We start from the raw sequence: 57671 nt of genomic DNA, 5'->3' as shown, positions 1-57671 counted from the left end.
GTTTTAGAGAAAAGTTGTGAAAGCAAATTAAAACTTGTTAGCGTTGCTCGCGCCAGTTTTGGTGAATTGCTAGAAGATTACAAAGATTTTTTGCGTATTAACAAACTTACCCTTTGGGATAAAAACGACCCCCGTGTTTTAAAAATTCGTTCTTTTAAAGAAGAAGTTGCAAATTCGACTAATTTGTCCAATTTGACCAATTGGTGCAATTTGTCTTTGGAAAAACCAGAAGACTCTGCAAACATAATGGTTTGTTTGATCTACAAAGAAACCTATTTACTAGATAATTTTTATAGGTCGTTAGAAGAGGAATTTGTAAAAAATGGGGGATTTAGAGAAAACCTGTTTAAAAAGCGTTTAGATTACAAAAACAAATCGGTCTAATTAAAGAATTGGTCTAATTTGACTAATTTGACTAATTAGTCTAATTTGATAAGAAGAAGTTTAGGAAAATATAAGAAAATGCACCAAACAAAGTTATTTACCAAAACCAAAAGAGAGACGCCTAAAGACGAAACTAGCATTAACGCCAAATTGCTCATCCGCGGGGGTTTTATCCATAAAGAAATGGCGGGGGTGTATAGCTTTTTGCCTTTAGGTCTGATTGTTCTCAATAAAATCATCCAGATCATTCGAGAAGAAATGAATGCCATTGGGGGCCAAGAGATTTTAATGAGTAGTTTGCAGGATCCAGCAGTGTGGAAGGCTAGCGGGCGTTGGGATGACAAAGTAGTGGACTCATGGTTTAAAACAAAACTTGTCAACGGTTCAGAGGTGGGGCTTTCATTTACCCACGAAGAGCCCTTGGCAAGACTTATGACAAGTCATATTAATTCTTATAAAGACTTGCCATGTTTTGTGTATCAATTTCAGACAAAATACCGCAACGAAAAAAGGGCTCAAGGTGGATTGCTTCGCACTCGCGAATTTATGATGAAAGATCTGTATTCCTTTACTGCGGATGATTCTCAACTAGATGAATTTTACGAATTAGCAAAGCAAGCCTATACTAAAATTTTTGACCGACTGGGAATTGGGGAGAAAACATATTTTACTTTGGCAAGTGGGGGATCTTTTAGTAAATATTCCCACGAATATCAAACTGTTTGTGAGGCGGGAGAAGATAGGATATACATTGACAAAGAAAAGGGTACTGCAATTAATAAAGAGATCTATGGAGAGGAAGGTTTTTCGGGTGACACCCCAAAACAGACAAATGCCTTTAGGGGTGTCACCCGGAAAGAAAAAGACAAAACAGCAGAATTTGTTAATTCCATTGAGGTTGGGAACATTTTTAAACAGGGAACTAGATTTACCGAACCCATGAGGTTGTTCTTTACAGACGAAGACGGCTCAAAGAAGCCAGTAATTGCTGGGGCTTATGGTATTGGAGTAGGTAGGTTAATGGGAACCATTGTGGAGTTATGTCACGACGAAAACGGAATTATCTGGCCCGAAAATATTGCCCCATTTAAATACCATATTCTTTGTGATAACAATCACCCCGAAGCTGTCAAGCAGTCTAATGTTTTGTATGCTAAGTTGATTAGCGAAGGAAACGATGCGTTGCTAGATGACCGCGAAGAATCTTTAGCGGTAAAGATAAAGGACGCCGACCTCATTGGTTGTCCCACGAGGATAATTGTGTCAGAAAAGTCGCTTAGGCAGGGGGGGGCGGAAGTAAAGAAAAGAGAAGAATCTTTTGGGGAGACACCCCTAAAGGCAAGGGATGGTTTTGGGGTGTCTCCCCGAAAAAAGCCAATATGCGTAAAAATACATTCATAAATATATCCCTTGTGGGGGATAAGGAAATTCACCAGCTCAATAAAAAACACCTCAAGCGTGACTATGCGACAGATGTTTTGTCTTTTAACATGAACGAAGAACTGCCCGATGGAAGATATTATTTGGGGGATGTAATTGTCAACTTAGACAAAGCCTCTACCCAAGCGTTGGAAAATCATCAGTCGTTGGAACAAGAAGTAGCGCGGTTGGTGGAGCATGGGGTGAAGCATTTGTTGGGGGTGCATCATGAAGGAGATAGTTAGCTCAGAAGCTATGCTTATAATTGGTTTGGGGAATAAAGAGAGAAAATATGAAAAGACTCGCCATAATGCGGGTCATCTGTTTGCGGATTTTTTAAACTGTTTTTCGGGTGAAAAAGGCATTAAAACCAACTGTTTTATGAACCAGTCGGGAGGAGAAGTTTTAAGAATTTTGGGGAGACATTCTCATTCGGGACGAACCCTCCGCTTTACTTCGGGATCGTCCCGTCAGGGACTGGATGATCTAAGGGGTCGAACCCCTATGAAAAATGCATTCGATCCCCCGCCCGCCTCGCTACGCGAAGCGTTGCGGGCAGGTGTATTGGGGTTCGACCCCAATGATGACTTTGTCATTGTCCATGACGATATGGATATTCCCTTGGGTAAGTTCAAAATTTCCTTTGGAGTTAGCGCTAGCGGTCACAAAGGAGTTTTATCAATCATCGAAGAATTAGGCACAAGGGACTTTTGGAGAATAAGAATTGGGGTGGCGCCACATCACTACAATCATCACGAACAAAAAGCCGAGGATTTTGTGCTAAACGATTTTAACCCCGAGGAGTTAGAGGAATTGCAAAGAGTGTTCGAAAGAATTGTAAAGAACCCAATCTTTAAAGGAATTTAGAGGAATTTATGGGGATTTAGGGGAGACACCCCAAAACAATTCCTTGCCTTTAGGGGTGTCTCCCCGAAAGATTCGAGCAGGTTGGTTTTAAGTGTTTCTAGAAGCATTTACCTATTGTATCTCTTGTCCCTTTTAATTTTAGCTAATTTTTCTTTGTCTTTGAGTCGTCTTGTCACAGAAGGCTTGATGTAAAACTGCCTTTCTTTGACTTCGTCAATAATTCCCTCTTCTTGGATAATGCGATTAAAACGCCTTAGCGCTTGCTCAATCGTCTCACCCGATTCAATATTTATTTTTACCATGGTTTTTTAAAATACGACCTCCTTTGATGTTAAATTTAGTTGGTTAAAGATTATAACAAATTACGATTTTAAACAAGAGGTTGCTAAAAATCCAAGGCGTGTTAATAATTATAGGGTGTTCTATACCAAATACCGCCCCAAAAATTTTAGCGAGTTTTTAGGTTCTGCATCGCTGTCAACAGCAATTCTTTCGGCGATCGCGACAAAAAACTTTGCCCACGCCTACTTTTTTTATGGACCTCGGGGGTCGGGAAAGACGACAATGGCAAGGCTTTTGGCGAAGGCATTGAATTGCGAAAACATTGGGGAACATAGGGGTCGAACCCCTAAGAAGGCACCCGATCTTTCATTGGGGTTCGACCCCGATAAACACGATCCCTGCGGAGAATGTCCAACCTGTAAAGCTATCGAAAACGGCAGTTTTATTGATGTGATAGAAATTGACGCCGCCAGCAACCGCGGAATAGATGACATTAGAACTCTGCGGGATCGCATAATTTTGTCGCCCGCTCAAGCAAAATACAAGGTCTACATTATTGACGAGGTGCACATGTTAACTGCCGAGGCCTTTAACGCTCTTTTAAAAACCCTAGAAGAGCCGCCAAAGCACGCTGTCTTTGTTTTGTGTACTACCGAAAGTAGAAAAGTCCCCGATACTATCAGAAGCCGATGCCAAAAGTTTGAATTTAAGCGGGCTTCCATCATAGATATCACGAAAAAGCTGGAACGCATTATCACTGCCGAAAAAAAAGAGGGAACGCCAATTCCCGATTTAACAGATGGCGACCTTAAAAAAATTGCTCAAGCCTCGCAAGGGGGCTTTAGAGACTCCGAAACCATGCTGGAGCAGGTGGTTTTTGGCAAGGTGACGGTGGACGATTTGGTTGTTACATCAGATTCGGATCAATTTATTGATTTTCTTCTAAATTTATCAACTGGAAATGCTAAAGCGGGGGTTTTATACCTAGAGAAAATTTTTGAAGGTGGAATTACCGCCGAAAACTGGGTGGATAATTTTTTGGAGTTTTTGAAAGCATTGCTGATGGAAAAGTTGGGGGTGGGGGAGACGGAATTTGCCAAAGAGGGGCTGGAGAAGGTCTCAATAGAATTTATTTCAACTGTTATCAAGAAATTTCTGGAGGCAAAAGGGCAGATTCGTTACGCCTCGGTGGGACATTTGCCGTTGTTAGTAGCCACTGTTGATTTTAAGAAAGAAGAAACAGAGGAGGCGGGCGGGTACTTTGGGGAGACACCCCAAAAACAGGATCCCAATGCCTTTAGGGGTGTCTCCCCGAAAAAAGAGACAATAGGGGTAGTACCCGATCGAATTGGAAAAGCCCCGTTTACCAAAGAGGCGCTTTACGAAGCGGTAAGACCTAGAAACCACTCGGTTGAGGCGCTACTGCGCTCTTGCAAGATTGTGGGGATTGATAAAGACCGTTTAATTGTCGAGGCTTTTTACTCTTTTCACAAAGAAAGGCTGTCGGTTCCATCCAGCCGTAGAATTGTCGAGGATGCCGCATCGGAAATTTTGGGTAGACCGGTTTTGCTTGCCGTGGTGTTGGGCAAAAAATTGCCGGTAGAAAAGGATTTAAGCGACAAAAATATAGAACCCGAGCAGTCGGAGTCAACAAAAGCAAAAGAAGCCTGGGAGGTGTTTGATGGAGAGGTTCCTGTATGAAGTTACCAAAACCCTTACAAAATCTAAAAGACTCTTTTGAGAAATTGCCTGGAATTGGTCCTAAAACTGCCGAGCGACTCACTTTTCACTTATTGCGCGTCCCGCAAGCTGATTTGGATTTGTTTTCCAGTTCTGTTAGTAATTTAAAACAAACCAAAATCTGCTCCATTTGCAAAAATGTTGGGGAAAACGATATTTGCGCCGTTTGCTCCGATCTTACTCGCGATAAAAACACCATTTTGGTGGTACAATCCCCGTTAGATGTACTGGCTTTTGAAAAATCGGGTTATCGTGGCGTTTATCATGTCTTGCATGGATCCATCAATCCAATAGCGGGCATAGGACCCGAGGAGCTGTTTATTGACGACCTGGTTGAGAGAGTTTTTTGGGGAGAAGAAATTATTATTGCCACTAATCCCGATTTGGAAGGAGAAGCCACCGCTCTTTACATCAAAGAAAAGCTTAGTAACATAGAGGGCGTCAAAATCACCCGAATTGGGAGGGGGTTGCCGACGGGGGCGGATATTGAATATGCCGATGAGACAACTTTAAAGAGAGCCCTCGAAGGTCGAACCGTCAGCTAGTGGTTTAGAGGAATTTATGAATAAATTGCAACTTTACAACTCGCTTACGGGAAAAAAAGAGGAATTCGTTTCAATTGTACCCAACCATGTAGGGTTGTATACCTGTGGTCCGACGGTTTATAACTATGCCCATATTGGAAATCTCCGTACCTATATTTTTAACGACCTACTGGTTCGAGCATTAACCTATTTTGGCTACCAAGTAAAACGAGTAATGAATGTAACCGATGTGGGACATCTTACTGGCGATGGTGACATGGGGATGGACAAAGTAGAGAAAGCCTCTGCCGAAAAAAATATGACCGCATGGGAATTATCTGAATTCTACCTCAAGGCGTTTAAGAGCGATATGGCACGGCTCAACTTGCTTCCCCCAACTGTGTGGGAAAAAGCCACCGATACCGTTCCTGAACAAATTAGTCTCATCTCTCAATTAGAAGAAAAAGGTCTAACCTACAAAACAAGTGATGGAATTTACTTCGATACTAAAAAATTTCCCGAGTATGGTCAGATGTCGTCTTTGCGAGACTCTGGAATCATCGAAGGGGCTCGTGTAGATGTCAATCCCGAAAGAAAGAATCCTCGCGACTTTGCTTTGTGGAAGTTTAATATCTCTGGAAAAAAGCGCGCTATGGAATGGGATTCGCCGTGGGGAATTGGTTTTCCGGGGTGGCACATTGAGTGTTCGGCGATTTCGCTTAAGCATTTGGGTGCCCCATTTGATATTCACACTGGCGCAATTGATCATAAGGAAATTCACCATCCTAACGAAATTGCCCAAACCGAAGTGGCAACTGGTCGCAAAATGGCAAATTATTGGCTCCACGCGGGTTTTTTAAATGCCGAAAAAGAAGAAAAAATGGCAAAATCCGCGGGGAATTTTTTGACTTTGCAAACTCTAATTGATAAAGGTTATGACCCCTTGGCTTACAAATTATATACTTACAGCTCCCATTGGAGGCAAACTATCGCTTTTTCCTGGGAGGCACTTGATGCGAGTAGTAAAGCGTTAGAAAAATTGTATGGTTTTGTTTCTGGGAATTGGCCGAATTTGACTAATTTGTCTAATTGGTCTAATTTGGCAAATTTTTTCGAGAAAAAATTTGCTAATGCTTTAGCTGACGATCTAAACATGCCTAAAGTTATGGCGGTAGTTTGGGAGCTCGTCAACGAGTCCAAAAAGAACGGTTACCAGTCGCAGGCTGTACAAAAGCTTTTAGAATGGGACAAAGTTTTGGGATTAAATCTGGATCAGGATGACTTTGTCAAAGAGATTCCGCAAGAAGCAAAAAAACTAATTGCCCAGCGGGATCGCGCAAGAGCCAGCAAAAACTATGCTCTAGCGGATAGTTTAAGAAAACAGTTAGAGGCGTTAGGTGTCAAAGTACAGGACAAGTAGATTACCAGGCACAAGCGCATGGTACTGTATAAACAAGTTTGTTTCTAGCAGGAATTTACCCCACACTTCAACTCACTATATTCCTATTTCTCAATACTGTGCTAAAATTCTCTCGTGATAAAAAAGAAGAATAAGCGGTTAAAAATATATGCTTTTATAGACAGCCAGAACTTAAGGTTTTTTTAGAGCTTTATAGGAATAATGTTGAGTGGAAATGAAAGTGGGGGGCGTTTCAATATACCACTTGAGTATATCAGCGTTTCCCCCTCATGATTGGTGTTATTTTTGCAAATTAGTTTTAGTTTGTCAACTGCTTTGTTATGTCTACAAATCTGTCAATTGGAATGGATTCGACAAGCTCGTTATTTAATTTACCTAACATATGAGTTTGTCCGTGGGGATTGTGGGGTTGCCCAATGTGGGAAAAAGCACTTTATTTAACGCTATTTTAAAGCGTCAAATAGCCTGTGTTGCTAATTACCCTTTTGCTACTATTGAGCCGAACACGGGAGTCGTCGAAGTTTTAGATAGTCGGGTTGACAAATTGGCAGAACTTTCGCACTCTGCCAAAAAAGTGTACTCAACTATCACATTTATAGACATCGCTGGTCTGGTCAAAGGTGCATCCACTGGCGCGGGATTGGGAAACAAGTTTTTAGCCCATATCAGGGAAGTCGACCTAATCCTTCTACTTCTAAGAGATTTTGAGGACGCGGAAATTATTCGAGAGGGCTCTATCAATCCAGAAAGCGATAGGGAGGTGCTACTCACGGAATTAAAGCTAAAGGATTTGGAGATTTTATCAAAGGTCGTGGACTCAAAGGAGATTAGGAAGAAAGGGGGTAGTACCCCTGCGGGGTACTACCCCAATGTTTTGAAAAAAGCTGTGGGGGTTCTCGATGCAGGGAAATTATTGGCGAACGGGAAGTGGACCAAAGAAGAATTGGAGGAATTACAAGGGTTTAATTTGCTAACCTTAAAACCTATTTTACCTGTGCTAAATGTTTCTGAGGATTCAATCGGGTTCGTCCCAAATGGGACGAACCCGGATGAAATGAGATCGTCCCGTATGAAAGTATCCGCCAAGATTGAATTTGAACTCTCGTCATTGTCAACTGTAGATCGAAATGCTTATCTTACCGACTTAGGACTCACCGAAGCGCCCCTTGACGGAGTCATTCGTCAAGCTTATAAAATGTTGGGGCTTTCCACATTTCTAACCACAGGGGAAAAAGAAAGCCGAGCCTGGAAATTTAAACAAGGCTGGAACGCCCAAAAATGCGCTGGTGTTATCCATAGCGACTTTGAAAGATTATTTATTGCAGTAGATGTCATTTCCTATCAAAAATACATCGAAGCCGGCAGTTGGGGTAAAGCTAAAGAGAAAGGAATGGCAAGGTTGGAGGGGAAGGAATACTTAGTCAAAGATGGAGATGTGGTGGAGTTTAGGGTGGGGAGGGGATAAAAATTTTAAATTTCTAATTACTAATTTCTAATATCTAAACAAATCCCAATTCTCAAATTCCAAATTACAAATAAAACAAAAAAACGAACCCTCCCAAAATGTCCCAAGTGGCGGACTTTCTGGAAGGGTCTTTGGGCTATCTGACGAGTGGGAGGAAGTATTGCTTCTCCCAGAAGCGGGCGTTGTAGCGGGTTTGGTGTTGTGATGTCAGCCGTACCCAGTACTGCCCGGGGTCGAGGGTTAGAGTATAGCGGCGGATGACGATCCCGCCACCTATGATGGGTTCGGATCCAGCGTCAATGCTGGAATTCCAGTTGACTGTCGCGGACGCCTCTGCATCGCAGAAGTTCTGGATGGACCCCTCGATGGGTCCCTCGAGGCTGTCGTAGCTCAACTCTAGCCCATATGTCCGTTTCCGCCCGGGCGGGACGGTCCTCGTGAACCAATCCCCCAAGTCGGCGGGGCTGATGGACAAGTAGTGCATCGTCCCGCGATCCGGTTCAACCGCAGTCGCCTGTTTGCAGGTGTCGTTGGGCTCGTACTTATCGGGCCCGTAGTCAATCTGCGTGTCCTCTTGTGAGGTGACAAGGGTGTGATGACCGGAGAGAGCAAACTGGACGACAAGGTGTCCGGCCCGAGTGGGCTTGGCATAGGCCCGAAGTGCGAAAGTTTCGCCCGGAGCAAGGGCGGGCAATTCGCATCTCGTAAGTCCCATGTCATCGTAGCAGGTGACATTGGCATTCATTATTGCAATGCCATCGGCACCTGTGTTGTTGTACAGGATGCCGATCTCAAGAGTGGCGAGGTTTTGGACCTCGTCCGAGCGATTCGTTACCTCGGCGACCCAATCTACGATCCCCGCCGTTTTTGAGATTCCGATGGGGATTTCGATGCGCTTTGGCGTTTCGACATAGAGCCCAAGCGGGCTGTTGGGTGAGGCTACGGTGCTGATGGGGTAGGGGAACATCAGAAAAACTACGACGAGCAGAACGAACAACGATTTGTGAAACATGGGAACACTCCTTTTTGTGTGGTAGGGGGATTATGCTTTGGGACAGTCCCAAAACTAGGAGAATTATACCACAACAAACAAAAGCTTGCTAGTCCACCTTTCATTTGCTAATATCCCACCCAGTATGCAATTGTACGAACTGACATATATCTTAAAATCAACAGCGACTGTTAAAGAAGAGCAAGCTAAACTGGTTGCTCTCATTTCTTCCCTTGGCGGTAAGGTTGTTAAAGAAGAACCAGCCGAAAAGAAAAAATTTGCCTACAAGATAAACAAAGATGTGGAGGGTATTTACGCTACGGTACTGTTTAACCTTCCCAAAAAAGAATACGCCAACTTTGTCAAAAAGCTTAAGTTGCAAGAAAATATTATTAGAAGTTTAATCACTGTTGCTAAAAAGTCAAAGCCCAAGGTTAAAAGATAAAGACAGCTTTTATCTTTTGGCGCAAACTTTATATAAATGTCACGATCTATAAATCAGGCGATGGTTTTGGGAAATTTAACCCGCGATCCCGAAATGAGATATACGCCGTCAGGAAGCGCGGTCACAAGTTTTGCGGTTGCTACAAATAGAAGCTGGAAAACCGAAAGAGGCGAAGTGCGCGAAGAGAGCGAATTTCACAATATTGTATCCTGGAACAAATTAGCCGAACTTTGCTCACAATTATTACAAAAAGGGACCCGAGTTTTTGTGCAGGGGAGATTGCAAACTAGGAATTGGGATGACACCAGTGGGGCAAAACACTACAAAACCGAGATAGTTGCCGACGATATGGTGGTTTTAGAGCGGGGAAGAACAGGGGGTATGGTAACGGAAACAGTTGCCAAAGAGCCGGTGGAAGCGCCAGTTGTAGAACCCGAAGAAGCGTCAAAAGAGGAAAAGACCGAATCAAAAGAAGTTAAAGAAGATGTGGCGGGAGAGGAAATTCCTTTTTAGGAAATGCAAAAGAAAAAAAAGAAAAAACTCATTCTTAAGAAAAAGTTTGTAGATGTAGGACCGCTTCCCAAAGTTGGCGATGTCTCTTTTAAAGACACCGCGCAACTTAAGAAATTCCTAAGCGATCGCCACAAAATTTTGCCTCGCAAATTAACTCGAGTTTCGGCATCTTTGCAACGGGCAGTCTCTCGTGAGATTAGGAAGGCTCGGATTATGGGACTTCTGCCATTTACAGAACGCCACGAAGTGCGCTAATATCATTCTATGATTCTTGCCTGCCACATGGGACTTTTTTGGTCCGCCAATTTTTTTGTTGACGAGAAAACTCTTTCGTTTACTACAAGCTATACGCCAATTCCCCAGCCAATCTTCTCGCAAAAAATTTTAGTTGACGATTTGGTTGGTAAGGCTACTCAAAAGTATGTGGTGTCTTCTAATCCCGAAATATCCGCTCCAGCAACATTTGAACAAGCGTTAAACAAAACCGCGATTCCTAATCCTTTTATCTGGATTGGCGATAAAAGAATTTATACGCCAGAAGGAACCCAGGAGCTTAAAATAGTAGAAACCGACTATTTTAATTACTTTTTTTTGGAACCCAACTCGCAACAGGCGGAAAACGCTTGGCAAAACAGGCTTTTGTACGGACCAAAAACCCCTTGCAATCCCTATGATATATCTTTAGAAAATGCGGTAAGCTTTTCTAAAATAAAGTTTGCTATAAATAACGCTTATTTAAAAGTAATCTCTGGCGCTGATAAAATTATTATTTCGGGGAGCTATCCGTTTTTTTACGGGGGGGTTTCGCGACTGATGCTGGCTGTTTTAAACTCCTTTAATCTGCCGGGAGTTTGGAGGATTGCTTTTGACGAAAAAGATTCCTTATCTTGCCTTGCCACCCTTTCTTTTTACGACAAGTCGCTGGCGGAGGCTTTTTTGCTTAAGAATCCTTTTAATACAACAGTAACAGCTCTGGTTGTTCCAAACGCCACAGAGGGGGAGATTGACTTCGGGTTGGGAAAAAACCAGTCTTTTGATTTTAAAAATGCTGGGGTGTTTTTTGTTCCCATTGCCGAAAAAGATCTGGTAAAAGTTATTTTAAAAATAAAAGGCAAAAAACGCTTAACATTTGAAGTAGGTGGGGGATCCTATGGCTTGGTAATTGACGCCCGCCCGCGTCCTTTGACGGGTTTTATGTCCAAATCCTATACCCTAAAAGAGACAGAACAGCTGAAGAGAGTTTTGGAAACCAAAGTTATATGAAAGCTCTATAAAGTGAAAGCTTTATTTCTTAATAAATATTTTATCGATCCCGAGGCGCTGATTGAACGATCCATGCCTTGTGAGGGCAATGTTTTTATAAAAAAAGGAGCCGTGGTGCAATCTTTTGATCGGATTGGTGATTGCAAAGTCATGCTGGAAGAAAAGTCTTTTACCTACGATGGCGATTTGGTTAAAAAACGCGGAAATTATATTAGCCAAGGCGAGGTCGTGGCAAGCTCCAAGCGGGCATTTGGGTTGGAGGTGTCAACAAAAAGTCCTTTTACCGGATACATAATTAAAACCGATGCGGTAAATAAAGAAATCTTTATCCGCAAGCCTAGTCGTCCATTTGAGCTAATTTCGGGGGTTCCAGGGTTTGTAACCGCAGTCATTGAGGGTCGGGGGGTTTTAATTACCACTCGCGCTTTAAGGGTTCGCGGGGTGGCATCTTACGGAGCCGAGGTGGGGGCGGAGCTTCTTGTTTTTGGTGAGCATAACGATAACTTAAAACAGGAGAATTTTGAAAACGAACTTGCCGAAAAAATAGTGGTTTGCGGGCACTTGACTCGCGAGGCTTATGCCAAAGGACGAGCTGTGGGGGTGGAAGGTTTTGTTTGCGGAAGTTGCAATTTGGCGCTTTTTAATAATCTCAAAGGGGACTGCCCACCAGTTTTGGTCTTGGAGGGGTTTGGAAAAATTCCTTTAAGTCCTTTGGTTTTTGATTACTTAAAGTCGGTGCAGTCGCGGTTTGTGGTCTTGCGCGCTTGCGAACGGGAACTGATTATCCCCGAGTCGGGTAAGCAGGGGTGGTGTTCTACAAAAAGCGTACCGTTTGTGGATGTAAAAAGAGGGCAAGCGGTGCAAATATTCTCCTTTCCCTATTATGGTTTTTTTGGTACAGTGATTTCTTGTGATGAGGAAAAAGGGCTGGTAAAAGTGGAAATGTGGGAGAAGAAAGAAAAAATTGAATTGCCGGTGGAGAATCTGGGGGTGGTGGGAGGTTAGAAATTTAAAAATGTCTTATAAACTCTTTCAAAAAATACTGCTTGCTCTGCTTCTTCTAATATCCGCAACGAGTTGCGGATATTACTTCGGTCGTAGGGGATTTGAGGTAGAGTACGACCGCAAAAAATCCATTCCCATTACTGTAACCCGAAGGCAAATGGTGGCTCCAGTTGGGGAAACAACGGTTGCTTTTGACGAGTTTTGGAAAGTTTGGGACATTTTAAACACTAAGTACTTGCTAAGACCGCTAGACGGTCAAAAAATGGTTTACGGTGCTATCAAAGGACTGACCAATTCTTTAGGAGATCCCTACACTTCATTTTTAGAGCCTGTGGAAAACGCTTCTTTTGCTTCGGCTTTAAATGGGCAGTACGAGGGAATTGGCGCGGAACTGGGAAAAGACGATAACGATGTGATTATTGTGGTCTCGCCACTAGAAGGATCGCCAGCGCAATTGGTGGGAATTCGTCCCAAGGATAAAATCCTAAAAATTGACGGGGAAAACGCCCTAGGGCTGTCGCTTTCCGAAGCGGTGGCTAAAATTAGGGGACCTAAAAATACCACGGTTACGCTCAATATTCTAAGAGGAGAGCCGTCAGCTAGCAACCAGCCTTTTGATGTCGCGATTGTTCGTCGTCAAATTGTAATTAAGTCAGTGGAATGGCAGGATAAAGGGCAGGGGATTGCTTACATAAAAGTTTCGACATTTGGCGAAAATACCAATGGCGATTGGGACAAAGTGGTTGCCGAGATAGTCCGGGTAATGCCAAATTTAAAATCGCTAATTCTGGATGTGCGCAATAATCCCGGTGGGTACTTAAATGGTTCAGTTTACCTAGCCAGCGAATTTTTAGACAAGGGGCCGGTGGTTTATCAAGAGGATGCCAATGGAGCGCAAATTTCGCTTGATGTCATGCGCAAGGGGTTGCTGACAAAATATCCTGTGGTAGTTCTCATCAACGGTGGAAGCGCTTCGGCGTCCGAAATATTAGCTGGAGCTTTGCGGGATCGCCAGGGGGCAAAACTGGTTGGCGAGACAAGTTTTGGCAAGGGGACAATTCAAGACTCCGAAGATTTTGAGGACGGGGCAAGTGTTCATGTGACGATTGCCAAATGGCTGACTCCTAATAAAACTTGGGTTCACAAGGTGGGTTTAACTCCAGATTACGAGATTAAAAATGATGAGAATGATATAACAAAGGACGCGCAATTGGAGAAGGCGATCGAGATTGCGGAGAGTAAATTCTAAATCCGAAATTCTAATGTTCAGAACAAATTTTGTATTTTGATTTTTGAGTTTTGATATTGTTTAGGATTTAGCGCTTAGAATTTAGAGTTTATTCTTTGGTTAACAATTTCTCCTCAAGATCACTCAACACCCTCTCAATCTCCCCCTCCATTACCCCCTTAATATTGTGCCAGCTTAAGCCGGCTCGATGATCGGTGATTCTATTTTGCGGAAAGTTGTAGGTTCTTATTTTTTCGGTTCTGTCACCAGTTCCCACTTGCGTTGCTCGTAGGTTGTTGACAGAGGTTTGGTGTTGTTCCTGCATCATTTGATAAAGTTTAGAGCGAAGCATTTCCAGAGCCTTTTCGCGATTTTTGAGTTGAAAGCGTTCCTCTTGGCAGGAAACCACAATTCCCGTGGGTTTGTGAGTAATCCGAACGGCGGTTTCGACCTTGTTAACATTCTGCCCGCCGTGACCGCCGGAATGAAACGAGTCAAATATCAAGTCAGCATCCTTAATTTCCACTTCCTTTGGAGTGACTACGGGCAAAACTGCCACAGTTATCGTGGAAGTATGGATTCTGCCACTGGATTCTGTCTGTGGTACCCGTTGGACACGATGGACCCCCGACTCAAACTGTAATTTGTCAAAACACCCCTCGCCTGTTATCTTAGCGCTGGTTTCTCCTAGCAAATTTATCTTCCAACCTTGGTTTATGGCGTACCTTTGATACATTCTAAAAAGCTCGCTGGCAAAAATGCTGGCCTCGTCGCCCCCGGTTCCTGCCCTTATTTCCAAAATACACGAACTAGAGGGAGTAGAGGGATAAGGGGAATTAGAGGGATTGGAGAGGGAAGAAGGTGCAGAATCGTTGGGGTAGTCCGCCAAAGGCGGACTACCCCCTTTTTCTAATTCCGTTTTCTCTTGTTCTAACCTTGCAATCTCCTCCTTGGCAAGTTCTGCCAAAGCAGGATCAAGCAAAAGTTTTTTCGCTTCGAGTATTTTTAAGTCTATTCTATTTTTTTCAATCTCAAGGTAATCCATGAAGAAAATTAATACCTTCTTATGACACCTTTAACAACCCCTTGGATTTTTATTTTATCCTCTGGTACCAAAATTGGTAGCATTTCGGAATTGGCGGGAACCAGTTTTACCATTTTTCCTTCGCGGTAAAACCTTTTTAGCGTTGCCATCTCGTTTTCTAAAAGCGCTACCACCACATCTCCAGCATTGGCGTAACTTTTTTGCTCGCAGATAACGAAGTCGCCATCTAATATTCCCATATCTTTCATGCTTTGACCGCGAACCAACAGGGCAAAGGTGCGAGCTTTTTCCGAGACCATGGCTGGAGCAATGGTAATGGTAGTTGCGGGATCTTCGATAGCCTCAATCGGCGATCCTGCGGCAATCATGCCGACTAGTGGTATCTCGATTCCATCTAGCGCGGCGTTAATTTTTTGGTCTAGAACTTGCAGACCCCTAACTGCGCCTTGGAATTTTTTAATAATGCCTTTTTTTTCGAGCGCTTGCAAATGCTCGTGAACGGTGGCAAGGGAGGAGACCCCCATGGCGTTGGCAATTTCTTGTAATGTGGGGGAGAAACCTTGTTTTTGGATATATTGTTTAATATAATCCATAATTTGGCGTTGGCGTTTATATAAGGTAACAGGCATATGTTCATTTTTCGGGTGTCACCCGAAAATCTAAATTCTACTAATATACCCAATCTATCCGAAACAATCACGAAGTGTCAAGAGGGAATTTTAAAAATTTCTAATTCCTAATTTCTAATGTCTAATTTCCATTAGGGATCGTCCCTTATGAAAAAAAGAACTTGTTTTAGAAGGATAAAATTGGTACAATCTCCCGCGACAATATTTGATATATGAAACCTGACATCCATCCCAAATATTATAATGACTGCAAAGTGGTTTGCGCTTGTGGCAACTCTTACATCACGGGATCAATTTTGCCCGAAATCAGGGTAGATGTTTGTAGCGCCTGCCATCCGTTTTATACTGGCAAAGAAAAGTTTATTGACACTGAGGGGCGGGTGGAGAGGTTTAAGCGCAAAGTAGATGTTGCCAAAAAAGTTCAAGAAGAGCGAAAAGCTAAAATGGTTAAAAAAATAGAAAAAAAGCAAGTGATGAGTGGAGTTAAGTCTTTGAAAGACCTTTTAAAAGAAGCGGGGAAGTAGGGGAATTTTTTGGTTTCTGCTAAATATACTCCCATTGCTATGACCGCCCCGCCCATCATAAACACTCCTGTCGGAACTTCACCCAGCAAGATAAAAGAAGCGGGGATGGCAATAACCGGTTGCAGGTAGGTAAAGACGCTGGCTTCTGAAGCCTCAATATATTTTAATGCCATCTCGTATAAGAAATAGGCGATAACACCAGAAAAAATTGCCATGTAAAGCAGGGAAAGTATAGCGGTCAACGGGGGAAAAGTCAGCGCCGCGATCCCGGAGACTGTGGTCAAAGAAGACAACTCGAGCATCGAAAGGGGAAAGAAGGTGATGGCTCCAACAATAAATCCCAGCGAAATTTTAATAAACGGATCGGTTTTAGGGTATTTTTTAAAATATCTTTTAGTGGCGATAGTATAGGCGGTGTTGGCAAGAAGATAGCCTACCATTAAAACATTTCCCAAAAGTTTTTCTCTAAAGCCGTCATGCAAAGAAAATCCTGATTCTGCCCAAGGCTGAAAAATAATTATCAACGATCCCACAAGGGCAATTGCTGTTCCCACTCTTTCTCTTTTCGTAATAACCTCATTTAACAAAATTACTCCCGCAATCGATATCATAATAGGACTCATTGATCCCAGAATCGCTCCGTCGAGCGCCGAAGTGCGATCAAGCGCCAAAAAAACCAGTCCCAAAGATATTGTTTGACCAAAAAACGGGATAAAAAAAAGCGCCGGAATTTGCGGGAGTTTGAGAGGGGTTTTCTTGAGTTTAACAAGCAGAATTGGAAGCACCGCAATTGAGGAGATCGCAAGTCTGATGAATAAAAAAGTAAAGGTGGGAAGGCTGTTTAAACCCAGTTTGATCACTGGGGTGGCGCCTCCCCAGATCAGGGTTACCAAGGCGAGGGCGATGAGGGATTTTTTGCGGTTGGTCATGAGATTAGTTTAAGAGGAAAGGAGGTCTTAAACAAGAGCAAAATTTAGGGAGTTTCTAACTATAGGATTGACTGGGGGGTGTTTTTGTTGTAAAATGAGGGTTCGTTTGCCACCCAACGGGGTGTGCAATTTAATCCCATTTCACAATTCTCGCAAAGGAGAGAAAACAGTGAAAGCGAAAATCGTAGTTTTGCTGGTACTGGTAGTGTCGTCGTTTCTCGTTCCTGCACCCGCTCGGGCGCAGGAAATTTCAATCTCCCCACTCCCGGAAGTTTTGGGGGTAGAGGAGCTGGGGGTTGTCGCTCCCGCGGGAGCGGATTCGGTGGCGGTCCGAGTAGTGGAGCTGCGCGACCCCGCGGCGGTGATGCAGGCGCCCTGGAAGGCCATGGACCCCAACTACCCAGATCTGTTCGGAACTTTGGACAGGTCTGATCCAGGGAAGAAGAGTGGCTATGTGGGATCCTACGGATGGGTTCCCAAGGACGCTATTTCCTGCAAGTTGGTGGGGCTGGCTCTTCCCAAGCCTTCCAGTCCCGATTTCGCAGGAGATTTTGTCGACTTCGTTCTGACCGTGGAAGTCCCATCCTCCGGGTGGGCTGAAATCGGTCGGGTGCGGGTGGTCAATGGGGACTATGTGGGTACTGCCTGGGGGTATGGGGAGGCAGAGATTCCCCCAGTGGTGGTGGGTTGGGTTCAGGGTAGGAGAGTAGGCGTGTTCGCTTACTCTTATCGGGAGAGCGCTCAATCAGTTTTTTATGTCTGGAAGGTAACCTTTACCTGCCAAGTGCCAATGTCGAAGACATTCATCTCGCTGGTCTCTACCCCGAAGAGACCAATCTCGGGCGAGCCGTTCTAGTTTTTTAGAAGAAGCGCCTTTTTGGTTACGGGATGCATTTCCGACCAACAAGGCGCTTTAAGTTTTTTCTTTAAAAAAGGTTGACATAGTGTTAAAAGGTGGGGTAGAATACCCCTCAATAGCCATTTACGAGATGGAAGAGACTTACAAGAGACTATGGCTATAACGATGAATGCGCCCCCTGGCGTGTTTTGCCTTTTTAGGGACGATCCCTTAAGAGGCATTTGATCGGAATTGTATTAGGGATCGTCCCTAATGAATCGGAAAGAGTGAATCTGCTTAGTAGGTTCATTTTTTCCGGTTTTTTACGGAGCTTGCGGGAGCTTTTCCCGTAATTTGTTTCCTCGTAGGGAAGGAGCCCCAAATGTGTAAGAACCTCGTCCGTCACGAGCGTGCCCTGCAGGAGTTAGATCAACCGACCCGTAGACCGCCGGTGCGTCGGCAGACGACGCCGCCGCGCCGCCCTCGGGCGAGGGCCAAAAAGCAACGGCGTGGTAGCGAGGTGCGCTACCTCGAGCTTCACTGCGCACTCCCTCTGGGGCAGGGTTGTCCCGAAGGGAGAAACGGAAACTGCGGAAAGTGTCCGCTCTCGGCCTCTAGGGGAGGCGTCTGCGAGCGCGGCTAGCTAGGTAATCACATCACCCCCGTAGTTTAACGGAAAACGCCCTGTCATGTTTAGTGCTAGACAGGGAGATGGTGTGTAAGGAGTGCCACAGGGGCACTTACGAGACCACCCGGGGAACCAGAAATCGTTTTTTTCGTTGTGGATGTAGCTCAATGTAGAGCACAGCGATGGTATCGCTGGGTTGTGGGTTCGAGTCCCGCCATCCGCTTTGACCACCTTGCAGGAATAATCTTTAAACACTGGCGTTTAAACACTGGCGTTTAAAGACCTGCAAGGTGGTTTTATTTTTTAGGGAACCGTGGAAAAGCCCGCGCTGGAAAAGTGAGAATCAAATGTGCAGGCGTGTTGTATACTTAGCCTTTTCATTACTGCAAAAGATACACAATCGGTAAAAGATAAATTACTCCAGTCTTTAAGCATATAATCCCAAGCATTTTCTTCATCTTGAATTGTTGTTCGGGCTACTTTTAATCTCCATTCGTTTTGTAATAGCGCCTCTCTAAATATTTTTAATGCCCCAACTCCCATCCTTTGTCTAATTAATGTAAATGCCTCATCTAAAATGTAATTTGTTGTAACAAGTGGGTTGCCGTTTTTTTCGATTGTACTCAATGTTTTTACTGCTTTGTTGTGAAAGTCGTCGGACGAATCTAACATTGCTTTAAAAAAGCTTGTATCTATAAAGAGGGTTTCCTTTGATTTGTTAGGCATAAATTATCTTATCTTCTTCTGACATCTCTAATACTTTTCGTTTAGACCATTTTTTGGCAATTTTTGGTAAGTTCCAGAATGAAACAGCGGGGGATTTGTTATCTTTAATGGTTAAAGCCAATCGTTTTTGCATAGAGCTTTGTTCGATAATACGGTTAATGTATTGGTTGATGCTAAAGCCCATTTCGGCGGCCTCTACTTTTACTTGTAACCATTGTGACTCTGGGAATCTAACATTGGTGGTAATTATTTTGTCTCTTTGGTTTGTATTATTCATTGATATGATTAATATCATGGTATCTTTGTGGTGTCAATGCTGTTTTAGGGTCTCACCCCATTAGAATAGGGATAATCCCAAATTTGGGATTATCCCTAATCGTGCATTTGCCGTTCTTCCTCTTGCATTTTCTCTTCTTTTATAGCAAAATCCCTATAGTAAGTTGTTGTCAATCCAACCAACCATCGCGAAAAAGGAGGGTGTACCGTGGCAAAAAAGAGGGTTCACAAAATGCGATCGGAGATTGTTTGGAGGAAACTCCCTAAGGGAGGATCAGCGGTAGATTTGGGAAGCCTCTGCGTAAGGACTGGTCTCCGGAAAAGCGAGGTCATGTCTGCTGTGTACGACCTCGCAAGGAGGGGCTTAGCAAGATTCGTTTTCGGAGGCGGTTGGGTTCAGCGAGTTGTTCTCACGGGAACCGAGACGGAGCCTCTTGGATTTTCCGCAGAGGCTAAGGTGGAACTGTTTCCACATCGTGGACAGGAGGGGTAAGATGACATCTAAAATGGTTTGGGCGGGGTTTGCTGAACGGCGCGTTGGAAGCATTCGTGTAGGATGGTGGCGGGCGGTCACTGGCGTCCGCTATTCAAACAGCTCCTCTGACACGGATCAGAGGGGTCTCATTCACCAAATCAGAGCCGATGTCCTGGGAAAGATGGGGAAGTTTGATGACAAATGTAGGGTCAACATCTTTCTTCTTGACAGACGCTGATTCTTCGTGACTCGTGGGTAGTTGACCGTTTCGCCCCGCTTGTTGCATCACGAGAAGTCAGCAATGACAACTTTTGGTGTGGCAGGCGGGGAGATTTATGAATTTAATAGCTTGTTTTAAAGGTAACGACTGTTGCTCGCGAGTGGCTAAATTTTTTAACGATACCACATTTTTTTCCACCTCATCTGATCCAATTACCATAATATAAGGAATATTTTTAGCATTGGCGTATTTTATTTGTTTAGCCAACGAGTCTTGGGGTTTTAAAAATATATCTGTTGGGATGTTATTTTGTCTAAGAGTTTGGCCCACCCAAAGCGCTTCGCGCATTGTGGCGGGTAAGAGATCTTGAGGATTGTTAAGAATGGGGCAAATCAAGACCTTGGCGGGATAAGCATTAATGACATTTTTTAAAAGATCGAGTTCTTCCACCACCTCGCAAACGCGTTCAAAACCAAAACTAATTCCCGTTGCCGGGGTTGGTTTGCCACCAAAAGATTCAATTAATTTATCGTATCTGCCGCCTCCCAAAATTGAACCAATTTTGGGTTCAGTAACCACTCCTTCGACCACCATGCCAGTATAATAATCCGCTCCGCGCGAAAGAGTAGGGGAGAAGATCAGTTTTTCTTTAGGTACGCCTAAAGCTACCGCATAGTTTGTAATGTTAATCAAGTTTTCCGAGGGTTTGCTCTGGGAGATAAGGGAAAAAATTAGGGCTGTTTGGGCTGTGGGGAATCTTTTTGATGCCAACTCTCGGGAGACCGCCTTTTGCCCGATCTTTTCTAACTTATCTAGCGAGCGCAGAACCGAAAGTTGTTTATTGGGTTCGGAAACACCGGCTTTTTGCAAAATCTCAAAAAGTGTATTACGATCATTAATCAAAAAAGAAAAATTAGTAAATCCTAGTTTTTGGGTGGCTTTATAACCGCAAGCCAAGACTTCGGCATCGGCAAGTTCCGAAGTCACTCCAAAAATATCAATATCACACTGGACAAATTCGCGAAATCTACCCCTTTGGGGTTTTTCGGCGCGGTAACAGCGTTGAATTTGATAGCGTTTAAACGGCATCACAATATTATTGTCAACTTGTGATAACACTCTTGCGACGGGGACAGTCAAGTCGTAGATTAAACCGACCTTTCTTTTCCCCAAATCTTCAAAAATATAAGTCTCCTTGTCGTTTTCAGCGGAGTATTTTTTTAACAAGGTTTCGGCATATTCTAAAGAGGGCGTTTGCAAAGGCTCAAAACCAAATTCCTCAAACGACTCCTGCAGAATTTTTTGGACGCAGTTGCGCACCCGCATTTTTTCGGGTAAAAAATCCCTAAAGCCTTTTAAGGTTTGGGTTGTACTTTGATCCATAATGTAAGTTTACTACAACAATGTTTTGCATAAAAGGGCTATTTAGCGCTTTAGCTATAAGGTAGTACCCGATTCGGGTACTACCCGAATATTTGCTTTAGGTATTGACTTCTGCTAAATAGGATATTAATGTTGTAACTATGCCATCAAGGAACATCTATAAAGTTTTTGCGGAAGGTGCGTATTACCATGTTTATAACCGAGGGGTAGAACGAAGAGTAATATTTCAAGATTCGGAGGATTACCATGTTTTTATTAATAATTTAAGGCGTTATTTAGAGCCTGGTTTTGTTTTAGAACGCAAAGATCCTAAGACGAAACAGTCAATATTTGTAACCCCGAATTATTCTTACGATAAAATCTCACTTTTAGCGTTTTGTCTTATGCCTAACCATTACCACCTGCTCGTCAAATTAAAGAAAAAGGAGGGATTAACAGATCTTACAAAAAAGATTTGTACTAACTACACTAATTATTTTAATGAAAAAAATGATCGTGTAGGTAAACTTTACCAAGCGATTTATAAAGCAGTCCCGATTACAACAGGGGAGCAGTTTTTACATCTTGCTCGCTATATCCATTTAAATCCTTTGGAAATGGTGAGCAAAGATTCCCTTAAAGATTATAGATTTTCTAGCTACTACTACATAAATAAAAATATAAAAGAAGGTTGGCTTTGTTGGGACGAGGTGTTGGGCGATATGACTGTTGCAAGATATAAAGACTTTGTGGAGTCTTACATAGATCCCTTGGATGGCGACAGTGACATCAAAAAACCCTACATCGATAATTTGTTGTTAGAATAGGAAAAATTCGGGTACTACCCGAATCGGGTAGTACCCGATAATATGTTGCTGTAGTGGCGAATTTGCTTTTTGGCTTCGGGGGTTTTGACAAAGTCAATCCATTTGGCAATTGGAGAAGGCCTTCTTTTTGAGGGGATTATTTTTACCTCGTCACCATTTTGCAACTCGTATTCTAGTTTTTTGATTATTCCATTAACCAATGCCCCCTCGCACCTGTTACCTAAATCGGTGTGAATTTTGTAGGCAAAATCAACACAAGTTGCGCCTGCTGGCAATTCTATAATGTCTCCTGTTGGGGTAAAGGTGAAAATAGTTTTGGAAAAGGGATTAAAATTGGAGGTTTTATCACCGCTTTTAATTTCGTCAGAAACAAACTTGTTTATATATGTCTTAACCCAATTGGGATTTTTGTAACCTAAGTGAGATGCCCCTCCAAAATTATTAAATTCTTCCATTTTTGTGGTTACAATTTGAATTTCGCAATACATCGCCTGTCCCACTTTTATAATTGTATGAATAGATTTGTAGCCGTTGGGTTTGGGGCGGGCAATGTAGTCATCAAATTCGCTAATTTCCACCCCCCAATTTTTTTGTACTGCATCCAGCGCTTTGTAGCAATCTTTTTCGGTTCTGACAATTATTCTTAAACCTATAAGATCATGGATTTTCTCAACGCCGTACTCTTTAATCTTGCGTTTTTCTAGGTATTTTAAAATTTTAAGATGGGTGGAGTAGGGGGATTTTTTACGAAAAGAAATGGCTGCCGAAACGCTTGCTTGTTCCATTAGCAACTCTAATTTGTTCTTCACGCCCAAAAGTCGTTCTTTTAAAAAAACTTCCTTATCAAGAATAAGATTTTTCAATTGTTTATACTTTAAGGGTTCGGAGATTTTAAATCCCAAATCGTTTAACTCTCCCGCAATGTTTTTTAACGATGATGCCTTGGCAAGTGGGGCATCAATCGACAAGGCTTGTTTTGCTACCAACAAACACTCGGGGGTTTTGGATTTTCCACACGCTCGAAGTCTTGCTAACCGGCAAGAGATTTTGATCAAAAAGACTCTATAATTAGAAGATAGCGACATAATAACACGACGAATTTTTTCGTGATTTTTAGGGTCGTTTGGAGTTAGGTGAATTCTTTCAATCCTAGATAGAGCCACAACCATGTTTGCCACATCGTTTCCAAAAAAACTTTTAATCTCGGAAAGTTTTCCTTTGCCGTAATACAGGCAGTCGTGCAAAATGGCAGTCACAATGGTTGGCGGGTCAGTTATTTCGTTTTGGGTTAAAACTTTTACGGTTTCTTTGGCGTGAGTAATGTTGCCCCGGGTAGATTTGGCATAGTCGTAAGCGTCTTTTATAATTGGTAAGGGCTTTTGCATAAATGAGGGATTAGAGGGTTGAGATGGAGCAGAAGGAACAGAATGAAACCCTCTAATTTATAATCTCACTTAATAATTACAAGCTCTGTTTCCTTGGGCAAATCGCTGGGCGATTTTAGAGACAGTTTGTCCAGTTCCAAAGTTTTAATTTTTCCCATGGCATCAACAAACTTTTTTGGCGCCTCGGAAGTTTTATAATAGGAGGGAATAACAATTTTAGGTTCAATTTGGCTGACCACCTCGGTGGCTCCTTCGGCGTCCAAACAACCCTCGCATTCAATAGGAAGAATGGCAATATCGGCCTCGGAAAATTCGCCTGCTAAATCGTCACTTAAGACTTGGTTGGTTTTTCCCAGGTAAGCAATTTTAAACCCGTCAATTAAAAACATAAACGCCCGCGAGCTGGCGGTAAGCTTGTATCCCCAAACATAGGCGCCTTTTATTTCGTATTCTCCGGGCATGTTAATTAAAAAATACCCCGGGTCAATGCGCTCTAAAAAATTTTCCTTGCTGCTGCTGACTGCCACAATATCGGCTGTTTGTTTGCTGGGGTAAGAAAGCCCAATTTCTTTGGGGTTGTAGGGGTTGCACAAAATATCGCACTTTGCCCCTTTTATTTTAAAGCAGGAATAGCCCAAATTATAAATTTGCATTTTTATATTATGGTCCAAACTCAAAGCCTTATCAAGAGTAAGATTTTGTGGTAAATTCTGGGAGCTATGGCATTAAGACTTCCTCCCCAAAATTTAGAAAGCGAACAAAGCGTTTTGGGCGCTATGCTGATTGACCCCGAAGCGGTAATTAAAGTTGCCGATTTTTTACACCCGGAGCATTTTTACGAAAATAAACACGCTATAATTTTTAGCGCTATTTTGGAATTATACGAAAAGCGCAGGCCGATAGACTTAGTCACAGTTCCAGCAAGGCTTAAACGCAAAGACGAATTGACTAAAGCGGGGGGAGTAAGCTACCTGACGGATTTGGTTAACGCCACTCCGACCTCGGCAAATATCGAAGCTTACGCCCATCTGATCAAAGATGCTTATGTCAGAAGATCGTTAATTTCGGTTGCTGGTTCTATCGGCGAGCTGGGGTTTGACAATACCGATAATGTCAACGAGTTGCTGGACAAGGCAGAAATGCAATTGTTTGGCATTTCGCAGGAGTATTTAAAGCAGGATTTTGTGCCCATTAGATCTACTTTGGAAACATCGTTTGATCGTATAGAAGAACTACATAAAACCAAGGGAAGCTTGCGGGGAGTGCCAACGGGTCTTAAGGGGTTAGATAAACTCTTAAACGGTTTGCAAGAATCTAATTTGGTGATTATGGCGGGTCGTCCTTCGGTTGGTAAATCGGCATTGGCGCTTAACATTGCCCAGTTTGCGGCGGTAAAACACAACCTTCCTGTAGGGATTTTTTCGCTGGAAATGAGTCGGGATCAGTTGGTTGATCGGATGCTCAGCAAGCAAAGCAATGTGGACAACTGGAAAATATCCACTGGAAACTTAACTGACGACGACTTTAAAGATTTGGGGGATGCCATGGGAGTTTTGGCGGAGGCGCCAATATATATTGATGATACTCCGGGAATTTCGGTTATGGAAATGCGGACTAAAGCTCGAAGGTTGCATATGGATAAGGGTGTAAAACTTATCATAGTTGATTACTTGCAATTGGTTCGGGGGAGGAATTTAGAAAATAGAGTACAAGAAGTATCCGAAATCTCCCAGGCTCTAAAAAATTTGGCGCGGGAATTAAAAGTTCCAGTTTTAGCCTGCGCTCAACTTTCGCGGGCGGTGGAGCAACGCGGTGGCAAAGTCCCGCAACTTTCGGATCTTCGCGAGAGCGGATCCATTGAACAAGACAGCGATGTAGTGGCGTTTTTGTACCGACCTGACGACGACGCGCGAAATAATGTTAAGCTATTAATTGCCAAGCACCGTAACGGTCCCACGGGAGAACTGGATTTGTTCTTTAAGGGTTCAATTACCAAGTTCTTCGAGGCAGAAAGAAGAGAGGGGGAGTGAAGGTCTCGTCACACCGTCTAAATTTTGCGGTCCCGTTTTCGCAGGGGCTCAAAATCCGCAAAATTGTATTCAGTATGACTTCGACCAATACATTATAAATACAAGCCGAAGTGGCGAAATGGCAGACGCGCACGACTCAAAATCGTGTCCCAGTGATGGGGTGAGGGTTCGACTCCCTCTTTCGGCACCACCAGATAATTTTTACCGCTTTCCAAAAAGTTGACAAACTTTTTTGCTTCTGGTATAAAAAGTTAGTATGAAGAATCGCTATCTTTTGCAGGAAATAATCCAAGATGTTAAGGAAAAAATCGTGCTTCTTGGAGGACCAAGGCAGGTTGGAAAGACTACTTTGTCAAAGCAGGTTGGGAAATTTGCATATCCAAATTTTTCCTATTTTAACTGGGATTACCAGCCGGATCGCAAAGATATTGTAGGCTACAGGTTTCCTGCCAAGGCGGAACTGCTGATTTTTGACGAACTTCACAAGTTTCGGCACTGGAAAACCTATATTAAAGGTCTGTTTGACAGACTGGGGGAACGACACAGTTTTTTGGTTACGGGAAGCGCCAAAATGGATTTGTATCGCCGAGGCGGAGATTCGCTTTCTGGTCGATGCCGGTATTATGTTTTGCACCCTTTTAGCCTGGTGGAGCTTACCGGTTCTAAGGGGCGAGCAAAGCCTTTTGAGGAATTACATTTTGTTGATCTCGTAGATGGGGAGAAGATTTTGCAAAGATTGTCGCGCTTTGGTCCGTTTCCCGAACCGTTTTCGAAAAGAAACATCACATTTTGGCGTCGCTGGCAAAGCGATCGGGTGGATCGGTTGATCAAGGAGGAGATTCGGGATCTGCGTTATATTGGGGATGTTTCCACCTTGCAGATTTTGGCGGACCTCCTTCCGGAGAAAGTTGGGTCTTTGCTTTCGGTAAACGCGCTTTGCGAGGATTTGCAAGTTGCCTACAAAACGGTTGCCAACTATCTTGCCATTTTGGAGCTTTTTTACTACCATTTTCGCCTTTCCCCGTTCCGGCAAAAAATGCTGCGCTCTTTGAAGAAAATGACGAAGCTGTATTTGTGGGATTGGTCGGTTCTTTCGGACGAGTCCGCAAGGTTTGAGAACTTGGTAGCGGGGCATCTATTAAAATTCGTCCATTATCTGCGCGATGTTTTTGGGTTTCGCTCTGATCTTTACTATCTGCGGGATGCGGAGGGTCGGGAAGTGGATTTTCTGGTTGCGGTGGACAATAAGCCGTGGTTTGCGGTGGAGGCAAAGCTTTCTGACACAATACCCTCTTCTCATTTGAATTATTTCGGCGCGAGACTGCGAATTCCTTTTTTGTATCAAGTAGTGTTTCAGCCCAAAATTGACATAATGGTTGGTAATGTTAGAGTCATAAGCGCGGACAAATTCCTTACCGCCTTTGTCTAAAAAAGTCTTTTGCAGTTTTTGTCAAGTACAATTTACAAAAAAGTGAGTTTTTTGCAAAACTAAACCGCCGGGAGATGTGTTTGGGATCGTGATTTTTTAGATCACTTTCTTTAACACACCGCTCGGCGGTTTCGGGTTAGGCGGGGGTTCAGCGGGCGGGTGGGTAGCAGGTCCAGATGTAGGGTTCCCAGTTTGGTTTATCTGTGTCTGGGACACGGAAAACCAGACTGGTACTCTTCACCTCAACCTCCACGGTCAAACCTTTTGCCTTGTGGAGGTGCGGGCTGATCTGGGACCAGTCACACCAGTCCTGCCCAAACCTCCACTCCGTTGGGACCGTCTCGCGGATTCCCGACAGGTAGAAGTAGCCGCCCTCGAACCTGCTCGTCGTGTATTCTGTGATGGCGTACATTTGGTCTGCAGATACAATCACCCGCGGCGGCTGCGGGGTCGGTCTCGATGCAAGCTCGGTCGGGGACATGGGCGGGTGTGCACTGCAGTCGCAGTCTTCTGGTAAGCATGCGTGGTAGAGGTGAAGGAACTTTGCATCCACCAACGCTCCGGTCAGCATCACATTGATGAAAATCAAGACGGTGAGTATTCCGATTAGAATTTGGCGTCCCATTGTTGAGCTCCTTTTGTTGTTGGTTTTTTGCCACACGACACCCGCGGGCATTCGAATCAAACTAGGGAGATTATAGAACAAAATTTGCCAAAATGCAACCTATAGTGACATTGGGGGAAAAATGAGTGGAAGATTTTTTGGGGAGACACCCCCAAACAGAATTCAAATGCCTTTAGGGGTGTCTCCCCGAAAAGCGGGGGAAGGAATTTAGTTAGGCTCGAGAGACATACCCGCCTGTGCTGGTATTTACCAAAATTGTCTCACCGATTTTAATAAACAAAGGAACCTTTATCACTGCTCCGGTTTCAATCTCGGCGTCTTTGTAAACTGTTGTCGAGGTGTTTCCGGCATAGCCGGGTTCGGTGTAAACCACTTTAAATTCTAATTTTAAGGGTAATTGGGGGGAGAGGGGAGTATCCTCAAAAAATAAAATTGTAACAGTCACCCCATCTTTAAGAAATTTCTCTTGTCCCTCAAACAAATCTAGCGGAAGATCAATTTGTTCGTGGGATTTTACATCCGTTAGGTGAACAGCGCTAGCATCCTTGTATAAATAATCAAATGTCTTGCGTTCAATATCCGCTTCCTCGACCTTGTTTCCATTGTTAAGTGTAATTTCGCGCACCACGCCATTTTTTAAATTTTTGCATTTAACTCTGATAATTGCCCCTCCTCGAGCGCTTTTAACATGTTTATAGTCCAGCACCAGCTGGGGAGAGTTCTCATGAGTAAAAACGATGCCTTTTCTTAACTCTGTTGCGGAAAGCATATAGTCTGGTATTATACTCGCATGAAACCGCAAGTTACAACTCTGCCAACAGGACTCCGTATTCTCACAATCCCAAATCCCAATGTCGAGACGGTCAATGTAATGATTTTAACCTCAATCGGCGGTCGTGTAGAATCCCCGGAGGTTTCGGGAATTGCTCACTTTTTAGAACACATGGCTTTTAAAGGAACGCCAAAAAGACCCAATCCCATAGAAATCAATCGAGAAATTGAGCTTTTAGGCGCCCGAACCAACGCTTTTACTTGGCAGGAATTTACCGGTTATTTTATTATGGGAAACAAGAGTCATTTGGCAAAATATCTGGACATTTTAAGCGATATTTACCTAAACTCAACTTTTCCTGTCAACGAGATGGAAAAAGAGAAAGGAGTTATATTAGAGGAGATTAAACTTCACAAAGACGAGCCAATTTACCGCGCTGGAGATTTATTTTTTGAGGCAACTTTTGGCAAGGGGGTTTTGGGTCGCTCGCTTTTGGGGACCGAAGAAACAATCAAGGGCATGACTAGAGATAATTTTATCAACTTTAAAAAGAATTACGCCCCCAAAAATACGCTCCTTGCCGTTGCCGGAAACGCGGAATTGTCCCAAGTTTTAAAAAATTTAAAGGATTTAGGTTCGTGGAAATCCCAGGGTTTGTCCGTAGAGGAAAAAAAGGAAAATCCGCAGTCAACTATTTTGTTGGAGACTCGGCAAAGCGAGCAGGCACATTTAAGATTGGGGATAAAAACCTGCAGGATGCTCTCATCACTAACACCAGTTGTTGATGTTCTTAACGCTCATATTGGAAGCGGGTTGGGGAGCTTAATGTTTGAGGTTCTGCGGGAAAAAATGGGTTTGGCGTATTATTGCAGTTCCAGCGCTGTTTATTATCAAGACACCGGTGTACTTAAAATGTCGGCCGGGGTGGCAACGGCAAAGTTGGAAGAAGCATTAGTTGGGATGATAGGGGAAATTAGGGAAATTATAGAACAGGGAATAAAACCAAAACAATTGGAAAGAGCCAAAGAATATATCAAAGGTGGGTTGTATATGGGGCTAGAAACCACCGAGGGATTAAACGAATACTACGCCTTTGATCTACTACTCAAAGGAAAATTGCAAGAACCTCAAGAATACGCTCGTAAAATAGATGAGGTAACGAGTGAAGACATCAGCAAATTTTTAAAAGAAAAATTTGTACCTCAAAACTTAAGCTTGGCAGTAGTAGGGAATTATAAGAATAAAGAGAGGTTGGAAGAAATAGTTTATGGAAAATAATACCTTCTCTGAAGTTAAAACGGCTCTTGCAAACAGTAATCATGTGCTTATCCCTCTCCACTTCCGTCCCGATGGGGATTCGTTTGGAAGCGCTCTTGCCTCGTACTACATTTTGCAAAGCATGGGCAAGAACCCCACAGTCGTTTGCGCCGATACTATGGGGAGTTTTTATGATTTGCTACCCGAGTACAAAATTGTCAATTGGGAGACTGGGTTAGACAAAATGGATATGTCCAAATACGATACCCTGCTGGCTTTGGATTCTACCGATTTGGCAAGATACACTAAAGATAACAAAATCAATTTTACCTTGCCACCAAATCTCAAGATTATTAATCTTGATCACCACCCCGGTAATAGTTATTTCGTCAGAAACAAACTTGTTTATTTTGGTGGGGTAAATTATGTGGATACTACAGCTAGTTCCACGAGTGAGATAATTTACCAAATCTTTAGGGAAGGGAGGAAATTTTCGGGTGACACCCCTAAAGGCACTGTTTTGGGGTGTCACCCGAAAATTCTAAAAATGATTTTGCTGGGTATTTTGTCCGACACGGGGCATTTGAAATGGAAAATTTCTCCAAAGCTCCTTGGCATTGTCGCAGAACTTATCTCAACCGTGGATTATCAAGAACTGTCTAGCATTATGCTTTACAATTATCCCAAAGAGAACAAAAAATATCTCTCAATCATTTATAATAATCTTAAGTTTAATGATGAGAAAAGATTTTGTTATAGTAAGATTAGCCATCAAGAGTACCTTGATAGCAATATTGAACCAGATAAAGTTGGTGGGGCGGTGGACTCCATCAAGGATATTAGAGGATACGACTTTTGCTTTACTCTAAATGAGGAAGAACCCAAAAGAATTCATGTGAGTTTTAGGTCGCAAAAAGGCGTGGATACATCAATTTACGCTAAGGCGCTCGGGGGTGGGGGACACAAGGCGGCTTCTGCAGCACTATTGCTTGGCATAGATTTAGAAGAGGCGGAGAGAAAGGTGTTGGGGGTGGTTGATAATTTTCAATTTTCAAAATCCAAAAACTGTTTTGATGTTTGAATTTTAAATTTTGAATTTGTTTAGAATTTAGAGTTTAGATATTAGAATTTAACAATATGCACTTCTACATCGCCTTAACAATTGGCTCGATTTTGCTTTTATACTTTACCTACTTTCTTTCCAAAAGAGAGGGGTTTTTGGAAGAGCAGGTTGTGGATTTGCTTTTTGTTATGGCTGGCGCGTTTTTGCTCTTTGGCAAAATAGCCTATTTAATTTTAAACCCGAGAATTTATGGCTATTATAATTTAAACTCCATAATGCAGGCGGGGTACGATGTCTGCTTTGGAACGGTGTTTGCCATTTTTTTCTCTTATATTTATATTAGGCTTTTTCGTCAATGGTCTTTGTATAAGGTCTGCGATGTTTTGGTTAAAGGTCTAAGCATTTTTTTGGCAGTTGTGTATTTCGGGTCATTCGAGCAGTATGGGAATCTTCTAGACCTGTTCTCGGGAGGTTTCTGGTTTTTGATGTTTTTAGTCTTTAACTTTTTAGATAAAGGTTTAATGGTTGGTAGGAGCTCTAAAGTCTATAAGGTGAGGAGGCTCAAACCGTTTGTTTTTGCGGGTCTTAATTTTTATCTTTTTACAATTACTCTAATTCTTTTTTTAACCTCGTACAGTGTTCTTACGGATGTTAAATTGCTTATAGCAAAGGTGGTCTTGTACTTTGTCTTGTTTTTGATTACAATTATCTATATGGCAAAAGAAGTCGAAAACAAGGGCTTTGTCGAAAGCATCAGAAAAAGTTTGCTTTTAAAAAAGAAAAAAATCGAAAAGGAAGAGGCCGAGCTTAAGGCGCAAGATCCGTCACAGCAGGATTATCAAGATGGAGAAACAGCTGTAGAAGAAGGAGACGCGGTGGCTTTTGATTTAGAAAAGGAGTCGCTGGTAATGCAAAAAGGAATGTACGCTAAATTAAAAGGTACCATAGAAAAAACTCTTGCTCTGATCAACCTTGGAAAGTATGGCAAGTGCGAAAAGTGCGGAGGAAAAATAGAAGAAGCTAGGCTTAAAGCCAATCCTTACGCTACCACCTGTGTTTCCTGCGCCAACAAATAGGCAATGGACATCCCAATCATTTATCAAGATAAAAGCTTATTAGTTGTGGACAAACCGTGGGGGGTTGTGGTCAATCGGTCGGAAACCCAACGGGGAGAGACGGTTCAGGATTGGGTGAGGGCGAGGTGGGGGGAAGTAGAGGGGGTGGGGGATTTTTATGAGCGCAGTGGTATTGTGCATCGATTAGATAAGGATACCAGTGGCATACTCATCATTGCTAAGAATCTAGAAGCGTTTGGGGAACTGCAACGGCAGTTTAAATCCCGCGAAGTCGAAAAAGAATACATTGCGCTGGTTCATGGAAAAATGTTACAAGAGGAAATAGTTGTCAATGCTCCGCTAGGTCGCAATCCTCGAAATAGAATTAAATGGGCGATTGTTCAAGGCGGGCGAGAATCCACGACTGCTTTTTCTCTCATCTCCCAATTTAGCAACGAATACGGCGATTTTTCCTTAATCAAATGTGTACCCACAACTGGAAGAACGCATCAAATTAGGGTTCATTTGGCAAGCATGAGAATGCCGATTGTGGCAGATGTATTGTATGCTGGAAGAAAGAGGCATAAAATAGATGGCAAGTGGTGTCCCAGAATGTTTTTGCACGCTACAAGGCTTTCGTTAACGCATCCAACGACGGGTAAAAGAGTAACTTTTGCGAGTAAATTACCTAAAGAATTGCTAGAAATTCAAGGGGGTAGTACCCCGTAGGGGTACTACCCCATAAATACAATGCTTCCGCCGTTAATACTACAAATTGCTATTATCATTTCGGTTGCTTTTGTCGGTGGAATGATTGCCCACAAACTACGGCTTCCGGTAATAGTTGGTTACTTGTTTGCTGGGGCGGTCTTTGGAGCTTTGTTCTCCGCAAGAATAGAAAATCCCGAGTTCGTAAACTTTTTTTCGGAAATTGGGATTGCCCTTTTGCTTTTTACTTTGGGCATAGAATTTAACCTGGATCATTTAAAGGTTGTGGGAAAACCGGCAGTTTTGGGGGCTTTGGCGCAGATTGCAATTGTGGCAACGGTGGGGTTCTTTCTTTTTCCCGTGGTGTTGGGTATCAGTTATCTGCAGGCGTTATTTTTATCACTGGCTATCTCCTTAACCTCTACCGCTGTTGTAGCAAAGGCTCTTTATGATCGGGGAGAAACCAATTCGATTTATGGGGAGTTAAGTTTGGGGTGGCTGGTGGTGCAGGATTTAGCGGTATTACCAATAATGGTGTTGCTAACGCTTTTTAGCGGAAAAATAGGAGTGTGGGAAATACTAATACCAATTGCAAAGGCGGGATTTTTGTTTTATTTAACACTAATATTTGGTAGGAAAACGATTCCGTACCTATTCAAAAAACTGGCAATCGCATCGTCCAACGAGTTGCTATTGCTCGTCAGCTTTGCATTTGCGCTACTGTTTGCTTCCTTTGCCTATGAGCTGGGGTTGCCCTTTGCCGTAGGAGCGTTTTTGGCAGGGGTAATTTTAAGCACCGCCACGGTTAATCACGAAGTTTTTGCCCAAATTAGACCAGTTAGAGATTTGTTCGCCTGTTTATTTTTTGTCTCCATTGGGTACTTCGCCTCCTCAAATTTTAACCCGTCGTCTGTGGGAGCCATCATCATCCTTTTAATTTTTGTATTGGTCATAAAAGTCTTGACGGTGTTTTTGCTGTGTTTAAATTTTAAGCTTCATACTAAAGTGGCGTTTTTAACGGCCTGCGCCATGTTTGGGGTCGGGGAGTTTTCTTTTATCTTGGGACGAATTGCCCTAGACGAACAAATTTTTGATAATAGAATCTTTAATATTTTGACTATGGTGGTGGTTTTGTCTATGGCGCTAACGCCAATTATGATGTCCGTTGCGTACAAAATGTACCTCTATCTGCTTAAATTTTTGAAAAGATATTCTCCTAAAATATATCAAAAAGTAGTTGCGGGACACGATTCGGAAGTAAGTTTTCCTAAAAAGGATCAAGAGAATCTGCGGGATCACATTATCATCGTGGGGTATGGGAGAGTAGGGAGGCAGGTGGCGTTCATTCTTGATTTGGCGCAAATGCCTTTCGTAGTTATAGATTACCACCTTCCCCACTTAAAAGATTTGAAGAGTAAAGGGAAACCGTTTGTTTACGGAGATGCCACAAATGAGGAGATACTTATTGCATCGGGCATAAAAAGTTGTACGGCGGTTTTGGTTGCCGTGCCCGATGTAAACGATAGCGAGGCAATTTTAGGACACTGCTTGCGACTAAACTCCACGGCAAAATTTATTGCTCGCGCTCACAAGGATAAGGATGCCGCCCGACTTAAAATAAGGGGCGTGTCGCGTGTTGTAGAGCCAGAGTTTGAAGCGTCCATTTCTTTAGCGCGCCACGCGCTGTATTTTTTGGATTTTGAGTTGGAGAAAGTGGAATCACTGTTGGCAAAAGCCCGCAAGGGTTATAGATATTAGTAAAATCCCATAGATTCCCTTAAAGTCCCTTAAAGGATTCTAGGGGATTCTAGGGGAATTTGGAGGAATATAAATACTTCCACATACCCTCTAACTTATCCCATAGCTAGGAATAACAAGACTATAAGTTATCGTAGATAGTAAACCGCTTGTGGCAAGCCTATTCAGGTGTTTGTAAGATAACCCCAATGCCACGAAAAACCCTGCGCCCCAAAAGAACCCGCCATACCCGCTCTTGGAAACAAGCCCATGCGGTAAAAAAATTCTTTAAAAAAGTCCGTTTGGTGCTTTTTGGTATCTGTTGCGTGCTATTTTCTGGCGCTGTTTTGTACGCGCTTTCGGTTTTTAATCTTTTTAAAGCCCCTTTTGTTTCAGCGTCCGACAACTATGCTGGGGTTACAACCGCTTGGGACGGCAGGTCTAGCCTTAATGTATTGTTTGGTAAAAACGATGGGGGATCTTACGGTTTACTACGGGTAGTGCCTGATTTGGGTAGTTATCAGTATTTACTTTTTCCCGAAGGAGAAATTAGGGAAATAGGAACAAAATACGCTTTGGCGGTAAATCGCTATATTAGTTGCGATACCAATGGAGAAAAAGTTGTCAAAACGATTTTAGGAGATTTTGAAAAAGGTGAAATTGGTGAGGGAAATTATGCCAAGTTTTTGTTGAGCCTAAAGGAAAACGCCAAGTTTGCTCGAGATGGTGTCAAAACCAATCTTTCTCTGCCTGAAGTCTTTTTGCTGGCTAATTTTATGAAAACCGCTAAAAAGTCGGAGGTCTCAACTGTAGCGATTGATGCGGGAGGCGACGGCGCAAAATTTGATTTTCTGTGGCAGCAAACCCTCAACGAACGAATCTTAGGTGAGGAGGGTGCAAAAGTATTGGTTTTAAACGCTACCCAAGAGCCAGGGCTGGCAACGCAAATGGGTCGCATTCTAAAGAATTCCGGTTTGTATGTGCTGGACGCGCAGAACAGCGAACAAATTTTTGATCAAAGCGTCGTCGCCTACAATGGCAACTCCTACCCCCAAACTCTAAAAACCATCTCGCAAAACTTAAATTTAAAAACAATTCTTTGGCAAGATGATTTGTCGGTCTATACTTCAAACGCCTACCGGGCGGATATTATTGTGGTTGTTGGAGTTGACAAGATAGGTAGCCTTTGATAAAATTTTTACAGGTCTCTCTCCTTTCTAAATCAGGGCGCTAATTGCGCCCTGATTGTCGTTTGGTTTAGGTGTAGTACAATGGGGGATAACATGTCGTCGTAGCTTAATGGATACCGCGCCCGCCAAACGCTGAGCCGTTAGGCGATGCGGGCGGGAAGCAATTCCGTAACACTAGTCACCGTAGCTCAATGGATAGAGCAACTCCGTCCTAAGGAGGAGGTTGTGGGTTCAACTCCCACCGGTGGCACCAATAAATTAGAGGGATTAGAGGGAGCAGAGGGAATAGAAGGGAGAAACTGTTGACGAGGGGGTTATTTTATGCGCATCATAATGTGAGGAGAGAGAACGACAACCATGAACGAAATACTTAAATTGATTACCATCGCAATTGGTGTGCTGGCAGTCTCTATATACCTTGCCTATCGCGAGCTGACAAGTCACAAAAAGAAATCTTTTCAGAATGCGGACTTGGCTTTGGTTGTTTCCCCGGACACTGTCTTGGTTATTAAGGTTCCCAAAGTTATCGAAGGCGAACATTTTGAGCTTTTGGCAGCTCCTGTTGCCGCCGAGCAAATGTTTTCGGCGCTACATGGGCTTTTAAAATTTACTCCCGGAATCCAAGAACACATCACATTTGAAATTGCCGCCGACAGCGAAGGCGTGGTTTTTTATTGCACTTTACCGCACCAACTCCAATCGTATGTAGAAAGCCAAATCTATGCCCAATATCCCAACGCGCAGATTACGGTAACCGCAGATTACATAAAAACCGATGACAAATTTCCTTGCTTTGCATCCATCTATCTTAAGCATGTTAAGGAAAATTACTTTCCCATTCGCACTTTTCGCGATTTTGAGGTCGATCCGCTATCTGCGTTAACCTCATCAATCGAGGAGGTTAGTCAAAAGAGTAAAGCATTTGTTCAAGTTTTGGTTCGCCCAATCGCTGATGGTTGGCAGTCCACAGGGTATCAGTATGTGGAGATGGTTAAAATGGGTACACAATCCGCGGGTTGGGGTTTAAAAGATATTTTTAAATCTTTTGGTGAGGAAATTATGGCGGTACTTGGAAACATCCCCAAAAGAGTTTTTTATACCGGTGAAGCTTACATTCCACAACGCCAGTTACCCGCTAGACCAGAGCCTGAAAGGGCGGCAGTTTTGTCCGAGGGTCAAAAAGGGGAATTAGAGTCAATTGAGTTAAAATTGTCCAAAATGGGGTTCGAAACCATTATCAGAATTGCGGTCGCCAGCCCCGACGAGGCTACAGCAAACACCCACCTTAAAAGTCTCACTGCCTCATTTAAGCAATATGGAACCTCCAATCTCAACAGTTTTACAGCCAGTGGGATTTCCAGCTTTGACGATTTATCATCTCGTAAATTTTCCACTTCGGATAGTTTTATTTTATCCACCGACGAGCTGGCATCTATTTTTCATCTACCATCAGCTTCCGTAGAAACTCCGAGCATTAGTTGGAGCCTTGCCAAAAGGGGAGAGCCGCCGATCAATCTGCCTACCGAGAACTGCACCTATATCGGTCGCACCACTTTTAGAGATCGGCAGGTAAAATTTGGGATTAAAAATGACGATGTTAAAAGCGAAGATCGTTGTCGCCACACTTATTTAGTCGGAAAAACGGGAACGGGCAAGTCCACGATTTTTGAAAATATGATTATTCAGGATATGAAAAATGGCAATGGGGTGGGTGTTATGGATCCGCATGGTGAGCTGGTGGAACACATTTTGCGCAATGTTCCCGATAACAGGATTAACGATGTGATTGTTTTAGATCCTTCCGATGCCCAATATCCTGTGGGTTTAAATTTGTTGGAGTGCTCTAATCCCGCACAAAAAAATCTCATGGCGTCGGGGTTACTCTCAGTTTTTAAGAAACACTTTGGGCAAATATCGTGGGGTCCTCGATTGGAATACCTGCTCAATAATGCTATTTTGACATTGCTTGAAGTTCCAGGAACAACAATGCTGGGGCTTACTCGTGTTTTGGCGGATGATAACTACCGCAAGTACATTACACATCGCATCAACGACCCAGTAATCATTGACTTTTGGGAAAAGGAATTTAAGGCTATGAAGGGCAACCAATCGTTATCATCCGAAGCTTTGTCTCCAATTCAAAATAAAGTGGGGAGGTTTTTATCATCTTCAACTATTAGAAATTTATTGGGGCAGAGAACATCAACCATTGACTTGACGGATATTATGGATAACAAAAAAATCTTACTCGTTAATTTGGCAAAAGGAAGAATCGGGGAGGATAACAGCAACTTGCTAGGATCGTTACTCGTAGCTCGGCTCTTTTTTACCGTGATGCAGAGGGTGGATGTGCCCTGGGAAAACAGAACGCCGTTTTATTTGTATGTTGACGAATTTCAAAATTTTGCCTCCGAATCGTTTGCGGGTATTTTGTCCGAAGCGCGAAAATACCGATTGGCTCTCCATCTGACCCACCAATACACGGCGCAAATTCCCGAAGAAATGCAAATGGCAATTTTTGGCAATGTGGGATCAATCATCGCTTTAACCTTAGGCGCACAGGACGCCAAAATATTGGAACCCGAGTTCGCCCCGGTTTTTACCGAAAACGATTTAATAAATTTGGAGGCGCACCATTTTTACATTAAATTAATTATTGATGGTATGACCAGCGCGCCGTTTTCGGGTGTTTCTATTCCTCCTCCCACAAAAGAAGAATGGACCAACAACACCGAAAAAATTCTTAATTTAAGCCGTCAAAAGTATTCTCGACCGTTGGCTGATGTAGAAGATAGAATTCGCAAGTGGGTGGAGCGACCGTTTGATTTAGGCATGGCAATCGCGGAGGAACAGAGAGGGAAAACAGAAACCAAAATAGAACAAGATACGGAATCAATAGATAACAAGATAGAAGGAGAATACAAAATTCGAGGGGGTACTACCCCTACGGGGTAGTACCCCAATTTTCTAAATTTAAGGAGGTGAGTAATTATGGATGACAGACAAACTCAACTGGTAAAAAGTTCTCTTTCTGCGGCTGTGTCCTCACTTAATTTGGCAATGGAAATTATGGGAGGTTCTTCTCGGGAGTTTTCTCATGGCAAAAGGGAGGAGTCGCGAGTTTCGGATAGACCTTTAATGACGGGTATTTTTGATGGTCTAAAAGCGACCTGCACTGACGGTAAGGTCTACGATGTAGCTCCTATTTATATTGTAAAAGCAGGTCTTGTTGTGGGAGATACCTTAAAGCTAGATAGATTAGATCCGCGAGGCAAGGCCTACTTTTTGCAATACAAAAGGGTTAAAAGAAAAAAAGAAACTGGAGTCATTGCCAAGAAAGAAGGCAAATGGGTCATTGTTACTTCCAGCGGTTCCTACAAATTGTACCCAGAGGCGGTGGAGAGATGGCAGGCTCAAGAAGGAGACGAAGCCACAGTCTTGTTGCCCGAGGAAAACCCCCAATCTCCTTACGCTAGCATGGAAACAGTCGCAGGTCGCGAGGTTCATGACGAAAGAAGAGAAGAAGCGGTTCCACAAAAGGTTGTGGTAAAAGAAGAACCAGCTAAAGAGGTTAAAGTAGAGGCAGAAGAGAAAGTAAAAGAGGAGAAAGAAGAAAAAAAGAAAGCGACTGCCAAAAAGGAAACTGCTGAAAAAGAGGAGAAAGAAAAATCTGCTCGTGTGGTGCAGGACGACGACTTAAGATAATCCTTCGGTGTCAGAGTCGTCAAAGTCCGTGTCGGGAATGGAGAGCTCGTATTCTTCTAAGGTAGCGTGCCTGATGTAAGGCTTGGTTTTTTGTCGGTTATTTTTATCCGGCTCCTTTATTGCGCCCTTTAAGTTATATTTTTCTGGAACAACAACTGAATGAGTAGCTTTTTTTGACTTTAAGATTTTAAGGTTTTTGGTGGCAATGGTGTTAAGAGGATCAATTTTTAGAGCTTTAGAAAAACAACTTTTGGCTTTGGCAGAATCCGCAAGGTTAATGTAGGTGGTTCCAAGGCGATTTAAGGCGTCAACATTTTTGGGAAAGGCTTTTAAAATTTGCTCGTTGAATTGTTTTGCCTCGGGCCATTTTTGGTTAATGGCGCATTTTATGGCGCTTTGGGTAAGTTGCAGGAGGGTTAGGTTTTCCATTAGTCTACGAGTTTAAATTCTTGAACGAGATTGTCAAGGGGGTAATTTATCCTCCTACGCCAAGGCTTCGGAGGATTGATGGTTGCTAAATTCGCTACACTCATTAAGCAACCAATCAAAAGTACAGCGCGCGGATCTAGGGTTCTCTCGAAAGAGTTCTCTAAATCCGCGCGGGTGAGAGGGGGATGGGACGAAAAGCTAGTTAGCGCACTTCGCGAATCCCCCTTCGTCCAACGCCCATGTTCGTTGTCCGTCTAGTGCTAAGCACCAGGCGGAGCAGACTAGGTCCCCTCTCCTCTTCCACTGATACCCGCAGGGGCTTCCTGCGGTCGTGGAAGAGACGGAAGGAGCGACAGTCGGTTCCGGATCCGGAGGAGCTGGAGCTGAGGTGGGCGGTGAGTCTGAGTCTTCTGCGAGAAGACCCGAGAGCCAGTCCACCCAACTGAAAATTCCGATGGTCACTGTGTCGGCGATTGCACCGCCGATAGCATCTTTTTGGTATTGAGGCCACTCTTCGATTGGTTGACCCGGTTGGATCCGGGAGAGTGCCCCAATTGGATCTCCGACCATCTTGTCGAAAAGACCCAGGAGGGGGAGCTTTTTGGGGTCGTACCCGTTGCCGTACGACGGAACCCATTCCCATTCTTGCGCAGAGGTTGATGGCGGGGGGTTCCCCCACCACACAGTAGAACCCCTGGGGCGATCCAGGGTCTACCTGATAATAGGTTCCTGCAGGGCAGGTCACCTGCGCCTCGGCAGGGTGGGGGACGACGACGAACAACGGAAGGGCGGCCAGGACGACCGCTAGCACAACAAAAACCTTAACCTTCTTCATGAGGTTTTCCTTTCTCCCTGCCACAGGCAGGGAAGAATTGTGAGGTAGGGGGTTTGACCCGCCTGCGTGGGCGGGGTTGCGCGACGGTCGCGCACGAGTTACTGTATTATAACACTTTTCGTCACTATAGGTCAATGTCAGACTTACATTTTTACTTGTTGAATTTATCCAATTTAACTCCTACAATAAATCCATGCCTAAGAAAACAGAAATTCTCACAAAAGAATATTTTGATGCAACTTTAGAAACTAAGTTAGATAGTAAACTAGAGCAGAAACTGTCTCCGTTTAGGGAGGATATAAGAAAAATATACGATACTCTAGATTGGTTAGTTGGTGCGTTTAAAAAATTTGACGAGGAGCATACTTTTCATTCCTCCAGAATTTATGGTCACGAAGAGCAATTAGAGAATCACGAAGTAAGAATTGGGGTACTGGAGAAAAAAGCTACATAGGGATTTCGGGGAGACACCCCTAAAGGCAAGGAATTGTTTTGGGGTGTCTCCCCCAAAAAATATGTCAGGACATTCACATTCTCACAACATTAAAAGAGCCAAAGACTCTACCGATGCCAAACGAGCCAAAGAGTTTACTAAAATCTCGCGGTTGGTTATTGTCGCGGTAAAAAAGGGTGGGGGCGATCCCAATTCCAACCCCAATTTACGGTTGGCAATAGAAAAAGCTCGTGGGGCTAATATGCCCAAAGAAAACATTGACCGCGCTATCAACCGCGCTTTAGGGGTAGCAGGAGATGGTGGAGAAATGTACGAGTTGCGTTATGAAGGCTACGGACCCGAAGGGGTGGCTTTGATGATTGATGTGGTCACCGACAATAAAAACAGAACTCTTGCTGAAGTACGGCAAACACTGAATAAGTTTGGGGGATCCTTGGGCGAGCCCGGGTGCGCCTCTTATATTTTTGGCAACGATCCGCAAAATCCTCGATTCAGAATTCCCGTTGCGGACAATGTCAAAGCCAAAATTTTGGAATTGGTGGAAGAGTTGGAAGATAACGACGATGTGCAGGATGTGTTTTACAATTTAGAAGAATGATTATAATTGGTATTGACCCCGGAACCGCCATCACTGGTTACGGCATAATCGGCTTTGTAAAAAACAAACCTCTCAAGGTTGTTTCCTATGGTTGTATCTCGACGCCGGCAAATACGGTAATGTCGGGTCGTCTTTTGACTTTATATCAGGAAATTGGCAAGCTGTTGGATAAGCATAAACCTAAGGAAATTGTCATTGAGCGGATTTTTTTTAACACCAATGTCAAGACGGCGTTAAGCGTGGGGCAGGCTAGGGGAGTCATCATGCTTGCCGCCGAGACACGCAATATTCCACTTTTTGAGTACACCGCCTTGCAGGCAAAATTGGTCTTGACCGGTTACGGGCGCGCCAAAAAAAAGGAGATGCAACTCGCGGTTCCGAAATATCTTAATCTCACAGAAAAAATTAAACAAGACGACGCAGCTGATGGTCTTGCCATGGCAATAACTCATTTAGTTAAAATTCATCGCTATACAAGCTATGCTTAAATTATCTCAAAAAAGACCGCGGTTTATTCTTGCCTCTGCCATCACCTTGGCTTTTTTGGCCTATTGTTTTTTGCTTCCCGCGGGTTTTAGGCTTCAAGCCGCCTTAATCGGCTTTACGGGATCTTTTTTGGTGACAGTTTTGGCGTTGGGGTTTGCCCGAAAAAATAAGTCTTTTTTAATTTCTTTAATCATCCCTTTCTTTTTAAGTCTAGCACTGTTTTTTGTCTCCTATTTCTTTCAAAGCTTAAGTTTGCTATTTAACGCTTTATTTTGCGTTATTGCCACAATTATCTACTACTTTACGCTTTTGTCGCTAAATGTTTTTTTGGTTTCCGAAGAAAAAGAAATAGAAATCCCGCTTTTGCGACCGGCATCGACCTTTGCCTTTTTAATTGTGCAATTCACCTTGTTTTTAATTGTCGCTTTAATCTACAAGATTCCTATCTTGCTGTTAGTCGCCACGCCAATTACATTTTTTGTTTGTTATTTTATGGGGCGGGCTTATTTTTGGAGCCAGGGGGAATTGGGGTTGGGGAGGGGACTGGCAATTGTGGTTGCCCTATTTTGCTCCCAGCTCTTTTACGCTTTGGCTTTTTTTCCTTTGGAGGACTTGTTTAGATCGCTTGTAGTGAACGCTGGTTTTTACACACTGGTGAGCTCGTTGTATTCTCTAGAAAAAAATACTTTTAGAACCAAGCAGGTGCTGGAGTACCTGACAATTTTTGCGGGAATACTTCTTTTTATCTCCTTAGTCTAAAAAACATTAACTAGCCTTAGCAAACCCTATAGTATACTGCTATCCTAGTTTGACATACTATAGGGTGTAGATGGGTGTTTGTCATAGTTATAAGCCTTTAGCTGTCGCTTTTGTCATAGTTGTGGATAAGTTGTGGGGGGGATTGGAATTTGTCTAATTAGACCAATTAGTTCAATTGGACTAATTCGTTGAGATACAGGAGAAGTGCAAAGAACAATTATTTTAATTGTTAATTGTTTTAGTATATTGCTAGTATTTTCTGAAATACCAATTATTGCTATTTCCCCCGGTATTTAGTTGTATTAATTTGGATTCATCTAAATTCCCGCAAAATCCCTATTTACAGCTACTTCACATCCCTGTAGTCGTTAAACATACATTTAACGACAATGCGGGTGTAGGGGTTTTGCTCTACTCTTGGGGTTTGTGGGAGCAAAACTTAAATATTTTAAGGATCTTAAGTTAACTTAAGTAAAATAAATTACTTAAGTAAGGTTTGTTATGTTCCCCAAGGGTTTTGTTGGGTTCAATTTGTCTAATTAGCCTAATTGGACTAATTGGTCAAATTTGCTAATATGAATACATGTTATTAAAAGAGCTACTCGTAGAATACCTAGAACATCTGGAGCTAGAAAAGAACATGTCACAAGGCACAATTAGAATGTATCATTTTTACCTGCAGGACTTTTTGGTGTTTGCTTCTAAAGCATTAGGTCATGAGGCAAGCGAAAAAGACATCAGCGAAGACTTGGTTAAAAAATATCGGTTGAATCTCAATCGTCGCGTGAGCAATAAGTCTAAGTTGGAATATAAAAGATCAACCCAAAAAGTTTATCTTGTGGCACTTCGCAGTTTTGTAAAATGGCTTATATTGAGCAAGGGGTACAATATCATCTCGCCGACAAAAATTGAACTAGGACGATCTGAAGCGCAGGTTCCTAAATTTCTTTCTCGTAGCGAGGTTTTAGAGCTCTTGTCTTTGCAAAATCCCAACAAAAAATCTGGTTTGCGAGACAAAGCCATGCTGGAGATTCTGTTTTCCACCGGAATGCGGGTTTCGGAACTTGTAGGGTTAAATAAAAATGATTTCACTACGGCGGTACTTTCGCGTGGAGAATTTAGCGTCATTGGAAAAGGTCGCAAGGTTAGAACAGTTTATATCAGCAATTCGGCAAAACAGGCATTAAAAGCTTACCTTACAGTTCGCACCGAAGATTTTGAACCGTTGTTTTTAAGATATTCAGGACGAGCCATGGATAAAGATGATGTGTTGGGTGAATCTTTGCGCTTAACTGTGCGGTCAGTAGAAAGGCTGATTAAGAGGTACGCGCTAAAAGCTGGGATTCGCCAAGATGTCTCGCCTCACACCTTGCGCCATTCCTACGCTACAGACCTTCTGATTGCTGGCGCCGACTTACGGTCGGTGCAGGAGTTGTTGGGTCATGCTAATGTCTCAACTACCCAAATCTATACCCACATCACTAATAAACAGTTAAAAGATGTGTATCAGAAGTTTCATGGTAAAAGTTGAGTGGTATGTCGTTAATCCCCAATCTAGAACTTGCAGGCTCTAAGACTATGTAATTATGATTATAAATACTTATAAACCCGTGGGGGTAACATCATTTGAAATAATTAGACAGGTAAAAAAGCGCTATCCTGGTCAAAAGGTTGGTTATGTGGGAACACTGGATCCTATGGCAGACGGGGTGTTACTTGTTTTAACTGGTGACGATACCAAAAAATGTCAGGAATTGGTCGATCTTCCTAAGGAGTATGAATTTACCGTGGTTTTTGGAATTGCTACAGATAGTGGTGATATTTTGGGATTGGTAAAGCCCGAAATTCCATCAACGATTGAGATAACAGAGAAAAGTTTAGAGGCAACTATAGCAAAATTTGTAGGTAAATATACTCAAACAGTACCGGCTTTTTCGTCGGTTAAGTACAAAGGCAAAGAGCTTTACAAACTTGCCCATAGAAATTTAGCTCCAGCCGATTTGCCTGTCAAAGAGGTTGCAATATATAAGATAGAGCTTCTAAAATTTAAGACACTCCCCTACTCCGAATTGGAAAAAGAAATTTTTGAGCGGTTAAAAAAGCTTGGTACAAATGTTAAACAGTTTAGAGGAGAACAAGTTATTACAGCTTGGCAGGATTACTTTAAGGGGTATAAGGGAGATAGGGGTGATAGAGATGCAAAAATAGCAACAATACGAGCTACTGTTTCGCGAGGTACATATATTAGAAGTTTAGCGGAGGATATTGGGAAAAAGCTGGGAACATCTGCTATGTGCTTAAGTATTACCAGGACTAAAGTCGGAGATTGGTCCTCGATTAGGGATTATCCCTAATTCGGGATAATCCCTGTTTTAGATTGTTCTAACAATGTAACTGCTGAGACACTATCTGTTTTGCTTAATCGCATAAGTATTACCCCTTGGGTACTACGGCTTTGTTTTGCCACCGTTTTTATTGGGAGTCTTATTACTTGTCCTTCTTTGGAGGTAATTAAAAGATCGGTCTCAATACCCGCGTCAATTTCGGCAAGGACTTTGGTGCAAGTAACATTCCCATTTCTTGTGCTGACTTTGGCTGTTTTTACACCCTTGCCACCTCTTTTTTGCAGTGGGTATTCGAAAAGCGGGGTTCTTTTGCCATAGCCTTTTTCGGTTACAACTAAAAGCTCCGCTTTGCTGTTATTGGCTATTTCGCATCCCACAACCTTATCCCCCGCCCCCAGCTTAATTCCCCTTACGCCTGCTGCGGTACGCCCCATTTGTCTGATTTGCGCTTTTTGATTAAATTTAATTGACTTACCCTTGGCGGTAATTAAAATCAAAGAATCTCCCTCGTTTGTAGGCTTGACCCATCCTAAAGTATCATCGGCCGCTAGCGTAATGGCAACTATTCCCGAAGTTCTAATATTAGAAAAATCCTCTAAAGCGGTCTTTTTGACATTGCCTTTTTCGGTAACAAATGTAAGAAACTTAAAGCTGGCGTCCTTGGGAATGTTAACAAACTCGGTAATGCGCTCATCTTGAGCAATGTTAAGCAGATTCACAATAGGTGTCCCCTTAGCTTGTCTTGAGGCGTCGGGAATTTCCCAGACTCGCTGTTGATAAACTTTGCCTTTATCGGTAAAAAAATACATCACATCGTGGGTGGAGCAGCTTCTAATGTCATAGACAAAATCTTCTTTTTTAAGCTCTGCCCCTTTAACGCCTTTGCCCCCCCGCCCCTGCTTTTTGTAAGAGTCCTGCGAAAGTCGTTTAATGTAACCACCCTCTGAAATTGTTACAATAACTTTTTCATTTTTAATTAGCTCCTCGTCACTAAAGTCTGTAATTTCTGATCTGATTATTTTCGTTCTTCGGGGATCGGCGTACTTGGTCTTTATTTTAAGAAACTCTTCTTTAATTAGCTCCAACCCTTTTTGCGTAGATGATAAAAGCAAGTTGTATCCATCAATCATTTTTAAAATAGCTGACAGCTCTTCCTCGATTTTTTGTCTTTCTAAATGAGCCAGCCTCCTCAACTGCATATCCAAGATTGCTGTGGCTTGAATCTCGGAGAACTTAAATTTTTCCATCAACTTACTCTTTGCGATATCTGGCGTTTCGCTTGCTCTAATAATTTTGATGACTTCTTCTATATGATCTAGCGCAATTTTTAATCCCTGGAGAATGTGCTCCCTTTCGCGCGCCTTGGCGAGTAAAAACAAGGTTCTTCGGAAAACTATTTGTTGTCTATGTCTAATAAATTCCTCCAAAACCATCTTGAGTGTCAAAAGCTTGGGCTCGCCATCAACCAAAACCACCATATTGACATTAAAGGCTTTTTGCAGTTCGGTGTGTTTAAAGAGGTTATTTAAAATTTGCTGTGGTCGGGCGTCTTTTTTTATTTCCACGGCAACACGCATTCCTGTTCTGTCAGACTCATCGCGAATATCCGAAATACCGTCCACTTTTTTGCTTTTGACCAAATTGGCAATTTGTTCCACCAAATTTGCCTTGTTTACCATAAAGGGAATTTCGTAAATAGCAATGGTAAATTTGCCGTTTTTACCCTCTTCTATTTCTACCTTGGCTCTTTGGACTACTTTTCCCTTGCCGGTGGCGAAATACTGCATTATTCCCTCGGTATCATAAATCAAACACCCGGTTGGAAAGTCAGGACCGGGAATTATCTTTATCAGGTTCTCAACTGTAGCAGTGGACTCAAAGGGGGTATATTGGGTGAGAAGACCGTGCGTAGGAGGGGGGAGATCGGGGTGGTCGAGCATAAATACCAGCCCATCGATTAACTCTCCTAAATTGTGGGTGGGGATGCTGGTTGCCATGCCAACCGCAATCCCGAGCGCGCCGTTCAACAAAACATTTGGAATTACAGCCGGTAATACCTTAGGCTCTTGATACTCCCCGGAATAGTTCGGGATAAAATCCACTGTGTCTTTGTCAATATCACCAGTTAGTTCCTGGGCAATTTTTCCTAGGCGACATTCGGTATACCTCATAGCGGCGGGCGGGTCGCCATCAACCGAACCAAAGTTTCCCTGTGGATCAATAAGCAAATAACGCAAACTAAAATCTTGACCCATGCGAACCAAAGCATCATACACCGAAATATCACCGTGGGGGTGGTATTTTTTTAGCACTTCTCCCACAACAGCGGCGCACTTAACAAATTTGGATGAGAACGAGTGCCCTTCCTCGGACATGGCGTAGACAATCCGTCGTTGGACTGGTTTTAGCCCGTCTTTAACATCGGGAAGGGCGCGGTTGACAATAACCGACATAGCGTAGTCTAAATAGGCCTTTTTCATTTCTTCCGAAATGTCCATGCGCTCAATATCCATCAGCAAAAACTATTGTCAAAGACGAGATTGTCTTTGGTAATACAAAACTCCTATAATAATTCCCAGCGCCACGATTCCAATAATTGGACTGTGCGACAAGGCAACAGTTGGCGCTACAAGTAAGGCTACAAGATTAATAACCTTAATTAAAGGATTAAGCGCCGGTCCCGCGGTATCTTTTAGGGGATCTCCAACCGTGTCACCCACAACAGCCGCCTTGTGGGCATCTGACCCTTTTCCACCGTAGAGACCCGCCTCTATGGCTTTTTTGGCATTGTCCCAAGCGCCCCCAGCGTTGCTCATAAATATGGCTAATAATTGCCCTGTGGCAATCATTCCAACTAAAAGTCCACCCAATGCCTCTACCCCAAGCAGATATACCACAGCAACTGGAACAGCAATGGCAATTAGTCCGGGATTTACCAACTCTTTAATAGCCGAGGCCGTGCAAATGGTTACTATCTTATCGTACTCTGGTTTAGCTTTTCCTTCCATAATGCCTTTAATTTCTTTAAACTGTCTTCTAACCTCGTTAACAATGGCGTAGGCTGCTCGCGATACCGCTTGAATAGTCATTGACGAAACCAAAAAAGGAATTGTTGCTCCAAGTAACAACCCCACAAAAACAATCGGTTTGGTTATTTCTATGCCGATCAAATGTGTGTCGCTAACAAAGGATTCAAAAAGGCTTGTTGCGGCAACAACAGCGCTTCCGATGGCAAAACCCTTGGTGGCAGCCTTTGTGGTGTTGCCAACAGAGTCCAGCTTGTCTAAAATATCCAGACCCTTTTCCATTTTGCTCATTTCGGCAATTCCTTGAGCGTTGTCGGCAATCGGTCCAAAAGAATCCATACTGACGATTATTCCTGTAGTTGTAAGCATCCCCATGCCAGTTAAGGCGATACCGTAGGCAATAGCTTGAGTATCTCCTGGAAAAACCAGAACTGCGGTAATAATTGCCACGGCTATTGCCAAAACCGAGTAAACGCTGGATTCGTAGCCCACAACCAAGCCGGTTAAAATGGTCGTGGCGGGTCCGGTTTGAGTGGATTGGGCAATTTCTAAAACAGGTTTATGTTTTGCCGAAGTAAAGTATTCGGTGATGTAATAGACTACAACGGCCAAAATAAGTCCGCTTGTAGTGGCGTAAAAGAATTTAATTTCCGAAGCGTATCCCGTTGCTAAAAAGTAGAAGCCCACAATCGAAAGAACGGCGGCAACCAAAAAGCCTTTTCTAATTGCTCCCATTCCATCTTGGGTTTTATTGTCTCCCCGAACGGAAAGAATTCCAATTGCCGAAGTGACAATTCCCAAAGCGCGAACCAGAAGCGGAAAAATTACTCCTGGGAGACCAAAGGTAGCGCTACCCAAAATCATTGCCGCGACTAAAGTCACTTCGTAACTTTCAAAAATATCGGCTGCCATTCCGGCGCAATCTCCAACATTATCACCGACTAAATCCGCGATTACGGCGGCGTTTCGGGGGTCATCTTCTGGTATTCCCTTCTCAACTTTTCCAACTAGGTCGGCACCAACATCGGCGGCTTTAGTGTAAATTCCCCCTCCCACCCTCATAAAGAAAGCCAAAAGGGATCCGCCAAATCCAAAGCCAACTAAAACTTGCGTTGCCTTCTCACGAAACAATAAATAAATAATCGTCGCTCCTAAAAGTCCCAGTCCTACTGTAAGCATTCCGGTTGTTGCCCCGGCTTTAAAAGCAATCGAAAGAGATTCGCTAAAGGATGACTTAGAAGCTTGTGCCACTCTTACATTGGCGCGGGTGGCAATATTCATGCCAAAAGCTCCAATCGTGGCGCTAAATGCCGACCCCATCAAAAAGGCAAAGGCTCGGGCAAAAGCTAGGTCTTTTTCAGGCGCTGTTATGAGCAAGAGTACAAAAATCACAGCAATTAAAGGAGCTATGGTCTTAAACTGGCGTTTTAAGTAGGTATTGGCGCCCTCTCTAATAAACCCCGCAATCTCGTTCATCTCCGGTGTTCCTGTTGGTTTGGCAAGTACCAGTTTTGCCAGATAGACGGTGTAAACAATGGCTAAAAGGGCAGTTGCTAGAACAATGTAGAGTAGAATCATAGGATATCCTCCATAATCTATAAACTTAAGAATCTACCTCGGCTTGCGAGGCATTGGACATAATAAATTTTTTGCGTGGCAAGACCTCTTCTCCCATAAGCATGGTAAACACGGCATCGGCCTCTTGGGCGTTTTCCACGGTAATCTGTTTTAATCTTCGGGTAGCGGGATTCATCGTTGTTTCCCACAACTCCGCGGGATTCATCTCTCCCAATCCTTTAAATCTTTGAATAGTAACATTTTTTCCAGCCATTTGCGCTACAAATTTGTCTTTTTCCTCCTCGTCCACGAGATACTTTTTTTCTTTACCCCAGACAGCCTTAAAAAGTGGAGGCATTGCCGAATAAACAAAGCCTCGCTCTATCACTGGTAAAAGATGGCGAAACAAAAAAGTTAAGTGCAGGGTTTTAATATGGGATCCGTCAACATCGGCATCTGCCATAATGATAATTTTATGGTAGCGCAGTTTGTTTAAATTAAGTTGGTCTCCGATGCCACACCCCAGCGCCGAAATAAATGTTTTAAATTTATCGGATTTGATAATTTGATCCAGCCTTGCTCGCTCGGTGTTTAAGACCTTACCCCAGAGAGGTAAAATAGCTTGAGTTTCGCGGTCGCGTCCCTGTTTAGCGCTACCGCCAGCAGAGTCCCCTTCTACAATAAAGATTTCGGCTTTGGCGGGATCTTTTTCTCGGCAGTCCGCCAGTTTTCCAGGCAAGATACTTCCTTCTAGCGCGCCCTTTCTAATAACACTTTCGCGCGCCGCTTTGGCGGCTTTGCGGGCTTTGGAGGCAAGGAGATTTTTTTCCATAATGCTTCCGGCGTCTTTGGGATTTTCATTAAGAAAAAAGTCAAAAGCTTCTTTAAGAATACTTTCGACAGCCGGTCGCACTTCAGCATTTCCCAATTTGGATTTAGTTTGTCCTTCAAACTGCAATTTGGTGTTGGGGAGCTTGACTGAAATTACTGCGGTTAGACCCTCTCTTACATCGTCGCCAGAGAGCGGTTCCTCATTATCTTTAAGAAAGCCATTCTTTTTGGCATAATCATTAAGCGATTTTGTCAGTCCTCCCCTAAATCCAGTTAAATGCGATCCCCCTTCGGGATTTCTAATGTTGTTGGCAAAACACAAAACTGTTTCGGAGTAGGAATTGTTGTATTGGATGGCTATTTCGCAGTCAATGTCCCCTTTTGATTCGTGAACAAAAAAAGGAGTTTCGTTAATATGCTGTTTGTTTTTGTTAATCGCTTCGACAAAAGTTTTGATGCCGTTTTCAAAATAGAAAGAGCGATCTTCTCCCGCTTTGCGGTTATGGATAATAAAGCGCAATTTGGAAGAAAGGTAAGCGTACTCCTTAAATTGAGCGGTTAAAGTTTTGGGGTTGACTTCTATGGTATCGAGATATTTTTTGCTAGGTAAGAAGTAAAAAACAGACCCAGATTCCCCGCTTAATAAATAGTCGGATTCGTTGGGGAATTTACTTTTAAATTCTGCTTCGGAAATTGGTTTAACATCTTCGGTGGGGACGCTGTTGGTGTATTCCTGAATCATTAAACTGGATCCCCGCTTTACTACCACGGTAAAAAATTCGGACAAGGCGTTTGTTACCGAAAGTCCAACACCATGAAGACCACCGGCAATTTTGTACCCCCCTTCGCCAAACTTACCTCCCGAGTGGAGCTTGGTCATCATCAGTTCTAGAGCCGATTTGTTGTATTCTTTTTTAATATCGGTTGGAATTCCCCGCCCATTGTCTGTTACCGAAATGGAATTGTCGGCGTTAAAGTAAATTACAATTTGGTTGCAAAATCCAGCTAGGGCTTCATCAACAGCGTTATTAACTATCTCTGTCACTAAATGATGCAGACCTGTTTGGTCGGTTGAGCCAATATACATTCCGGGGCGTTTTCTTACGGGATCAAGTCCTTCGAGAATTTGGATTTGTTCGGCGTTGTATTGGGAATACTTGGTTTCTTTTGGCATAACTTTAAGATTCTACATTAAATAAAGATATTTTCCAACACCAACCTCAACGAAGCGTTGGTGTTAAATATTAGAGGTTTATACTTATACAAAGTTGTCAGTCGCTTGGGGTCAATTTTGTCCATATCGGATAACAAATAACTTTCCTGCGTTTCTAAAAACTCCAAAGCGTTATTTTGGCTGGCATAGACTTTGGGGTTAGTGGCAAAAAAATCCAAAACACCATTGGGGGGGAGAAGGAACAAGTTGTCCACCTTCGGTAGGTCGTCCTTTGGGCGGGGGTTGTTTTGAAGAGAGATTAGAATGCAACGGGAAATAATTGTTTCCAAAAGCAGTTTTTCCGAAGGACTGGCAAGAATTATCTGGGTATTTTGCGGAGGCTCCTCCAAGGTTTTTAAAAGAGCGTTTTGTGCCGGTACAGTAAGCCTTTGAGTGTCCAAAATTAATACTCCCCTACTCTCGCCGGCGCGGGATTTTTTAGACAAAAACTTTTTTAGATGGCGAATCGACTCTATTCCAATTCCCTTTTTGGTGTCATCGCTTACAAGATAGATATTCTCATCTCTTGTGATAGAAAATTGGGATAAGATCTCGTGGGCACGCCCCTGGCGTTTTTCAAAAGTGGATTGGGTGATGAGATAGGATGCCATAGAAACAACAAACTCTAATATCTAAACTCTAAATCCTAAACAAATCACAATTTTATAAATTCAAATGTTCAAAAAATTTGGAACATTTGTATTTTGATATTGTTTAGAGTTTAGGATTTCTAATTTAGAATTTTTTAATATAAACATCTATCTTCTATTGTACTATACTACTGTGTGTTAAAATATAAACGAGTTTGTTTCTAACGAAATTAACTAATTAACACTGCCCAAAATGACCAATCTAAAACGCAAGGGGGTAGAAGACATCCTCTTTGAAAATAAAAAAATAAATGCCGACCAACTTTCGGCAATTCGTTTGGAACGAGTAAACACCGGTCGTGAAATAGAAGACATTATTATCTCGCGAAAATACGCCACCCCATCGGACATAATTTTTGCCAAAAGTATTCTTTATTCAATTCCCGTTGCCAATTTATCTGACTTAAATTTAAGCCCGCAAATTTTAGAGCTGGTTCCAGAATCGGTTGCTAAAAAGTATACCGTAATTCCCCTTTTATCCGAGGGCGGGTTTTTAGAGGTGGCCATGAGCGATCCGCTGGATTTGGAAATTATTGAGTATCTCGAAAAAAAGACCGGTCTCACGGTCAAGCCACAGATTGCTCTAAAAAGCGAAATTGTTAAGGTAATTGCAACTCAATACAGCCGAAGTATTGGAGAAGATGTTTCTCGAGCTTTGGAAGAGGTTGGTCCCACTAAAATTGAAGAGCAGATCAAAGATATTAATAAAGTTCAAGAAGTAATCCGCGATGCCCCAGTTGCTAGAATTGTGAGCGCAATTTTGGAACTTGCTGTTAAATCCCGCGCCTCTGATGTGCATATAGAACCAACGGAGGATAAAACAAGAATCAGGTATCGTATTGATGGAATTTTACAAGAAAAACTAACCCCCTTGCCTAAAACTGTTCACGGAAGCTTAGTTGCTAGGATTAAAATCCTCTCGGGGCTTAAAATTGACGAAAAAAGAAAGCCTCAAGATGGTCGCTTTAGAATAAAAGTTGGTGAAGCCGAAACCGACTTGCGGGTTTCTACCCTTCCTACCGTTACGGGAGAAAAAGTTGTGATTAGGCTATTAAAGGATGAATCTAAATCGTTAATGTTAAAAGACTTAGGTCTTAGAGGCATGGCTTTAAAAAAATTTGAGGAGGCGCTTTTAAAACCCCACGGCATCATTTTGGTTACGGGACCTACTGGTTCGGGAAAAACGGTTACCCTTGCTACTGCGCTTTCTAAGATAAATACCGTGAGGGTCAATATTGTCACTGTGGAAGACCCGGTGGAAATTAGAATTCAAGGAGTTAATCAAGTTCAGATTAATCCCGCGGCGGGATTCACCTTTGCCTCGGCGTTGCGGGCATTTTTGCGTCAAGATCCCAATGTAATTATGGTTGGAGAAATTAGAGATGGCGAAACGGCGGAACTTGCTATTCACGCCTCTTTGGTTGGAAGGTTGGTTTTGTCAACTTTGCACACAAATTCGGCGGCGGGTGCCATCCCTCGTCTTTTAGACATGGGGGTGGAAAACTTTTTATTGGCATCAACCTTGCGAGTGGTTTTGGCTCAACGGTTGGTTAGAAGGCTTTGTCCGCATTGCAAGGAAGCCTACAAGGCTCCGCCCGAAATGGAAAAAACAATTAAAGAAACTTTAGGGTCGGATTTGGAGTCACAGCTTAAATATTTTAGCAAGGATGAATCTCTCCCCGACAAGTCGGGGAATAGCTTCTTTTCGGAAAAAGTTTCCAAAAATAAAAAAACAGTCGAACTTTTTAAACCAAAAGGCTGTGACAAATGTATGAATATTGGGTATATTGGAAGGACGGGGATTTTTGAAGTTATGCCCGAAACGGACAAGATTACCAAAATGATTCTGGAGCGCAAATCGGCAGAGGATATCGAAAAAGTGGCGCGAGATGAAGGAATGCTAACCTTAATTCAAGACGGATTTTTAAAAGTGTTAGAAGGGACAACAACCATAGAGGAGGTTCTCATGGTTGCCCGCGAATAAAGTCCCATGCGAGAACGCATGTGACTTTGTAACGCCCTTTTCCTTCGGAAAAAGGAATTTATTGGAGATACGCATTATCTTGTTATAGTATGAATCAAAGTCTTACGGTTTCATCGCTTCTGACTGACATGGTTAATATGGGCGCCTCTGATTTGCATCTTGCGGTTGGCGTTCCCCCAAGCGTAAGAATTGAAGGCGAATTAAAAATACTTGACGCGATGGGAAAATTAACCGAAATGCAAGTTTCCAACATTATTTTTTCCTGCGCAACTCCAGCCCAAAAAGACCTTTTTAATATTAATCGTGATTTGGACTTTTCGTATACCTTATCCGAAAAAGCTCGATTTAGGGTTAATGCGTATTGGCAAAAAAGCACGCCGGCGGCCTCGTTTAGAAAAATTCCTTTTGAAGTTCCTGATTTAGCAAGTTTAAATTTGCCCGCCAATATTATAAAGGAGCTTTGTAATCTACCTCAAGGTTTAGTTTTAATTACAGGACCATCGGGTCAAGGGAAGTCGACTACGCTGGCGGCGATGATAAATTATATTAATAACAGTCGCTCTTCTCATATTATTACTATAGAAGATCCGATAGAATATATTTTTACAGATAACAAATCTACTATCCACCAAAGAGAGCTTCACACCGACACCTTCTCTTGGGAAGTGGCACTGCGTTCTGCTTTGCGCCAAGACCCCAATGTAGTTTTAATTGGAGAAATGCGCGATTTAGAGACAATTTCCAGCGCCATTACCATTGCCGAAACTGGTCATTTAGTTTTGGCAACTTTGCATACTAACAGCGCTTCGCAAACGGTGGATAGAATTATTGATGTTTTTCCCGAAAGTCAGCAAAATCAAGTTAGGGTGCAACTATCTCTAATCTTAGAGGGGGTAATTTCGCAAAGATTGGTTCCAGGAATTCATAAGGGGCGCTTTCCCGCCTGTGAAATACTGCTGACTACGCCAGCCTTGCAAAATTTAATTCGCGAAGGAAAAACCCACCAGATTGATAATATTATTGTTACCAGCCAGGATATTGGAATGAAGACACTGGAAATGTCGCTTGCCGATTTGGTGTTTGCGGGAAAAATAACAGTCGAAGAAGCCAAAAAGCACAGCATGAAGCCGGCTGATTTAGCAAGACTTGTTTCTAAAAAATATGCCGATATTTAAATACAAAGCCAAAACTCCTCAAGATACCCGGGTAGAGGGAGAAGTGGAAGGCTCCTCTAAATCCTATGCTGCCTCATTGCTTGTTAAAAAAGGCTACTCGATTATTTCTTTAGAGAAGCAAAACAAGTCAAACCTTTTGTTTTTGGAGGGATTAACCACTGTTTTTAACCGGGTTTCTCTTAGCGATCAGGTAAATTTTACTTCCCAGCTTTCGGTAATGCTTTCTTCTGGTTTGGCACTTACGCAGTCACTCGAAATATTGTCGTCTCAAGCCCGAAATAAAACATTTAAAACAATTCTCGAGACAATTTTGCGAGATGTGCAAGGTGGGAGCAGTCTTTCTAATGCTATGGCAAAACATCCTCTAGCTTTTGGAAGAACTTATGTAGCGCTTTTGCGGGCAGGAGAAGCTAGTGGCTCTTTAGATAAAATAATGTTGCGGTTGGGTGCCAATTTGGAAAAAGAAAGGGAAGTAAAGGGAAGAATTAAAGGAGCTATGGTATATCCTGCCATTATCTCTCTTGCTATGGTTTTGGTTTTTACGATAATTATTGTGTTTGTTATTCCTAAGCTAACACAAATGTACGCCTCGCTAAATGTTGAGCTTCCCTTGCCGACCAAAATTATGATTGGAATATCCGATTTTGCTATTAAAAGATGGTGGGCGGCGCTTTTGGTTTTAGGAGCAAGCGTGTTTGGAATTAGAAGCTTTAAAAAAACTACCCAAGGAGAATATTTTTTTGCAAAAATTGCGCTTCGCGCGCCCATTTTTGGCAATTTAACCAAACAAAGCGAAATGGCGGATTTTTCTAGAACCCTGTCGCTTTTAATTTCTTCGGGCGTGCCAATAGTAGAGGGGTTAGACATTGTTGGGATATCGCTTTCTAATTTAATTTATCGCAACAGTATGAAAAGAGTCTCTATTCTTGTAGAAAAGGGGTTGCCTTTATCTCAAGCCTTATCTCGCGACCCAATATTTCCCCCATTGATTTTTCAAATGGTTTCGGTTGGCGAAGAAACGGGAAAAATGGACGAGGTCTTGGGAAAAGTTTCCTCATTTTACGAGATGGAGGTTGATCGGGTGATTAAAAATCTCTCAACTGCGTTGGAACCAATAATCATGATAGCCTTAGGCGGAATGGTAGGGCTTTTAATTATTTCGATTATCACGCCAATTTATAAGTTGACATCATCGTTCTAAAGGGGGTATAGTTTTTGTATGGTCTTCTGCCCTGCGACTTTTGTTCAAAAATTAATGGTTATTAAGTTATTCTAAACCACGGTGTGAGTGGTTTTTTTGTTGGAGGTGAAAGAAAATGAATAGGACAACAAAAGGTTTTACGCTGATAGAGCTTTTAATCGTGATTGTTATCTTGGGAATTTTGGCGGTGGCGATTCTTTCTGCCATAAACCCGTTGGAGCAGATCAGAAAGGCCAATGATTCGGGTCGCAAGTCCGATGCCGCGGAGCTTTTGAATGCTGTAGAAAGGTATTACACCACATTCCAAAAATATCCTTGGGCAACAACAACCGAAGCCGATAGTCCCGGAACAGGCGGTCAATTGCCTCCAGCAGCATCATGGTTAACTGAACTGGTTACCAAGAATGAGGTTAAACCAGAATTTAAGACTAGAAAGAATTTAACGGCGGCGACAGATGCGTTAAATGGTCTTACAGTAAGTGAGAATGCCACGACCAATTTGGTATATGTTTGTTTTGCTCCCGAGTCAACATCTTTTAAATCGCTAGCAACAAAGAATGCAGTTGCTGCAGTTGGAACCACGCATGTTTGCATTCCGGAATAGAAAGTAGTTAATTTAGTTAAATTTTTTGGAGGTGAGAATTATTATGAAATTGTTAAACACTGCCCGCAAGGGTTTTACATTAGTAGAACTTCTTGTTGTGATTGCGATAATTGCCATTTTAACTGGTGTTGTTTTGGTTGCTATAAACCCAGCGCAGATGATGGCGGAGTCGCGAGACGCTACAAGAATGAGCGATCTGGACAACCTGCGCAAGGCGATAGATTTGGCGTTGGCATCGGGTGATATAACTTTAACCACCACAACTGGAAGTTCTGATGTTGGCTCTAGAGCGGTTGATGGTACGGGATGGCTTCAATATACTGTAGTTAATGCGCCGGGATTGGGGAAGTATTTGGCAACACTGCCGGTTGATCCCCAAGAGTCTGCAGGAGCAATGCATTACTACTACGCGTCGGGTCTCGACGGTTATGAGCTTGATAGCATGTTTGAGTCGGCGAAATATCAGACTAAATATGCCACAGATGGTGGAAGCAGCGTAAGTTATTACGAAATTGGGACAGATCCAGGGTTGGATATAAGACC

General features: G+C 42.9%; 55 protein-coding genes and 3 tRNA genes (1 of these 58 running past the window's edge). 41 read left to right on the top strand and 17 right to left on the bottom strand.

Translation table 11 applies throughout. The annotated features are described in order from the left end of the window. From KKF75_03810 to KKF75_03795, 4 genes are all read left to right on the top strand, one after another. Positions 1-384, top strand: the 3' portion of a protein-coding gene (locus KKF75_03810; GenBank protein MBU4381316.1) for a four helix bundle suffix domain-containing protein. The gene continues 162 nt to the left of window position 1, outside the view; the window shows 384 of its 546 coding nt (coding positions 163-546); the start codon falls outside the window, past its left edge; its stop codon occupies positions 382-384. A gap of 78 nt (positions 385-462) precedes the next feature. Beyond that, positions 463-1785: a prolyl-tRNA synthetase gene (locus KKF75_03805; GenBank protein ID MBU4381315.1), complete on the top strand. Its 1323-nt coding sequence runs from the start codon at positions 463-465 to the stop codon at positions 1783-1785. Continuing rightward, entirely contained in the window at positions 1764-2048 is a 285-nt protein-coding gene (gene ybeY, locus KKF75_03800) for an rRNA maturation RNase YbeY (protein MBU4381314.1), read from the top strand. Before KKF75_03805 ends, ybeY begins: the two co-directional genes overlap by 22 nt. After that, entirely contained in the window at positions 2032-2670 is a 639-nt protein-coding gene (locus KKF75_03795; protein MBU4381313.1) for an aminoacyl-tRNA hydrolase, read from the top strand. Before ybeY ends, KKF75_03795 begins: the two co-directional genes overlap by 17 nt. A 107-nt stretch (positions 2671-2777) precedes the next feature. Here KKF75_03795 and rpsU read toward each other — a convergent pair whose 3' ends face one another. Continuing rightward, the gene (gene rpsU / locus KKF75_03790) at positions 2778-2972 is read right to left on the bottom strand and encodes a 30S ribosomal protein S21 (protein MBU4381312.1); all 195 of its coding nucleotides are present in this window, start codon (positions 2970-2972) and stop codon (positions 2778-2780) included. A gap of 115 nt (positions 2973-3087) precedes the next feature. Here rpsU and dnaX point away from each other — a divergent pair, with 115 nt between their 5' ends. The 4 genes from dnaX (at position 3088) to ychF (ending at position 8101) form a co-directional block, all read left to right on the top strand. Then, positions 3088-4653 carry a DNA polymerase III subunit gamma/tau gene (gene dnaX, locus KKF75_03785; GenBank protein MBU4381311.1) on the top strand — a complete coding sequence of 522 codons (1566 nt, stop codon included), beginning with the start codon at positions 3088-3090 and terminating at the stop codon, positions 4651-4653. Beyond that, complete coding sequence (gene recR / locus KKF75_03780) at positions 4650-5237, top strand: recombination mediator RecR (protein MBU4381310.1); 588 nt, start codon at positions 4650-4652, stop codon at positions 5235-5237. The genes dnaX and recR overlap by 4 nt, the downstream gene beginning before the upstream one ends. Positions 5238-5253: 16 nt before the next feature. Beyond that, on the top strand, positions 5254-6636 hold the full coding sequence (cysS, locus tag KKF75_03775) for a cysteine--tRNA ligase (protein MBU4381309.1): 1383 nt from the start codon (positions 5254-5256) through the stop codon (positions 6634-6636). Between the two features lie 382 nt (positions 6637-7018). Then, positions 7019-8101 carry a redox-regulated ATPase YchF gene (gene ychF / locus KKF75_03770; protein MBU4381308.1) on the top strand — a complete coding sequence of 361 codons (1083 nt, stop codon included), beginning with the start codon at positions 7019-7021 and terminating at the stop codon, positions 8099-8101. Between the two features lie 136 nt (positions 8102-8237). Here the strand turns inward: ychF and KKF75_03765 are convergent, their stop codons facing one another. Continuing rightward, positions 8238-9113 carry a hypothetical protein gene (locus tag KKF75_03765; GenBank protein ID MBU4381307.1) on the bottom strand — a complete coding sequence of 292 codons (876 nt, stop codon included), beginning with the start codon at positions 9111-9113 and terminating at the stop codon, positions 8238-8240. Positions 9114-9237: 124 nt separating this feature from the next. Here KKF75_03765 and rpsF point away from each other — a divergent pair, with 124 nt between their 5' ends. The 6 genes from rpsF to KKF75_03735 are packed head-to-tail and all read left to right on the top strand — an operon-like array spanning position 9238 to position 13567. Further along, positions 9238-9537: a 30S ribosomal protein S6 gene (gene rpsF / locus KKF75_03760; GenBank protein MBU4381306.1), complete on the top strand. Its 300-nt coding sequence runs from the start codon at positions 9238-9240 to the stop codon at positions 9535-9537. Positions 9538-9573: 36 nt separating this feature from the next. Then, positions 9574-10050 (top strand): single-stranded DNA-binding protein, encoded by a 477-nt coding sequence (gene ssb / locus KKF75_03755; protein ID MBU4381305.1) that lies wholly within the window; start codon positions 9574-9576, stop codon positions 10048-10050. A gap of 3 nt (positions 10051-10053) precedes the next feature. Continuing rightward, entirely contained in the window at positions 10054-10305 is a 252-nt protein-coding gene (rpsR, locus tag KKF75_03750; GenBank protein MBU4381304.1) for a 30S ribosomal protein S18, read from the top strand. A gap of 9 nt (positions 10306-10314) precedes the next feature. Further along, entirely contained in the window at positions 10315-11313 is a 999-nt protein-coding gene (locus KKF75_03745) for a hypothetical protein (protein ID MBU4381303.1), read from the top strand. Positions 11314-11325: 12 nt separating this feature from the next. Then, positions 11326-12318 (top strand): hypothetical protein, encoded by a 993-nt coding sequence (locus KKF75_03740; protein MBU4381302.1) that lies wholly within the window; start codon positions 11326-11328, stop codon positions 12316-12318. 10 nt (positions 12319-12328) lie between these two features. Beyond that, positions 12329-13567 carry a S41 family peptidase gene (locus tag KKF75_03735; GenBank protein MBU4381301.1) on the top strand — a complete coding sequence of 413 codons (1239 nt, stop codon included), beginning with the start codon at positions 12329-12331 and terminating at the stop codon, positions 13565-13567. Between the two features lie 88 nt (positions 13568-13655). On the opposite strand, the gene KKF75_03730 is transcribed toward KKF75_03735, so the two are convergent. Together KKF75_03730 and lexA are read right to left on the bottom strand one after the other, a co-directional pair. After that, positions 13656-14591, bottom strand: a complete 936-nt coding sequence (locus tag KKF75_03730; protein MBU4381300.1) for a PCRF domain-containing protein — start codon at positions 14589-14591, stop codon at positions 13656-13658. Between the two features lie 8 nt (positions 14592-14599). Further along, a complete protein-coding gene (lexA, locus tag KKF75_03725) occupies positions 14600-15220 on the bottom strand; it encodes a transcriptional repressor LexA (protein ID MBU4381299.1) in 621 nt (206 codons plus the stop codon). A 212-nt stretch (positions 15221-15432) separates the two neighbouring features. Between lexA and rpmE the strand changes: the two genes are divergently transcribed. Next, the gene (gene rpmE, locus KKF75_03720) at positions 15433-15744 is read left to right on the top strand and encodes a 50S ribosomal protein L31 (GenBank protein MBU4381298.1); all 312 of its coding nucleotides are present in this window, start codon (positions 15433-15435) and stop codon (positions 15742-15744) included. Here rpmE and KKF75_03715 read toward each other — a convergent pair. Continuing rightward, complete coding sequence (locus tag KKF75_03715) at positions 15642-16673, bottom strand: DMT family transporter (protein MBU4381297.1); 1032 nt, start codon at positions 16671-16673, stop codon at positions 15642-15644. The two genes, rpmE and KKF75_03715, sit on opposite strands and share 103 nt — an antisense overlap. A gap of 94 nt (positions 16674-16767) precedes the next feature. On the opposite strand from KKF75_03715, the gene KKF75_03710 reads away from it, so the two are divergent. Together KKF75_03710 and KKF75_03705 are read left to right on the top strand one after the other, a co-directional pair. After that, positions 16768-17529: a hypothetical protein gene (locus KKF75_03710; protein ID MBU4381296.1), complete on the top strand. Its 762-nt coding sequence runs from the start codon at positions 16768-16770 to the stop codon at positions 17527-17529. Between the two features lie 763 nt (positions 17530-18292). Next, positions 18293-18362, top strand: a tRNA-Thr gene (locus tag KKF75_03705). Positions 18363-18442: 80 nt separating this feature from the next. Here the strand turns inward: KKF75_03705 and KKF75_03700 are convergent. From KKF75_03700 to hisS, 3 genes are all read right to left on the bottom strand, one after another. After that, complete coding sequence (locus tag KKF75_03700; GenBank protein MBU4381295.1) at positions 18443-18865, bottom strand: PIN domain-containing protein; 423 nt, start codon at positions 18863-18865, stop codon at positions 18443-18445. Further along, positions 18858-19142 carry a hypothetical protein gene (locus KKF75_03695; protein MBU4381294.1) on the bottom strand — a complete coding sequence of 95 codons (285 nt, stop codon included), beginning with the start codon at positions 19140-19142 and terminating at the stop codon, positions 18858-18860. The genes KKF75_03700 and KKF75_03695 overlap by 8 nt, the downstream gene beginning before the upstream one ends. Before the next feature lie 769 nt (positions 19143-19911). Continuing rightward, positions 19912-21219, bottom strand: a complete 1308-nt coding sequence (gene hisS / locus KKF75_03690) for a histidine--tRNA ligase (GenBank protein MBU4381293.1) — start codon at positions 21217-21219, stop codon at positions 19912-19914. A gap of 140 nt (positions 21220-21359) precedes the next feature. Between hisS and KKF75_03685 the strand changes: the two genes are divergently transcribed. Continuing rightward, positions 21360-22025: a transposase gene (locus KKF75_03685; protein ID MBU4381292.1), complete on the top strand. Its 666-nt coding sequence runs from the start codon at positions 21360-21362 to the stop codon at positions 22023-22025. 14 nt (positions 22026-22039) lie between these two features. Here the strand turns inward: KKF75_03685 and KKF75_03680 are convergent, their stop codons facing one another. Beyond that, positions 22040-23410, bottom strand: a complete 1371-nt coding sequence (locus KKF75_03680; protein MBU4381291.1) for a TGS domain-containing protein — start codon at positions 23408-23410, stop codon at positions 22040-22042. A 65-nt stretch (positions 23411-23475) separates the two neighbouring features. Beyond that, positions 23476-24063, bottom strand: coding sequence for an MBL fold metallo-hydrolase (locus tag KKF75_03675; GenBank protein MBU4381290.1), 588 nt, complete (start codon positions 24061-24063; stop codon positions 23476-23478). A gap of 66 nt (positions 24064-24129) precedes the next feature. Between KKF75_03675 and dnaB the strand changes: the two genes are divergently transcribed. The 3 genes from dnaB (at position 24130) to KKF75_03660 (ending at position 26869) form a co-directional block, all read left to right on the top strand. Next, positions 24130-25440: a replicative DNA helicase gene (gene dnaB / locus KKF75_03670; protein MBU4381289.1), complete on the top strand. Its 1311-nt coding sequence runs from the start codon at positions 24130-24132 to the stop codon at positions 25438-25440. A 104-nt stretch (positions 25441-25544) separates the two neighbouring features. Next, positions 25545-25630, top strand: a tRNA-Leu gene (locus KKF75_03665). 66 nt (positions 25631-25696) lie between these two features. Further along, positions 25697-26869, top strand: a complete 1173-nt coding sequence (locus tag KKF75_03660) for an ATP-binding protein (GenBank protein MBU4381288.1) — start codon at positions 25697-25699, stop codon at positions 26867-26869. A 148-nt stretch (positions 26870-27017) separates the two neighbouring features. On the opposite strand, the gene KKF75_03655 is transcribed toward KKF75_03660, so the two are convergent. Continuing rightward, complete coding sequence (locus KKF75_03655; GenBank protein MBU4381287.1) at positions 27018-27494, bottom strand: hypothetical protein; 477 nt, start codon at positions 27492-27494, stop codon at positions 27018-27020. Between the two features lie 211 nt (positions 27495-27705). After that, complete coding sequence (efp, locus tag KKF75_03650; GenBank protein ID MBU4381286.1) at positions 27706-28263, bottom strand: elongation factor P; 558 nt, start codon at positions 28261-28263, stop codon at positions 27706-27708. 21 nt (positions 28264-28284) lie between these two features. On the opposite strand from efp, the gene KKF75_03645 reads away from it, so the two are divergent. From KKF75_03645 to KKF75_03605, 9 genes are all read left to right on the top strand, one after another. Beyond that, positions 28285-29544: an insulinase family protein gene (locus KKF75_03645; GenBank protein MBU4381285.1), complete on the top strand. Its 1260-nt coding sequence runs from the start codon at positions 28285-28287 to the stop codon at positions 29542-29544. Next, a complete protein-coding gene (locus tag KKF75_03640; protein ID MBU4381284.1) occupies positions 29534-30604 on the top strand; it encodes a DHH family phosphoesterase in 1071 nt (356 codons plus the stop codon). Before KKF75_03645 ends, KKF75_03640 begins: the two co-directional genes overlap by 11 nt. Before the next feature lie 890 nt (positions 30605-31494). Beyond that, positions 31495-31662, top strand: a complete 168-nt coding sequence (locus KKF75_03635) for a TraR/DksA C4-type zinc finger protein (GenBank protein ID MBU4381283.1) — start codon at positions 31495-31497, stop codon at positions 31660-31662. Between the two features lie 3 nt (positions 31663-31665). Next, complete coding sequence (locus tag KKF75_03630; GenBank protein MBU4381282.1) at positions 31666-32370, top strand: RluA family pseudouridine synthase; 705 nt, start codon at positions 31666-31668, stop codon at positions 32368-32370. A gap of 21 nt (positions 32371-32391) precedes the next feature. Continuing rightward, positions 32392-34107: a cation:proton antiporter gene (locus KKF75_03625; protein MBU4381281.1), complete on the top strand. Its 1716-nt coding sequence runs from the start codon at positions 32392-32394 to the stop codon at positions 34105-34107. A 188-nt stretch (positions 34108-34295) separates the two neighbouring features. Then, positions 34296-35276 (top strand): LytR C-terminal domain-containing protein, encoded by a 981-nt coding sequence (locus KKF75_03620; GenBank protein MBU4381280.1) that lies wholly within the window; start codon positions 34296-34298, stop codon positions 35274-35276. A gap of 177 nt (positions 35277-35453) precedes the next feature. After that, positions 35454-35529 (top strand) — tRNA-Arg (locus KKF75_03615). Between the two features lie 104 nt (positions 35530-35633). Then, positions 35634-38231 (top strand): type IV secretion system DNA-binding domain-containing protein, encoded by a 2598-nt coding sequence (locus tag KKF75_03610; GenBank protein MBU4381279.1) that lies wholly within the window; start codon positions 35634-35636, stop codon positions 38229-38231. 36 nt (positions 38232-38267) lie between these two features. Beyond that, a complete protein-coding gene (locus KKF75_03605) occupies positions 38268-38981 on the top strand; it encodes a hypothetical protein (protein ID MBU4381278.1) in 714 nt (237 codons plus the stop codon). On the opposite strand, the gene KKF75_03600 is transcribed toward KKF75_03605, so the two are convergent. Further along, positions 38973-39410: a tetratricopeptide repeat protein gene (locus KKF75_03600; GenBank protein MBU4381277.1), complete on the bottom strand. Its 438-nt coding sequence runs from the start codon at positions 39408-39410 to the stop codon at positions 38973-38975. The two genes, KKF75_03605 and KKF75_03600, sit on opposite strands and share 9 nt — an antisense overlap. Before the next feature lie 1028 nt (positions 39411-40438). On the opposite strand from KKF75_03600, the gene KKF75_03595 reads away from it, so the two are divergent. The 6 genes from KKF75_03595 to KKF75_03570 all read left to right on the top strand — a co-directional run bounded on the left by KKF75_03595 (position 40439) and on the right by KKF75_03570 (position 44896). Further along, positions 40439-40699, top strand: coding sequence for a hypothetical protein (locus KKF75_03595; GenBank protein MBU4381276.1), 261 nt, complete (start codon positions 40439-40441; stop codon positions 40697-40699). Between the two features lie 61 nt (positions 40700-40760). Then, positions 40761-41297: a YebC/PmpR family DNA-binding transcriptional regulator gene (locus tag KKF75_03590; protein MBU4381275.1), complete on the top strand. Its 537-nt coding sequence runs from the start codon at positions 40761-40763 to the stop codon at positions 41295-41297. Then, complete coding sequence (ruvC, locus tag KKF75_03585) at positions 41294-41785, top strand: crossover junction endodeoxyribonuclease RuvC (GenBank protein ID MBU4381274.1); 492 nt, start codon at positions 41294-41296, stop codon at positions 41783-41785. The genes KKF75_03590 and ruvC overlap by 4 nt, the downstream gene beginning before the upstream one ends. Further along, positions 41778-42542: a hypothetical protein gene (locus tag KKF75_03580; GenBank protein ID MBU4381273.1), complete on the top strand. Its 765-nt coding sequence runs from the start codon at positions 41778-41780 to the stop codon at positions 42540-42542. Before ruvC ends, KKF75_03580 begins: the two co-directional genes overlap by 8 nt. Before the next feature lie 583 nt (positions 42543-43125). Beyond that, entirely contained in the window at positions 43126-44073 is a 948-nt protein-coding gene (locus KKF75_03575) for a tyrosine-type recombinase/integrase (protein MBU4381272.1), read from the top strand. 55 nt (positions 44074-44128) lie between these two features. After that, entirely contained in the window at positions 44129-44896 is a 768-nt protein-coding gene (locus KKF75_03570) for a hypothetical protein (GenBank protein ID MBU4381271.1), read from the top strand. Here the strand turns inward: KKF75_03570 and gyrA are convergent. From gyrA to KKF75_03550, 4 genes are read right to left on the bottom strand one after another with little or no spacing between them, the layout of a single operon-like run. After that, entirely contained in the window at positions 44893-47400 is a 2508-nt protein-coding gene (gene gyrA, locus KKF75_03565; GenBank protein MBU4381270.1) for a DNA gyrase subunit A, read from the bottom strand. The two genes, KKF75_03570 and gyrA, sit on opposite strands and share 4 nt — an antisense overlap. A 15-nt stretch (positions 47401-47415) precedes the next feature. Beyond that, positions 47416-49491 carry a sodium-translocating pyrophosphatase gene (locus KKF75_03560; GenBank protein ID MBU4381269.1) on the bottom strand — a complete coding sequence of 692 codons (2076 nt, stop codon included), beginning with the start codon at positions 49489-49491 and terminating at the stop codon, positions 47416-47418. A gap of 25 nt (positions 49492-49516) precedes the next feature. Beyond that, positions 49517-51475: a DNA gyrase subunit B gene (locus tag KKF75_03555; GenBank protein MBU4381268.1), complete on the bottom strand. Its 1959-nt coding sequence runs from the start codon at positions 51473-51475 to the stop codon at positions 49517-49519. 17 nt (positions 51476-51492) lie between these two features. Then, positions 51493-52125 (bottom strand): hypothetical protein, encoded by a 633-nt coding sequence (locus KKF75_03550; GenBank protein ID MBU4381267.1) that lies wholly within the window; start codon positions 52123-52125, stop codon positions 51493-51495. A 232-nt stretch (positions 52126-52357) separates the two neighbouring features. Here KKF75_03550 and tadA point away from each other — a divergent pair, with 232 nt between their 5' ends. The 5 genes from tadA to KKF75_03525 form a co-directional block, all read left to right on the top strand. After that, positions 52358-54148 (top strand): Flp pilus assembly complex ATPase component TadA, encoded by a 1791-nt coding sequence (gene tadA / locus KKF75_03545; protein MBU4381266.1) that lies wholly within the window; start codon positions 52358-52360, stop codon positions 54146-54148. Between the two features lie 89 nt (positions 54149-54237). Further along, entirely contained in the window at positions 54238-55323 is a 1086-nt protein-coding gene (locus KKF75_03540) for a type IV pilus twitching motility protein PilT (GenBank protein MBU4381265.1), read from the top strand. Next, entirely contained in the window at positions 55310-56524 is a 1215-nt protein-coding gene (locus KKF75_03535) for a type II secretion system F family protein (GenBank protein MBU4381264.1), read from the top strand. The genes KKF75_03540 and KKF75_03535 overlap by 14 nt, the downstream gene beginning before the upstream one ends. Positions 56525-56639: 115 nt before the next feature. Continuing rightward, entirely contained in the window at positions 56640-57128 is a 489-nt protein-coding gene (locus KKF75_03530; GenBank protein ID MBU4381263.1) for a type II secretion system GspH family protein, read from the top strand. Between the two features lie 43 nt (positions 57129-57171). Beyond that, positions 57172-57671, top strand: a 500-nt coding sequence (locus KKF75_03525; GenBank protein ID MBU4381262.1) for a type II secretion system GspH family protein, incomplete at its 3' end; no start/stop codon positions are given.

Source organism: Patescibacteria group bacterium, from assembly GCA_018896215.1.
Classification (GTDB): Bacteria; Patescibacteriota; WWE3; order 0-14-0-20-40-13; family 0-14-0-20-40-13; genus JAHINB01.
The sequence above is the reverse complement of the archived record's forward strand: the minus strand, read 5'-3'. Positions and strand labels throughout refer to the sequence as shown.

Bases quoted from the DNA above. Each gene is read 5' to 3' on its own strand.
- KKF75_03805 (MBU4381315.1), top strand. From the start codon at position 463: ATGCACCAAACAAAGTTATTTACCAAAACCAAAAGAGAGACGCCTAAA.
- ybeY (MBU4381314.1), top strand. From the start codon at position 1,764: ATGCGTAAAAATACATTCATAAATATATCCCTTGTGGGGGATAAGGAA.
- KKF75_03795 (MBU4381313.1), top strand. From the start codon at position 2,032: ATGAAGGAGATAGTTAGCTCAGAAGCTATGCTTATAATTGGTTTGGGG.
- rpsU (MBU4381312.1), bottom strand. From the start codon at position 2,972: ATGGTAAAAATAAATATTGAATCGGGTGAGACGATTGAGCAAGCGCTA.
- recR (MBU4381310.1), top strand. From the start codon at position 4,650: ATGAAGTTACCAAAACCCTTACAAAATCTAAAAGACTCTTTTGAGAAA.
- cysS (MBU4381309.1), top strand. From the start codon at position 5,254: ATGAATAAATTGCAACTTTACAACTCGCTTACGGGAAAAAAAGAGGAA.
- ychF (MBU4381308.1), top strand. From the start codon at position 7,019: ATGAGTTTGTCCGTGGGGATTGTGGGGTTGCCCAATGTGGGAAAAAGC.
- KKF75_03765 (MBU4381307.1), bottom strand. From the start codon at position 9,113: ATGTTTCACAAATCGTTGTTCGTTCTGCTCGTCGTAGTTTTTCTGATG.
- rpsF (MBU4381306.1), top strand. From the start codon at position 9,238: ATGCAATTGTACGAACTGACATATATCTTAAAATCAACAGCGACTGTT.
- ssb (MBU4381305.1), top strand. From the start codon at position 9,574: ATGTCACGATCTATAAATCAGGCGATGGTTTTGGGAAATTTAACCCGC.
- rpsR (MBU4381304.1), top strand. From the start codon at position 10,054: ATGCAAAAGAAAAAAAAGAAAAAACTCATTCTTAAGAAAAAGTTTGTA.
- KKF75_03745 (MBU4381303.1), top strand. From the start codon at position 10,315: ATGATTCTTGCCTGCCACATGGGACTTTTTTGGTCCGCCAATTTTTTT.
- KKF75_03735 (MBU4381301.1), top strand. From the start codon at position 12,329: ATGTCTTATAAACTCTTTCAAAAAATACTGCTTGCTCTGCTTCTTCTA.
- KKF75_03730 (MBU4381300.1), bottom strand. From the start codon at position 14,591: ATGGATTACCTTGAGATTGAAAAAAATAGAATAGACTTAAAAATACTC.
- lexA (MBU4381299.1), bottom strand. From the start codon at position 15,220: ATGCCTGTTACCTTATATAAACGCCAACGCCAAATTATGGATTATATT.
- rpmE (MBU4381298.1), top strand. From the start codon at position 15,433: ATGAAACCTGACATCCATCCCAAATATTATAATGACTGCAAAGTGGTT.
- KKF75_03715 (MBU4381297.1), bottom strand. From the start codon at position 16,673: ATGACCAACCGCAAAAAATCCCTCATCGCCCTCGCCTTGGTAACCCTG.
- KKF75_03710 (MBU4381296.1), top strand. From the start codon at position 16,768: ATGAGGGTTCGTTTGCCACCCAACGGGGTGTGCAATTTAATCCCATTT.
- KKF75_03700 (MBU4381295.1), bottom strand. From the start codon at position 18,865: ATGCCTAACAAATCAAAGGAAACCCTCTTTATAGATACAAGCTTTTTT.
- KKF75_03695 (MBU4381294.1), bottom strand. From the start codon at position 19,142: ATGAATAATACAAACCAAAGAGACAAAATAATTACCACCAATGTTAGA.
- hisS (MBU4381293.1), bottom strand. From the start codon at position 21,219: ATGGATCAAAGTACAACCCAAACCTTAAAAGGCTTTAGGGATTTTTTA.
- KKF75_03685 (MBU4381292.1), top strand. From the start codon at position 21,360: ATGCCATCAAGGAACATCTATAAAGTTTTTGCGGAAGGTGCGTATTAC.
- KKF75_03680 (MBU4381291.1), bottom strand. From the start codon at position 23,410: ATGCAAAAGCCCTTACCAATTATAAAAGACGCTTACGACTATGCCAAA.
- KKF75_03675 (MBU4381290.1), bottom strand. From the start codon at position 24,063: ATGCAAATTTATAATTTGGGCTATTCCTGCTTTAAAATAAAAGGGGCA.
- dnaB (MBU4381289.1), top strand. From the start codon at position 24,130: ATGGCATTAAGACTTCCTCCCCAAAATTTAGAAAGCGAACAAAGCGTT.
- KKF75_03660 (MBU4381288.1), top strand. From the start codon at position 25,697: ATGAAGAATCGCTATCTTTTGCAGGAAATAATCCAAGATGTTAAGGAA.
- KKF75_03655 (MBU4381287.1), bottom strand. From the start codon at position 27,494: ATGGGACGCCAAATTCTAATCGGAATACTCACCGTCTTGATTTTCATC.
- efp (MBU4381286.1), bottom strand. From the start codon at position 28,263: ATGCTTTCCGCAACAGAGTTAAGAAAAGGCATCGTTTTTACTCATGAG.
- KKF75_03645 (MBU4381285.1), top strand. From the start codon at position 28,285: ATGAAACCGCAAGTTACAACTCTGCCAACAGGACTCCGTATTCTCACA.
- KKF75_03640 (MBU4381284.1), top strand. From the start codon at position 29,534: ATGGAAAATAATACCTTCTCTGAAGTTAAAACGGCTCTTGCAAACAGT.
- KKF75_03635 (MBU4381283.1), top strand. From the start codon at position 31,495: ATGCAAAAAGGAATGTACGCTAAATTAAAAGGTACCATAGAAAAAACT.
- KKF75_03630 (MBU4381282.1), top strand. From the start codon at position 31,666: ATGGACATCCCAATCATTTATCAAGATAAAAGCTTATTAGTTGTGGAC.
- KKF75_03625 (MBU4381281.1), top strand. From the start codon at position 32,392: ATGCTTCCGCCGTTAATACTACAAATTGCTATTATCATTTCGGTTGCT.
- KKF75_03620 (MBU4381280.1), top strand. From the start codon at position 34,296: ATGCCACGAAAAACCCTGCGCCCCAAAAGAACCCGCCATACCCGCTCT.
- KKF75_03610 (MBU4381279.1), top strand. From the start codon at position 35,634: ATGAACGAAATACTTAAATTGATTACCATCGCAATTGGTGTGCTGGCA.
- KKF75_03605 (MBU4381278.1), top strand. From the start codon at position 38,268: ATGGATGACAGACAAACTCAACTGGTAAAAAGTTCTCTTTCTGCGGCT.
- KKF75_03600 (MBU4381277.1), bottom strand. From the start codon at position 39,410: ATGGAAAACCTAACCCTCCTGCAACTTACCCAAAGCGCCATAAAATGC.
- KKF75_03595 (MBU4381276.1), top strand. From the start codon at position 40,439: ATGCCTAAGAAAACAGAAATTCTCACAAAAGAATATTTTGATGCAACT.
- KKF75_03590 (MBU4381275.1), top strand. From the start codon at position 40,761: ATGTCAGGACATTCACATTCTCACAACATTAAAAGAGCCAAAGACTCT.
- ruvC (MBU4381274.1), top strand. From the start codon at position 41,294: ATGATTATAATTGGTATTGACCCCGGAACCGCCATCACTGGTTACGGC.
- KKF75_03580 (MBU4381273.1), top strand. From the start codon at position 41,778: ATGCTTAAATTATCTCAAAAAAGACCGCGGTTTATTCTTGCCTCTGCC.
- KKF75_03575 (MBU4381272.1), top strand. From the start codon at position 43,126: ATGTTATTAAAAGAGCTACTCGTAGAATACCTAGAACATCTGGAGCTA.
- KKF75_03570 (MBU4381271.1), top strand. From the start codon at position 44,129: ATGATTATAAATACTTATAAACCCGTGGGGGTAACATCATTTGAAATA.
- gyrA (MBU4381270.1), bottom strand. From the start codon at position 47,400: ATGGATATTGAGCGCATGGACATTTCGGAAGAAATGAAAAAGGCCTAT.
- KKF75_03560 (MBU4381269.1), bottom strand. From the start codon at position 49,491: ATGATTCTACTCTACATTGTTCTAGCAACTGCCCTTTTAGCCATTGTT.
- KKF75_03555 (MBU4381268.1), bottom strand. From the start codon at position 51,475: ATGCCAAAAGAAACCAAGTATTCCCAATACAACGCCGAACAAATCCAA.
- KKF75_03550 (MBU4381267.1), bottom strand. From the start codon at position 52,125: ATGGCATCCTATCTCATCACCCAATCCACTTTTGAAAAACGCCAGGGG.
- tadA (MBU4381266.1), top strand. From the start codon at position 52,358: ATGACCAATCTAAAACGCAAGGGGGTAGAAGACATCCTCTTTGAAAAT.
- KKF75_03540 (MBU4381265.1), top strand. From the start codon at position 54,238: ATGAATCAAAGTCTTACGGTTTCATCGCTTCTGACTGACATGGTTAAT.
- KKF75_03535 (MBU4381264.1), top strand. From the start codon at position 55,310: ATGCCGATATTTAAATACAAAGCCAAAACTCCTCAAGATACCCGGGTA.
- KKF75_03530 (MBU4381263.1), top strand. From the start codon at position 56,640: ATGAATAGGACAACAAAAGGTTTTACGCTGATAGAGCTTTTAATCGTG.